This window comes from Mucilaginibacter arboris (assembly GCF_009754915.1).
In the GTDB taxonomy this organism is placed as follows: Bacteria; Bacteroidota; Bacteroidia; order Sphingobacteriales; family Sphingobacteriaceae; genus Mucilaginibacter_A; species Mucilaginibacter_A arboris.
Genome location: NZ_WPIK01000013.1, coordinates 1 through 57671 on the forward strand (window position 1 = coordinate 1; position 57671 = coordinate 57671).

Annotated in this window: 51 protein-coding genes, 1 tRNA gene and 1 riboswitch (1 of these 53 running past the window's edge); of the genes, 22 read left to right on the forward strand and 30 right to left on the reverse strand. The window is 37.1% G+C overall.

Going from position 1 to position 57671, the window contains the following annotated elements; translation table 11 throughout:
- From GO621_RS19115 to GO621_RS14160, 10 genes are all read left to right on the forward strand, one after another.
- A partial coding sequence (locus GO621_RS19115) for a hypothetical protein (protein ID WP_232335664.1) occupies positions 1-183 on the forward strand: 183 nt, incomplete at its 5' end.
- Between the two features lie 141 nt (positions 184-324).
- Complete coding sequence (locus GO621_RS14120; protein WP_157568148.1) at positions 325-1134, forward strand: hypothetical protein; 810 nt, start codon at positions 325-327, stop codon at positions 1132-1134.
- Between the two features lie 234 nt (positions 1135-1368).
- Positions 1369-1662: a hypothetical protein gene (locus tag GO621_RS14125; protein WP_157568150.1), complete on the forward strand. Its 294-nt coding sequence runs from the start codon at positions 1369-1371 to the stop codon at positions 1660-1662.
- A gap of 1138 nt (positions 1663-2800) precedes the next feature.
- Positions 2801-3031 carry a type II toxin-antitoxin system VapB15 family antitoxin gene (vap15, locus tag GO621_RS14130; RefSeq protein WP_157568152.1) on the forward strand — a complete coding sequence of 77 codons (231 nt, stop codon included), beginning with the start codon at positions 2801-2803 and terminating at the stop codon, positions 3029-3031.
- Positions 3012-3431, forward strand: coding sequence for a putative toxin-antitoxin system toxin component, PIN family (locus GO621_RS14135; protein WP_157568154.1), 420 nt, complete (start codon positions 3012-3014; stop codon positions 3429-3431). The genes vap15 and GO621_RS14135 overlap by 20 nt, the downstream gene beginning before the upstream one ends.
- Positions 3432-4119: 688 nt before the next feature.
- Complete coding sequence (locus GO621_RS14140) at positions 4120-4503, forward strand: DUF5991 domain-containing protein (RefSeq protein ID WP_157568156.1); 384 nt, start codon at positions 4120-4122, stop codon at positions 4501-4503.
- 264 nt (positions 4504-4767) lie between these two features.
- Positions 4768-5346 carry a hypothetical protein gene (locus GO621_RS14145; RefSeq protein WP_157568158.1) on the forward strand — a complete coding sequence of 193 codons (579 nt, stop codon included), beginning with the start codon at positions 4768-4770 and terminating at the stop codon, positions 5344-5346.
- 338 nt (positions 5347-5684) lie between these two features.
- On the forward strand, positions 5685-6164 hold the full coding sequence (locus tag GO621_RS14150; protein ID WP_157568160.1) for a DUF2975 domain-containing protein: 480 nt from the start codon (positions 5685-5687) through the stop codon (positions 6162-6164).
- A 3-nt stretch (positions 6165-6167) separates the two neighbouring features.
- The gene (locus GO621_RS14155; RefSeq protein ID WP_157568162.1) at positions 6168-6395 is read left to right on the forward strand and encodes a helix-turn-helix domain-containing protein; all 228 of its coding nucleotides are present in this window, start codon (positions 6168-6170) and stop codon (positions 6393-6395) included.
- Between the two features lie 572 nt (positions 6396-6967).
- The gene (locus tag GO621_RS14160; protein WP_157568164.1) at positions 6968-8116 is read left to right on the forward strand and encodes an FAD-dependent oxidoreductase; all 1149 of its coding nucleotides are present in this window, start codon (positions 6968-6970) and stop codon (positions 8114-8116) included.
- A gap of 137 nt (positions 8117-8253) precedes the next feature.
- On the opposite strand, the gene GO621_RS14165 is transcribed toward GO621_RS14160, so the two are convergent.
- Positions 8254-9213, reverse strand: a complete 960-nt coding sequence (locus GO621_RS14165) for a YihY/virulence factor BrkB family protein (protein ID WP_157568166.1) — start codon at positions 9211-9213, stop codon at positions 8254-8256.
- Between GO621_RS14165 and GO621_RS14170 the strand changes: the two genes are divergently transcribed.
- On the forward strand, positions 9213-9971 hold the full coding sequence (locus GO621_RS14170; protein ID WP_157568168.1) for a hypothetical protein: 759 nt from the start codon (positions 9213-9215) through the stop codon (positions 9969-9971). The genes GO621_RS14165 and GO621_RS14170 overlap by 1 nt on opposite strands.
- Here GO621_RS14170 and tamL read toward each other — a convergent pair.
- On the reverse strand, positions 9968-12328 hold the full coding sequence (tamL, locus tag GO621_RS14175) for a translocation and assembly module lipoprotein TamL (protein ID WP_157568170.1): 2361 nt from the start codon (positions 12326-12328) through the stop codon (positions 9968-9970). The genes GO621_RS14170 and tamL overlap by 4 nt on opposite strands.
- On the opposite strand from tamL, the gene GO621_RS14180 reads away from it, so the two are divergent.
- The 3 genes from GO621_RS14180 to GO621_RS14190 all read left to right on the forward strand — a co-directional run bounded on the left by GO621_RS14180 (position 12319) and on the right by GO621_RS14190 (position 13391).
- The gene (locus GO621_RS14180) at positions 12319-13071 is read left to right on the forward strand and encodes a TrmH family RNA methyltransferase (RefSeq protein WP_157568172.1); all 753 of its coding nucleotides are present in this window, start codon (positions 12319-12321) and stop codon (positions 13069-13071) included. The two genes, tamL and GO621_RS14180, sit on opposite strands and share 10 nt — an antisense overlap.
- 47 nt (positions 13072-13118) lie before the next feature.
- Positions 13119-13189, forward strand: a tRNA-Cys gene (locus tag GO621_RS14185).
- A 28-nt stretch (positions 13190-13217) separates the two neighbouring features.
- Positions 13218-13391 (forward strand): spore protein, encoded by a 174-nt coding sequence (locus GO621_RS14190; protein WP_157568174.1) that lies wholly within the window; start codon positions 13218-13220, stop codon positions 13389-13391.
- 409 nt (positions 13392-13800) lie between these two features.
- Here GO621_RS14190 and GO621_RS14195 read toward each other — a convergent pair whose 3' ends face one another.
- From GO621_RS14195 to holA, 4 genes are all read right to left on the reverse strand, one after another.
- Positions 13801-14019: a hypothetical protein gene (locus tag GO621_RS14195; RefSeq protein ID WP_157568176.1), complete on the reverse strand. Its 219-nt coding sequence runs from the start codon at positions 14017-14019 to the stop codon at positions 13801-13803.
- A 73-nt stretch (positions 14020-14092) separates the two neighbouring features.
- Positions 14093-15145 (reverse strand): quinone-dependent dihydroorotate dehydrogenase, encoded by a 1053-nt coding sequence (locus tag GO621_RS14200; RefSeq protein ID WP_157568178.1) that lies wholly within the window; start codon positions 15143-15145, stop codon positions 14093-14095.
- A gap of 22 nt (positions 15146-15167) precedes the next feature.
- Positions 15168-15512, reverse strand: a complete 345-nt coding sequence (locus GO621_RS14205) for a VOC family protein (protein ID WP_157568180.1) — start codon at positions 15510-15512, stop codon at positions 15168-15170.
- A 1-nt stretch (position 15513) separates the two neighbouring features.
- Positions 15514-16536, reverse strand: a complete 1023-nt coding sequence (gene holA / locus GO621_RS14210; RefSeq protein WP_157568182.1) for a DNA polymerase III subunit delta — start codon at positions 16534-16536, stop codon at positions 15514-15516.
- A 62-nt stretch (positions 16537-16598) separates the two neighbouring features.
- Between holA and GO621_RS14215 the strand changes: the two genes are divergently transcribed.
- Positions 16599-17057 carry a type I restriction enzyme HsdR N-terminal domain-containing protein gene (locus tag GO621_RS14215; protein ID WP_157568184.1) on the forward strand — a complete coding sequence of 153 codons (459 nt, stop codon included), beginning with the start codon at positions 16599-16601 and terminating at the stop codon, positions 17055-17057.
- A 60-nt stretch (positions 17058-17117) separates the two neighbouring features.
- On the forward strand, positions 17118-17594 hold the full coding sequence (locus GO621_RS14220) for a hypothetical protein (protein ID WP_157568186.1): 477 nt from the start codon (positions 17118-17120) through the stop codon (positions 17592-17594).
- A 22-nt stretch (positions 17595-17616) separates the two neighbouring features.
- Here GO621_RS14220 and GO621_RS14225 read toward each other — a convergent pair whose 3' ends face one another.
- Together GO621_RS14225 and GO621_RS14230 are read right to left on the reverse strand one after the other, a co-directional pair.
- Entirely contained in the window at positions 17617-17814 is a 198-nt protein-coding gene (locus GO621_RS14225) for a hypothetical protein (protein ID WP_157568188.1), read from the reverse strand.
- A gap of 30 nt (positions 17815-17844) precedes the next feature.
- Positions 17845-18576, reverse strand: coding sequence for an SIMPL domain-containing protein (locus GO621_RS14230; RefSeq protein WP_157568191.1), 732 nt, complete (start codon positions 18574-18576; stop codon positions 17845-17847).
- A gap of 239 nt (positions 18577-18815) precedes the next feature.
- Between GO621_RS14230 and GO621_RS19425 the strand changes: the two genes are divergently transcribed.
- Complete coding sequence (locus GO621_RS19425) at positions 18816-19031, forward strand: transposase (RefSeq protein WP_198170260.1); 216 nt, start codon at positions 18816-18818, stop codon at positions 19029-19031.
- 410 nt (positions 19032-19441) lie between these two features.
- Here GO621_RS19425 and GO621_RS14240 read toward each other — a convergent pair whose 3' ends face one another.
- The 3 genes from GO621_RS14240 to GO621_RS14250 all read right to left on the reverse strand — a co-directional run bounded on the left by GO621_RS14240 (position 19442) and on the right by GO621_RS14250 (position 22842).
- Positions 19442-20134: an SIR2 family NAD-dependent protein deacylase gene (locus tag GO621_RS14240; protein ID WP_157568193.1), complete on the reverse strand. Its 693-nt coding sequence runs from the start codon at positions 20132-20134 to the stop codon at positions 19442-19444.
- A gap of 222 nt (positions 20135-20356) precedes the next feature.
- Positions 20357-20938, reverse strand: coding sequence for a DUF6580 family putative transport protein (locus GO621_RS14245; RefSeq protein ID WP_157568195.1), 582 nt, complete (start codon positions 20936-20938; stop codon positions 20357-20359).
- Between the two features lie 35 nt (positions 20939-20973).
- Positions 20974-22842 carry a TonB-dependent receptor plug domain-containing protein gene (locus GO621_RS14250; protein WP_157568197.1) on the reverse strand — a complete coding sequence of 623 codons (1869 nt, stop codon included), beginning with the start codon at positions 22840-22842 and terminating at the stop codon, positions 20974-20976.
- Between the two features lie 112 nt (positions 22843-22954).
- A riboswitch (cobalamin riboswitch) is annotated at positions 22955-23148 on the reverse strand.
- 268 nt (positions 23149-23416) lie between these two features.
- Between GO621_RS14250 and GO621_RS14255 the strand changes: the two genes are divergently transcribed.
- Entirely contained in the window at positions 23417-23602 is a 186-nt protein-coding gene (locus GO621_RS14255; protein ID WP_157568199.1) for a hypothetical protein, read from the forward strand.
- Here GO621_RS14255 and GO621_RS14260 read toward each other — a convergent pair.
- A complete protein-coding gene (locus GO621_RS14260; protein ID WP_157568201.1) occupies positions 23573-24151 on the reverse strand; it encodes a Fic family protein in 579 nt (192 codons plus the stop codon). The two genes, GO621_RS14255 and GO621_RS14260, sit on opposite strands and share 30 nt — an antisense overlap.
- Positions 24152-24231: 80 nt before the next feature.
- On the opposite strand from GO621_RS14260, the gene GO621_RS14265 reads away from it, so the two are divergent.
- Positions 24232-25482 (forward strand): serine hydrolase, encoded by a 1251-nt coding sequence (locus GO621_RS14265; RefSeq protein WP_157568203.1) that lies wholly within the window; start codon positions 24232-24234, stop codon positions 25480-25482.
- A 31-nt stretch (positions 25483-25513) separates the two neighbouring features.
- Here GO621_RS14265 and GO621_RS14270 read toward each other — a convergent pair whose 3' ends face one another.
- The 4 genes from GO621_RS14270 to rhaT form a co-directional block, all read right to left on the reverse strand.
- Entirely contained in the window at positions 25514-26905 is a 1392-nt protein-coding gene (locus tag GO621_RS14270) for an FGGY-family carbohydrate kinase (protein ID WP_157568205.1), read from the reverse strand.
- Between the two features lie 72 nt (positions 26906-26977).
- Positions 26978-28252: a TIM barrel protein gene (locus tag GO621_RS14275; RefSeq protein WP_157568207.1), complete on the reverse strand. Its 1275-nt coding sequence runs from the start codon at positions 28250-28252 to the stop codon at positions 26978-26980.
- 123 nt (positions 28253-28375) lie between these two features.
- Positions 28376-30496, reverse strand: a complete 2121-nt coding sequence (locus tag GO621_RS14280; protein WP_157568209.1) for a bifunctional aldolase/short-chain dehydrogenase — start codon at positions 30494-30496, stop codon at positions 28376-28378.
- Positions 30497-30530: 34 nt separating this feature from the next.
- Positions 30531-31613 carry an L-rhamnose/proton symporter RhaT gene (gene rhaT, locus GO621_RS14285; RefSeq protein ID WP_157568211.1) on the reverse strand — a complete coding sequence of 361 codons (1083 nt, stop codon included), beginning with the start codon at positions 31611-31613 and terminating at the stop codon, positions 30531-30533.
- A gap of 298 nt (positions 31614-31911) precedes the next feature.
- Here rhaT and GO621_RS14290 point away from each other — a divergent pair, with 298 nt between their 5' ends.
- Positions 31912-32301 carry a hypothetical protein gene (locus GO621_RS14290; protein ID WP_157568213.1) on the forward strand — a complete coding sequence of 130 codons (390 nt, stop codon included), beginning with the start codon at positions 31912-31914 and terminating at the stop codon, positions 32299-32301.
- Complete coding sequence (locus GO621_RS14295) at positions 32298-32648, forward strand: helix-turn-helix domain-containing protein (RefSeq protein WP_157568215.1); 351 nt, start codon at positions 32298-32300, stop codon at positions 32646-32648. The genes GO621_RS14290 and GO621_RS14295 overlap by 4 nt, the downstream gene beginning before the upstream one ends.
- Here the strand turns inward: GO621_RS14295 and GO621_RS14300 are convergent.
- The 6 genes from GO621_RS14300 to GO621_RS14325 form a co-directional block, all read right to left on the reverse strand.
- A complete protein-coding gene (locus GO621_RS14300) occupies positions 32617-33921 on the reverse strand; it encodes a flavin monoamine oxidase family protein (protein WP_157568217.1) in 1305 nt (434 codons plus the stop codon). The genes GO621_RS14295 and GO621_RS14300 overlap by 32 nt on opposite strands.
- Positions 33922-33965: 44 nt before the next feature.
- Complete coding sequence (locus GO621_RS14305) at positions 33966-34646, reverse strand: hypothetical protein (RefSeq protein ID WP_157568219.1); 681 nt, start codon at positions 34644-34646, stop codon at positions 33966-33968.
- A gap of 45 nt (positions 34647-34691) precedes the next feature.
- Complete coding sequence (locus tag GO621_RS14310) at positions 34692-34895, reverse strand: DUF2683 family protein (RefSeq protein WP_157568221.1); 204 nt, start codon at positions 34893-34895, stop codon at positions 34692-34694.
- A 28-nt stretch (positions 34896-34923) separates the two neighbouring features.
- A complete protein-coding gene (locus tag GO621_RS14315; protein WP_157568223.1) occupies positions 34924-36171 on the reverse strand; it encodes a glutamate-5-semialdehyde dehydrogenase in 1248 nt (415 codons plus the stop codon).
- 385 nt (positions 36172-36556) lie between these two features.
- Positions 36557-37591 carry a glutamate 5-kinase gene (proB, locus tag GO621_RS14320; RefSeq protein WP_157568224.1) on the reverse strand — a complete coding sequence of 345 codons (1035 nt, stop codon included), beginning with the start codon at positions 37589-37591 and terminating at the stop codon, positions 36557-36559.
- Between the two features lie 191 nt (positions 37592-37782).
- Positions 37783-39450 (reverse strand): M28 family metallopeptidase, encoded by a 1668-nt coding sequence (locus GO621_RS14325; RefSeq protein WP_157568226.1) that lies wholly within the window; start codon positions 39448-39450, stop codon positions 37783-37785.
- Positions 39451-39619: 169 nt separating this feature from the next.
- Between GO621_RS14325 and GO621_RS14330 the strand changes: the two genes are divergently transcribed.
- Positions 39620-40045, forward strand: a complete 426-nt coding sequence (locus tag GO621_RS14330; RefSeq protein WP_157568229.1) for a c-type cytochrome — start codon at positions 39620-39622, stop codon at positions 40043-40045.
- Between the two features lie 245 nt (positions 40046-40290).
- Here GO621_RS14330 and GO621_RS14335 read toward each other — a convergent pair whose 3' ends face one another.
- The 8 genes from GO621_RS14335 to GO621_RS14370 all read right to left on the reverse strand — a co-directional run.
- Positions 40291-42105, reverse strand: coding sequence for a RagB/SusD family nutrient uptake outer membrane protein (locus GO621_RS14335; protein ID WP_157568231.1), 1815 nt, complete (start codon positions 42103-42105; stop codon positions 40291-40293).
- A 25-nt stretch (positions 42106-42130) separates the two neighbouring features.
- Positions 42131-45343 carry a SusC/RagA family TonB-linked outer membrane protein gene (locus tag GO621_RS14340; protein ID WP_157568233.1) on the reverse strand — a complete coding sequence of 1071 codons (3213 nt, stop codon included), beginning with the start codon at positions 45341-45343 and terminating at the stop codon, positions 42131-42133.
- Positions 45344-45361: 18 nt separating this feature from the next.
- A complete protein-coding gene (locus GO621_RS14345; protein WP_157568235.1) occupies positions 45362-46825 on the reverse strand; it encodes a fasciclin domain-containing protein in 1464 nt (487 codons plus the stop codon).
- Positions 46826-46898: 73 nt separating this feature from the next.
- Positions 46899-48584 carry a fasciclin domain-containing protein gene (locus tag GO621_RS14350; protein ID WP_198170257.1) on the reverse strand — a complete coding sequence of 562 codons (1686 nt, stop codon included), beginning with the start codon at positions 48582-48584 and terminating at the stop codon, positions 46899-46901.
- A 61-nt stretch (positions 48585-48645) separates the two neighbouring features.
- Positions 48646-50163 (reverse strand): RagB/SusD family nutrient uptake outer membrane protein, encoded by a 1518-nt coding sequence (locus GO621_RS14355; RefSeq protein ID WP_157568239.1) that lies wholly within the window; start codon positions 50161-50163, stop codon positions 48646-48648.
- A 32-nt stretch (positions 50164-50195) separates the two neighbouring features.
- Positions 50196-53480 carry a SusC/RagA family TonB-linked outer membrane protein gene (locus tag GO621_RS14360; RefSeq protein WP_157568241.1) on the reverse strand — a complete coding sequence of 1095 codons (3285 nt, stop codon included), beginning with the start codon at positions 53478-53480 and terminating at the stop codon, positions 50196-50198.
- Between the two features lie 20 nt (positions 53481-53500).
- Positions 53501-55726, reverse strand: coding sequence for a fasciclin domain-containing protein (locus GO621_RS14365; protein WP_157568243.1), 2226 nt, complete (start codon positions 55724-55726; stop codon positions 53501-53503).
- Positions 55727-56484: 758 nt separating this feature from the next.
- On the reverse strand, positions 56485-57671 hold the 3' portion of the coding sequence (locus GO621_RS14370; protein ID WP_157568245.1) for an oligogalacturonate lyase family protein. It continues 37 nt past the right edge of the window; 1187 of the gene's 1224 nt are visible here — the last part of the coding sequence; the start codon falls outside the window, past its right edge; it ends in the stop codon at positions 56485-56487.

The window sequence follows — 57671 nt, forward strand, 5'->3', positions numbered from 1 at the left end:
CAGTTCTTCGCCAAGCCTTTTCCGTTAGCGGCAATTTGTGTTTTTGCCCGAGAAAGTTTGCTAAAGATTTTTTTGTCCCAAAAAAGCAAAAACACAAAAGCGGCTAACATGGGTTCGGCAAAAAACTGGCTGACAGGTTACAATTCAGCTTTTGTTTTGCTATTTTGCTTTAGTTTCGGCTGAAGGAACAGAAATTTAGCTGGTAAAAGAAGCATCAACAATTGAATATTAATTTAACTTTGGTTTGGGCAGAAGGAATTCTATTTCCAGTTCTTCGCCAAGCCTTTTCCGTTGGGCGATATGCAAAATCTCTAAATACCTAAGATGAAACTAATAACGCTTTTTTTATTGACATTTCTATTTAGCATCACTTTGTGCTTCAGCCAAAGTTATTCACTAAATGACTTTGAAGAATGCAAAATTCCTGAAATTAATAGCAAAGAATGGTTTGATTTTAATCATTCAACAGACAAGGAATTTGTTTTTTCATTAGAATTAGGCAAAATAAAAATTTCAAAATATAAATATGTTCCGTTTACAGAATACGAGATTCCTAGTGGGAATTTAATCGGCGTAAATATGGGTGAGTTTGGAGGTGGATTATATTACAGACAAAAAGACTCAACTAAATTATTTTTTGTTAATGGAAAAAATGGAAAGGATATTCAGCCAAAGTGGCGCGGTGGTCTAATGGTTCCAGAACGTAATCCAATTACTAAAGTCATTAAAGATTGTAAACTTCTTGAAAGTGGAAATGTCCAATTTGTTTTTAGATTTAACGATTCAATTTACTTTTTGGGCGGTTTAGCGCATATGGGTCTAAACTTTGGAAATCTTTACTCACTTAAGTATAATGCTGACTCTTTTTTTATTTCTAAATCCTTAAGTCTTCAAGATGCCCCTTCTGCTATGTGCATAGATGGAAATTTGATTTACATAGCATGCAGTAAAGGATTTTATGTAATTGATAAAAGCTTGAACATAAAGACAATTTTTGACAATTTATTTTGGTATGGGCTTTATCCAACTTCAGTTATAGTGCTAGATAAACAAAATGTTTTAGTTACGATAAGGGGCGGCTACGTAAAAATTAATCCAGAAACAAAAAAAATAGACCTTTACAAAGCCAAATAACACATCGCCCAACATTGGTTTGGCAAAAAACTGGCGGACGAATTAAACATCAACTTCGGTTTTGCTATTTTGCTTCAGTTTCGGCTGAAGGAACAAAATTTAGCTGGTAAAAGAAGCATCAACATTTGATTATAAATTTAACTTTGGTTTTGGGCTGAAGGATATTGAATTCCAGTTCTTCTTCAAGCCTTTTCCGTTAGGTGCCATACTCGAACGCATTCAACAAATGACTAAATGGATAATGAAATACACTTATTTTTAGGATCTGCTTGCATCACAAAAAAGTCTAAATCAAATTATCCAATTGGTGAAAGACATGCAATTTTATTTTATCTAAGACAACCAAAAGATTCTGATTACAACACGATTGAAGCTAAAAAAATTATTCGAGAGAGTGGACTAAATAAAATTGAATTTACTAAAGCTGGAAAGTTAGACTTCACAAAAGTCAATATAAAAAATAAAGAACATTATGATAACGCTATAAGACATGGATCAACAATAATCTTGTATACTGACCCTATTTGACTTATGGATTTACCTGTAATACGGCACCTAACATTGGTTTGGCAAAAAACTGGCGGACGAATTAAACTTCAGCTTTTATTTCGCTATTTTGCTTCTGTTTCGGCGGAAGGAACAACATTTAGCTGGTAAAAGAAGCTCTGGCCTTTGAATATTAATTTAACTTTGGTTTAAGCGAAAGGAACTTTAAATTCCAGTTCTTCGCCAAGCCCTTTCCGTTGTGTGCAACCCAAACGACACGACCAAAATGCAAACATTCACTAATATATTTAAGTCAAAAACGATAGTTTCTCATTTTTTATTAGTTCTTTTCATTTCTATTTTAACATGCTTTTTACTTTATATGATTATTCCACTGATTTATTGGATTTATTTTGGTGAAGGAGGCGACTCAGAGCGTATTCAAAGTTCACCAGTTAGTATATTCATTGCTAATTGGTTTGCTCTGATTGTAGTATTAAGTTTTATTCTTGTAAAACTTTTTATAAATATCACGACCTATAAATTGGCTCATGCAAAATCTTACTTACTGACCGGATTAATAGTTGTTCCAGTATATTTATTAAAAAATCAAATATTGAACTTTTTACTTTAGCAATCATAATAAATACAGGGCAGCACACAACATTGGTTTGGTAAAAAACTGGCTGACGGAATAAATATCAACTTTTGTTTTGCTATTTTGCTTCAGTTTCGGCAGAAGGAATAAAATTTACTGGTAAAAGAAGCATCAACATTTTGTTATAAATTTAACATTAGTTTTGGCGGACGAGTTCCAAATTCCAGTTCTTCGCCAAGCCTTGAACGTTAACCGCAATTTGTGTTTTCGCCCGAGAAAGTTTGCTAAAGATTTTTTTGTCCCAAAAAAGCAAAAACACAAAAAGCGGCTAACATGGGTTTGGCAAAAAAGTGGCTGACAGTTTACAATTCAGCTTTTATCTTGCTATTTTGCTTCAGTTTCGGCGGACGGAACAGAAATTTAGCTGGTAAAAGAAGCATCAGCTTTTGAATATTAATTTAACTTTGGTTTTGGCTGACGGGTTTCAAATATCAGTTCTTCGCCAAGCCTTTTCCGTTAGGCGTAAGCTTCGAACGACCGTAATCCTAAACATTTTGTGTAAATTTGAAAAAAGAATAAAAAATGAGAACTGCATTAGAAGTTGACTTAACCTTTGATCAAGTTCTTGCTTTGGTTAAACAACTACCCAAACAAGAAAAAATTATGTTGACCAAAGAGTTGGAAAAAGAAGGTATTGAAACTAAGTTATCAGAACTTTTAAGAACCTTTCGAACTACAGACCTAAGTTTAGACATTATAAACGAAGAAGTAGAAATTGTAAGAAAACAAATTTATGACAGCCAAAAACATTAGGGTTATTTTTGACACAAATGTTTGGATTAGTTTTCTCGTTGGCAAACGTTTATCTTCAATTAAAAAGTATATTGCAAGTTCACAAATCACTATAGTAACTACAGAACAACTTTTAAATGAAATAAAAGAAGTTACAGGCAGGGAACGGTTGAAAAAATACTTTCCGCAGGAAAGCGTAGTTGAATTACTGGAACTTTTAGAAACTATCGCAGAGTTGGTAGAGATAAAACCTACACATCTAATAAATCGCGATCCAAAAGATAATTTTTTATTGGACTTGATAGACTTTTCAAAAGCAGATTATTTAGTTACTGGTGACAAAGATCTTTTGGTTCATAACCCATTCAAATCAGCTACAATTTTAACACCTGCTAATTTTGAAAAAGAATTAAGCAAATAATAAAAAGCCTACGCCCAACATTGGTTTGGCAAAAAACTGGCCGACGGAAGTAATTGAACTTTTGGATTTCCTTTTATCTTTAGTTCTGGTTTCGGCTGACGGGTTTCAAATATCAGTTCTTCGCCAAGCCTTTTCCGTTCTGTGTAACTTAAGACCTGCAAAACGCTGACTGAACTGCTCGCCGAACTTTTACAGTTTTAAATTCGACTTTCAATTTCGCTGACTTTTTTACCATGCTGTTTTTAGCAGATTTATTTTGGCGGACTATTTCAGTGACTAATTTTACCTGATAAAAACAGCATTGCTTGCTGACTTATTTAAAATCAAAAAAAGCAAAGTTTATAAAAAAAATGTTGACGATTTTTGTGCAAATAAAACGTTCGACTTGGAAATTCCAAGTTTAATATTGCCGGCAAAGTTTGGTTTTGCGGACTAATTTGCAAAAATTCAAAGTCTGATTTGACGGTAAAAAATTAAGCTACACATAACATTGGTTTGGCAAAAAACTGGCTGACGGATTAAACATCAGCTTTTGTTTTTCTATTTTGCTTCAGTTTCAGCGGAAGGAACATAAATTTAGCTGATAAAAGAAGCATCAACATTTGAACATTAATTTAACTTTGGTTTTGGGCTGATGGATTTCAAATTCCGGTTCTTCGCCAACGTTATGTGCAAGTTTAAACGACAAATGAAAAGAGTTTTATATCTTTTAATTCTCCCACTTCTATTTGCCTGTTCCGACAACTCGATTGAAAAATGGCGGGGCAAATATGCTTATGTAGCTGATGAGGTAATAGATTTTACGCTTACAGTTAATAATGATAGAAATTGCCTTTATGAAGGTAAAGGAATTCAAACATTTTACAAAGTTGAATGCAAGCCAAGGATTGATCACGATTCTCTTAAAATATACTTCGTCAAAACATTGGAAGGTGCATTCTATCCAGAAAATTGGATGAATAAAGCATTGCCTATCATTACACTTTACTATAAAGACAATACTTTATACACTGATGAAGGTCAACTCAACAAGGAAATAAAAGGGGGTCAGATTCTGTTTAAGAGAAAATAAAAACCTACGCCAACATTGGTTTGGCAAAAAACTGGCGGACAAATTAAAACATCGACTTTTATTTTGCTATTTTGCTTCAGCTCCAGCTGAAGGAACATAAATTTAGCTGGTAAAAGAAGCATCAACATTTAAACATTAATTTAGCTTTGGTTTCAGCGGAAGTTTTTCAAATGCCAGTTCTTCACCAAACCTTTTCCGTTGGGCGTCATGCGGTTCGATACTTTAAATCACCTGAACTAACAATACAGAAGAATATTTACAAAAATGAAACACCTACTTATTTCACTTTTAGCTGTTTTATTGATGATATTATTTGCTTTCGCATGTAATAACACATCAGAAATAGACAGCAAGAAAACAGAACTTATACAAAAAGAAAAGGAACTACTGAAAAGAGAGAACGAACTATTACAAAAAGAAAAGGAACTTGACAAACCTTTATTAAAGCAGACACACCAACCTGCAACGATTACAGAAAGTCAAAATAACAACAAGAAAGTTGATAATCTTGACTATTTGAAAAAGCTAAATGGAAAATATCCTTATGAAGTAAAGCTCTTTAATAATTCAGCCTTAACCCGAAGGCTCAAAAGTTTATTAGGTAGCAGATATAAGTTTTTTAAAGACACTTGGGTTGTAGAGACCCCGATTAAAATCAGTAACAACAACTTTATTGCATCAGGTTGTCAACAACATAATTGCGGTAATACAAACTTCATTATTGTCGTTGATTTTTTAAAAGACATAGTATATGCGGGTATAAGAGAAGAGGGAACCGTAAAAGTTTATTCTGAAGACGAAAGTAATAATGCGGAAATAAATAGATGGGCGAATGATAATTAATCGTACTGAAAATAGCACGAATGCACAACATTGTGTTTATAAAATTGTGGCGGGACATTAAGCATTCAACTATAAATCATTATTTTGCTTTAGTGGTTAATTGAAACTAACGTTTTTCAAATGCCACAACTTCAAAAACACTTTTCTGTTACCGGTCATTGTAGTAAACAAGCCCGTTAATCCTAATTGCCTGCCAATTCAAATACTCAATTTGTAAATCAGATTGGTAAGACAGAGGCATTTACTCTTCCAAAATTTTCTAAAAATATGATTTTTTATTGTTTGTCAATAAAAATTTATTTATATTGCTTGAGTAATTTCAAAATTCTAAAATTATTATGAAAAGAATTTCAATCATATTTCTTCAGGCAGTCATCGTGCTTATTGGCATTGTGGCACTTGCCATTTTGATCCGGCTTCCCTTAACCGAGGGAAGAGCCGCAAACTTAGACTTGTTCAGCATTTACGCTGATCCGTTCATCTTATATGGATATGCAGCATCAATTTCTTTTTTTGTTGCCCTGTACAAGGCGTTCAAATTACTTGGATATATCGGACAAAATAAAGTATTCTCATCAAACTCGGTTAGGACTTTAAAGAGTATAAAGTATTGTGCAATTGCATTAAGTATTTTAATTGTGACGGCAGGACTATACATAAGGCTGTTCCATAATAAAGAGGACGACCCTGCGGGTTTTCTTGCCATTTGTACCGTGACTACTTTTGTTTCTATCGTAGTTGCAACTGCTGCGGCAATATTTGAAAAAATATTGCAAAATGCCATAGATATGAAATCTGAAAATGACTTAACAATTTAAGCTATGCCAATTATTGTAAACTTAGACGTGATGATGGCAAAGCGAAAAATTTCGCTGAATGAACTTTCTGAAAGAGTTGATTTGACTTTATCTAACCTTTCTATCTTAAAGACGGGGAAGGCGAAAGCAATTCGTTTTAGCACTTTAAACGCAATTTGTAAAGCATTAGACTGCCAAACAGGTGACATTTTGGAATATGTAAATGACGAAAAAAGAACAACAAACCGCTAACCTTGGTTTGGCAAAAAACTGGCTGACGATTTAAACATCTACTTTTATTTCTGCTATTTTGCTTCAGTTCCAGTGGAAGGAATAAAATTTAGCCGGTAAAAGAAGCATCAACAATTAAACAATAATTTAACTTTGGTTTTGGGCGGAAGAATTTCAATTTCCAGTCCTTCGCCAAGCCGCCAACGTTAGCTATCAGGCTAACGAGACATCGTACATGACTTCAAGGATCAAAAAGCACAAAAAATTTAATTCCCATAACTCTGTTTATGGATAGTTTATGAGATTTTTTTAGTGAAATATGAATACAATGGTAATTTATACGACCGAAATTTTTCAAAGACTAATATCTTGGCTTTCATTACAGTATCCATTAATCCACACGACTAAACAACAAACCGGGAAAGAAGCACTGGACAATAACATAGTATTATGCTTCTATGAAGCATTTGTACAAAATTCAACAGATGTACTTCTATGGGGCTTTTGTGCTAAAAATCGCCATTTAGGCAATATCCTACCGTTGGGCACCATTTTACGAACGACAGTGCAAACAGCAACAAACAGACAGAATTATGAGTAACAATTTACTAAACAACAGAAAAGTAGCCATTATCGGTGCGGGGCCGGTTGGACTAACAATGGCAAGATTATTACAGCAAAACAACATAGACCTAACTGTTTACGAAAGAGACACAGACCCGCAGGCAAGAATTTGGGGCGGGACACTTGACCTTCATAAAAGTTCAGGACAAGAAGCGATGAAAAAGGCAGGGTTATTACAAACTTATTATGACTTGGCTTTACCTATGGGAATAAATTTTGCTGACGAACAAGGTAACATTTTGTCCACCAGAACGCCTACGCCTGAAAATCAGTATGACAATCCAGAGATAAACAGAAACGCTTTAAGAAAAATGTTGCTTGACAGTTTAAAAAGCGGTACAGTAGTTTGGGACAGAAAATTTATAGGGCTTGAAGAACAAAACGGAAAATGGTTTTTGCATTTTGAAAATAACCTGAGTGCTACCGCAGATCTTGTTATCGTAGCAAATGGCGGAATGTCCAAAGCAAGAAACTTTGTTACAGACAGAGAAGTGGAAGACACAGGCACTTTTATTATACAAGGCGACATTTATCAACCCGAAATAAACTGTTCTGAATTTTATCGGTTATGCAACGGTAACAGACTAATGACCGCACATCGAGGCAATTTATTAGTTGCAAACCCTTACAACAATGGAGCATTAACCTACGGCATAATTTTCAGAAAACCCGAAGAATGGATTAATGATAATGGATTAGACTTTCAAAATACCAACAGCGTTATTGAGTTCCTTTTAAACAGGCTTTCAAAATGGAATGAACAATACAAACAATTAATTCGTTCAACATCATTTTTTGTTGGCCTGCCAACAAGAAAATTGCCCTTGGACAAACCTTGGAAGAGCAATCGCCCATTGCCAATAACGCTAATTGGAGATACAGCCCATTTAATGCCGCCTTTTGCAGGACAGGGTGTAAACATCGGACTAATAGATGCTTTGATTTTGTCTGACAATCTTACGAACGGAGAATTTGAAACCCTGCAAAGTGCTATTGATGATTATGAACAAAAAATGTTTGTTTATGCAACAGACGCTCAACTTGAAACAAGTGAGAATGAGATAGAAATGCGTAACCCCAATTTTTCGTTTCAAAAACTTATCAATCCAGAGCTCTAACAGAAAAAACGGCAGGCAACAAACGGTTTAGTGGCAGTTGGCGGGCAAGAATATATTTCCGACTTTTGTGTTACTGTCAGCTTTAGTTCTTATCGTCAGCTAAATAAAACCAACCTTTAACTTAACATAAAGCAAACCTAACTTTTTTCAATTTTATTTGTAGGTGGTAAAACAGCTACATCACGTTCTATTTCTGTTTGTTGTACATGTACTGCAAAATCCGCGGGTTCAATTTTAACGCCTTTAAATTCAGCATAAACTTGTGTAAACTCGGCACCGAAATATAAAATAGCAGCAGTGTAATACACCCAAACCAATATTACGATAAGCGAACCTGCTGCACCGTAAGTAGAACCTGTTCCGGTAGTGGTAATGTAAAGGCCAATTGCAAAACGGCCAATCATAAATAAAACAGCAGTAAACAAAGCACCGGAACGTACATCTTTCCAACGAATTTTAACATCAGGCAAAACTTTAAATATTACACCGAAAAGAACGCTAATAACAATAAAACTGACAGCCACGTTAAGAATATTAACAAATATTACGGTTATATCAGGAAGAAACCTTTTTAATATATCACTTAAAGCCAATACCATTCCGTTAATTACCAGCGAAACGATCAGTAAAAAACCCAAGGCTACAATTAACGAAGAAGACAGCAAACGATCTTGAACCAGCTTTAACCAGCCACGTTTTGGTTTGGCTTTTACCTTCCAGATCATGTTAATGGAATCTTGAATTTCGCTAAAAACACTTGTTGCACCCAACAGCAATGTAATACCGCCAATAATTACTGCACTTGTTGTTTTACCAGACAGGCTCACACTTTTAATCATGTCCTGGATTTGTTTGGCTGCCTGGTTGCCAACCAAACCATTTATTTCCTCAAAAACCTTGTTATTAATGGCATCGTTACCAAAAAATGCACCAGCGAGAGAAATCATCAGCAACAGTAACGGTGCTAAAGAAAATACGGTGTAATAAGCAAGCGAAGCACTTAGTTTTAAAGCTTTATCATCCAAAAAACCATTAAATGCGCCCTTTAGCAACGTGAAGCCGTTTTTAAATGCTTCTTTTGTGAAGTATTTTTTCATTGATAAACCTGTTAACCCTATTAACTTATAATAACCAGATTAAACCTCCGGCACTAATATTTTATTCTGATAACTACAAGCTGCTGCATATTGTTTACTCAAATTCTAATAAAGTATTAACTTTAAACGCAAAGGCAATACTGTTTTTACCAGGTAAAAATGTGTATAAAAGCAGTATTGCCAGCGGAATTTTAAATGATGGTAAAGTTGATATAGATTTTATGATGATAAAAAAAGCATTTTGCCTGTTGTTGTTTTTAGTATTTTTTGGCTTTGCCGAAGCAGCAGAAATACACCTGGACCAGTTTATCCTGAAAGAAAACCCTTTTGCAAAAGATGAAATAGCGGTGGTTGCCTGTGATTCAGCAGGAAACGTTCTGGAAAACATTAACGGCCTTTTCAATTTTACCGTTAACGGTTTCCGGGAAGAACTACGGTTTGAAAACGGAACAGCATTTTATCACCATAAATTAGAAAAATCAAGCTTTTTATATTTAAAACACCAGGACGATTTTGGTTCTCATGGCCGCTTGTTTTATATTTACAAACATGATTCTAAGCTCGACCCTTACAAAATTAGCTGGAAATTATTGGTAGCTATACCTATTATCCTGATTTTATTAGGCTATATGTTTAAGCGGTTCATCATTATTGCCTTTGTTATTTTTTGCTTGTTCAGCTACTTTAATTACCACGGCGGGTTAAGTTTGGGAACTTTTTTTGAAACCATTTTTGATGGCCTGAAACATCTTTTTTAGAACGGCATCCCGATCCCGAAATTTAACTGCATAAAGCTGTACTTTTCGCCGTTGTTCTGGTAATAATCATTTTTAAACGGGCCGGAATAAAACAACTCGCCTAAATGGTTAACTAAAACCCATTGGTTGCTTCCGCTAAATTGCGGGTCTTTAAATTTTAGTCCAGCATCCAAACGAAAAACAAAGAACCCTAAATCAAGCCGGATACCTGTACCAACGCCAATAGCGGTTGTTTTTGGCAAAGTTGCCAGGGTAAACTGTCCGCCAGGGTTTTCCAATGGCTGGTCTTTTAACCGCCACACGTTTCCAATATCGCTAAAAACAGCTCCTTTTAATTTAGAGCCAAAAAAGTCGTCGGCAATTTTATAACGATATTCTGTATTGATAACAATTTTGATTTCCCCGAACTGGTCCAGGTACTTAAAACGGGCACGCTGTGTATTATCTGCATAAAAAGTAGCGCGGTTAAAGCTGCCGGGGCCAAGTGTGCGTGGTAACCAGGCACGCATATCATTAGCGCCGCCAACATAAAAATTTTTCTCAAAAACCAACTGGTTGCTGTTGCCGTAAGGAACGCCAATGCCAGGGTTGACCCTTAAAATAAACTGCTTTTCTCCGCCCAAACTTTTGTAAAAGCGCAGATCGGCCTCACCTTTCATATATTGCGAAAAAGCCTGGCCTAAAATAGTACGCTGCCCTAACGAATCTTTTTTAGCACCCGTTAATCTGCTTACCAAAGCAAGCGTATTTCCGCCTACATCTACACTTCCCCTAAAAAAAACAAAGTTTTGGTAACTGGTTAACAAACTGTAATTGCGGGAGTAGGTGTATTGGCTGCCGGCTGTAAAAATAGTACGGCCGATGAGATAAATATAGGAGTACCGGTTTTGTGCAAGCAAATCCTGCTGCGCTTGCGGATTAATTTTTCCGGAAGAAAACTCAATGTTTATCGGTGTAAAAGAATGCAGCCTGCGGTTATTTTCTGCCCAATCATACGTAATGGAATTGATGATGCTTTTACGTGCAACCAAGCCTTCCTGATAAAAATACGAGTAATTGGAAGCAAAAGTAGTATGAGGGATGCCGTAGCGGCCCAAGGTAGGTATACCGAAAGGAGAAATAATACCGGGATAAATAAGATTTGCACCGACACGGAAATCCTGGTTCTGGATGCCGTTTGATATTGCTGCCTGCTCCTGCGCGTTATCATATAAAATGCTGTAATTAAATTTAACCTGTAAAATTTCGGCACCGCCAAACACATTACGGTTAGTGTAAGTGTTAGCAAGATTGAACCCATACCGGCCGTTATTGAAAATAAACTCACCTTCTACCCGGTTAGACATTTTTTTTAGCGGGATCAATTCAATCTGCGTGTTTAATCGATTGGTGCTGTCAGGCGTTTTTTCGTAAGTTGGGCTGGGCACATTCCTGAAAACATTTAATTCTGATAAACGCGTAGTAGTTAAGGTTTGGTTATCAATATTATATATCTGTCCTTTTTTCTGAAAAATATAATTGGTAATGGTTTTAGGCTTAAACTTGCCCGAAAAATCTACAAATCGAAATTGCGAATCTAAATGCAAAGTATCAGCTTTACCTCGTTCTCGGCCGGTACTTCTGGCAACAGCAATCAGCGTATTATTTATTTTATATTGAATGTGTTCTTTTTTATTTGCAGGATTATCTACCACTAACTGCACATCTACCAAACCTTTTGCTAAAGCCGTATCAACAGAAAAACTGACGTATTGCCTGTAAAAATCAAAATAGCCATTGCGTTTCATCAACAGGTAAAACTGTTCACGGTCGTAAGCCAAACTGTCTTCATCATAACGCCTTGTTGCTTTTATATGTGTAAGCAGGTTTTTATTGGAGTGATACAAATTGGCAAGTTTCGGGTCGGCAATACTGTCGCGGTATTTTCTTACCTTAAACATAGTACCAGGCGTAACGGTAAAAATAAGTTCGGCTTTTTTATTTTTTACTTTAATTTCATCAGCAACCTTAGCATTTAAAAACCCTTTGTTCTGTATAAATTTCTGGATTTGCAACCTCGAAAACTCAACCAGGTCACTATCTAAAATAGAAGGCGGCTCGCCTATTGCTTTTTTTCCATTCCTGCTAAAAAGGTAATAAAACTGTAGGTTTACCGCGCTATTTGGCTGCTGCTGCTTATCTACATAATTTTTGGCCGGTTCGGCAAACTCTTCGCTAATGCCTTTTACCGTTATTTTGCGCACCAATGCCTGGTTATCTTTTAAACGCCTGGTTAAGCTACAGCCCGAAACCATAATCAAGCTTAAAATACTTAAAATTGTAAAAGAATATAGTTTAGCGTACACGTATGGTTTCAAAATCTCAGATCTCTTTTTTAAAATCACTACAACAAAAAAAACACAGAAAAGAACATGGTTTATTTCTGGTTGAAGGGCTGAAATCTGTTACTGATTTTTTGCAATCAGATTTTTATACGATAAAAACAGTATATCATACACCACTTTCGGAACCAAAAATGCTGAAAGTTTCGGGTAATATAAAGTTTCAGGAAGTTTCTGCTGCCGAACTGGAAAAAATCAGCAGTTTAAACACGCCGCAGGAAGTAATTGCTGTGGTTGAAGTTCCGGGACTTCCCGAATTAAAAACACAACAATTGGCCGGAAAATTTACGCTGCTGCTGGATGGTGTGCAAGACCCTGGAAATTTAGGGACGATCATCCGTACGGCAGACTGGTTTGGTATCTCTAACATTATTTGTTCTGAAGATACGGTTGATGTTTATAACCCGAAAGTGGTACAGGCAACGATGGGTTCGCTTTCGCGGATTGCTGTTCATTACACCAACATGCTTCTTTTACTGGCAAAAAATACTTTACCTGTTTTTGGTGCGATGTTAAATGGTGAAAATATTTATCAAACTGATTTTGGAACAGAAGGACTAATCGTTTTAGGCAACGAAGGAAAGGGCATCCGGCCAGAAATACAGCAACTGGTCCAAAAAAATATTACAATACCGCAATCAGGAAAGGCAGAATCTTTAAACGTTGCCATTGCTGCCGCTATTTTCTGTAACGAAATTAGCAGAAACAGGTTAAAATAAAGGTTGACCGGCAATATAATTTTACTATTTTTGCAGGCTGAAAATAAGGTCGGGTGGCCGAGTGGCTAGGCAGAGGTCTGCAAAACCTTTTACAGCGGTTCGAATCCGCTCCCGACCTCAGAAGGAAAATATTAAAAACAAAGATCATGGGTGTTACGCGTTTAAAAAGAAAAGATAGAAAAAATAAAACTACCTCCCGTTTGGAAGTACAGCATTTAAAATTAGCTACTAACCTGGAACTTGGTTCCCGTTCTGTAGAACCTAAAAAAAGCCAGTTGGTTAAAAATAACGAAGCTATCCGTGTTGCTTTAGGTAAATAAGCTTCTTTTACCGGTCAATCTGTATGAATCCTGTTTGCTTTTTTGCAAACAGGATTTTTTTAGTGCTTTCACTTAAAGTAAGTTGAACTTTTAAGCTTAAATCTTAATATAAACTAATTAGATTTTACTTTTTTATACAAAGAGCTAACAGAGATATAAATTACACAGAAACCACCATAAATAGTATACATTTTTTCACTTTCAATACTGTTGTTGTTTAATAAATTAAATGTTGTATAAATCAACTTTAATCCTCCTATAATTGAAGATGAAGAAAAGAAAACGCTACCTAATTGGAGAAGATCAATTTCTCTTGTTCGTTTATTAGCAACAAGTATTATTACGTAAATTATTGTAATAATAACACCAAAAATGACTATTGCAGATGTTTTAAATAAGAACTCCACAATTAATGTCTGTACCTTCTTGAATTAATGCTCTTTGTACCACCTCTTTTTTTGTTTCTAATACTATAAGCCGAATATCCAGTAACAGCTCCTCCGATTATTCCTCCAACTAAGCTTCCAACTATTCCAAAACTCGAACCTAATAAAGCACCGCCAGTAGTTCCTGACAAAGTGTTAGATATAACATTTAAGTTATTATCTTCTTCTTTTGTAATTGCCATACAATTAATGTTTATCAAATATACTACTTAAACCTTTATAAACTTGAGAAAGGTTTATATAATATACCAACGTTTAAAGCAAACTTTGATTAATCCTTTTAATTAACCCCGGTCCTTCATAAATAAAACCCGTGTACAATTGAACCAACGATGCACCAGCTTCCAGTTTTTCTAACGCATCTTTTGAAGAATGGATTCCGCCAACACCAATAATCGGGAAAGCTTTTCCTGATTTTTCTGATAAATAACGGATCACTTCTGTTGATCGTTTGGTTAATGGTTTACCGCTTAATCCGCCAATTTCATTTTTATTTTTTGCTGAAATTAAGCCTTCGCGGCTAATTGTTGTGTTGGTTGCAATTACGCCGGCAATACCACTTTCTTTTACAATTTCGATAATATCGTTTAATTGTTCATTCGTTAAATCTGGCGCAATTTTAAGCAGTATTGGCCGGGAACTATCATTCTTCTGGTTTCGCTGCTGCAAGGTTTGCAATAGTTCTTTTAGCGGTCCTTTTTCCTGCAAAGCACGTAAACCAGGTGTGTTGGGCGAACTTACATTCACCACAAAATAATCTACTACATCAAATAAACGGTCAAAGCATTTGATGTAATCGCTTACAGCATCTTCATTAGGCGTGTTTTTATTTTTGCCGATGTTGCCACCGATAATTAGGTGCGAGGTGAGAGGTGAGAGGTGAGAGGTGCGAAGTGCGTGCTGCCTGTATCTTCTAATTCTTTCTGCTACTACATCAACCCCTAAATTATTAAAACCCATGCGGTTAATTAGCGCTTCATCTTCTTTTAACCGGAACATTCTTGGTTTCGGATTGCCTGGTTGCGGTAAAGGCGTTACCGTTCCAACTTCTACGAAACCAAAACCAAGATTGGCCATTTCGCCCATCAGTTCTCCGTTCTTATCGAAACCTGCCGCCAGTCCAACCGGATTTTTAAATTTCAGCCCAAAAACTTCTCTTGCTAATATTGGGTTTTCTATGGTAAAAACAGCACGGCTTATTTTTGAACCAATCTGAAAACGGTTAAACCGTTTTAAACTTTTAGTTACGAAATGATGTATTTTTTCGGGATCGAATTGAAAGAAAAGCGGACGGACAAGTTTGTACATATTTTGAAATTGGAATCAAATTTTAATCCTGGATCAAGCCAATTACGTTACCAAACGGATCGGCTATGCTTCCTAACAACATACCGCCGCCAACATCTGTAATTTCCTGGTTAATTTTTACGCCTTTAGATTTTAAGGCGGTAAAAGAAGCATGGATATCATCTACTTTCCAGTAAGAAATATTGTTGAAGCCACCCGGATAAGCAGAACCATCAGGATCAAGGCCCAGTTCAGAACCGTTTATGTCGAAACCAACATAAAAAGGTTCATCAAAATAAGGTTGCATATTAAAAATATCAGCATACCAATTTTTGGCAGCATTCAAATCATCAACATGATAAACAATGCTTCTTAGTTTTGTTAACATATCAGTGCAAAATTTTAAAAATGAGTTCTTTCATCAATTCACCATTTTCGGAAGAAGAATCTACGCCCTTACTTTTTAAATCGTATTCCCGCAAATAACTGATGATTTGCATAGTTTTATTGAAATTAAAAGTCCGGCCAGCCTGTTCAAAATCTTTTACAAAAAACGGACTTACGCCTAATTCTTTAGCTAAATTTTGAGGAGATTTATCAGCTATATATTGATAACGCAACACTTTGGTAAAATAATTATTTAAAGTACCTAAAATTACCACAAACGGGTTCGATTTGGGATTGGCTTCAAAATAATTAATTATCCTGTTTGCTTTCACCACATCTCTCCTGCTTAAGGCCGTTTGCAGTTCAAACACATTATATTCTTTACTGATGCCGATGTTATCCTGAATATGTTGTGTTGTAATCTCTTGTCCGGCAGCTACATTCAGCATTAATTTTTCCAGTTCGTTTGCAATTTTAGATAGGTCATTGCCTAAATATTCAGACAATAAAGCGGCAGCCTGTGGCTGGATTTTATAGTTTTTTGCGCCAACAAATTGCTCTACAAAACCTGGAATTTTATTATCATAAAGCGGAGAGGATTCGAAAACCAAACCATTCTTTTCAATTGCTTTATAGGTTTTTTTGCGTTTATCAAACTTGCCGTATTTGTAACAAAAAACCAAAACGGTACTTTTAAGCGGGTTTTCCAGGTAAGCTAAAAAGGGGTTAATATGTTTCTTGTTTTCATCATCACTTCCCCACTTCATATCCTGTGCTTCTTTTACCAGCACAATTTGATAATCGGCCATCATTGGATAACGTTTTGCCGCGTTTAAAACAGTCATCGGTTCGGTATCTTTTCCGTAGAAAACCGTTTGGTTAAACCCTCTTTCTGCTTCGCTTAATAATTGATGTTCAACATAATTACTAATCTCGTCAATAAAAAACGGCTCTTCGCCATGCAGCAAATACAATGGTTTCAGCTTTCGGCTTTTTAAGTCTTTCAGTATTTCTTGCACAGTCATTTCAAACGCCAAATTACAAAATCCCTTTAGGTTTGATGCAGGATAATGCTGATTTTCGCCTGATGGAACTCCTCTGCCCGCTTAACCTGCCGCCCTACCCTTTTCGGATCACCGAGCGCAACGGACAGTTTTTTCTGTTTGATGAAATCCGCAAAAAAACTTTATTAATTACGCCGGAAGAATGGGTGCGCCAGCATTTCGTGCAATATTTAGTGGCACAAAAGAAGTATCCGAAAAGCTTGGTCCAATTAGAAGGCGGACTGAATTTACACGGATTGGCTAAACGATCTGATATTCTGGTTTATAATTCTTCAGCAGAAAAAATTTTACTGGTAGAATGCAAGGCGCCAACGGTAAAAATAACACAAGCTGTTTTTGACCAGGTTGCACGCTATAACATAGTTTACCGTGTTCCGCTATTGGCTGTAACCAACGGTTTGCAGCATTTTTATTGCAAGATTAATTTTGAGGAGAAGAAATATTTTTTCCTAAAAGAACTTCCTGATTATGAATCTTTTTAAAAGAAAAATCTGTAACCTGACTTATATTTCTGCGTAAAAGAGGAAAAATAGTTAAGTTGTATGACCAATCAACTAAACCTCACTCATCAAGCTAATTCTTTACACTGGGAAAAGTTCTGGCTGTTTAGCAAAATTTTTTTAGCTTTTTTAATCGGCATTACCCTGCTGTCGTCGTTTACAACGGTGCCTTCCGGGTTTTATGTTTCTAATATGGCACTTTGCCTGTTGTTTGTAGTTGCCGTTTTAGTAGTGAAATTTAAACGAAAGCAAGTGCCTTTTATTAAAATTGAGGCCGATAAGCTTCAATACTTTTGCCAGGTAAAAAAAGAATTGGTTGTAATCCCGGTAAATGAGATTACCAATATTACCACTCGTTTTTGCGAACTGCAAATCCATACCCAAGTCTGTACACATTGCTTAAATATGGATCAAATTAAGCAGGAAACACAGCGCTGGGAAATTAAAGAAATGATTAGGAAGCTGGCTGTTGAGAAGGGAAAGCGTTTAATAATGGCAGATCATAACAAGGCCTCCTGATATTAATTAAAAATACCTCAGCTTAATCTGCATTTTCTTCTGCTTTCATTAACTTGTAATTTCTAAAAGCAGCAAATAATAAATAACCGCCAGCCATTAAATTCCAGCTTATAGAAAAACTGTTTCTGGCAGAAGTTGAATAAACAGCCGTATATAAAGCTTCGCCAAGAATACAAATTCCGGCTATTAAAGAAATATAGAACATGGTTTTAGGCTTCATTTGTTGTATGTTTTTTATTTATCCTATAAACTATTCTGCCTGAAATTCCATTTTAATCGTAATCGAACCGGTTTTGTTCCTGCTGGAAGTATTAAAAGCGCCGCCATAACTGTAATCTTCATTGCTGTTTTTGCCCGTAATCTGGAAAACGCCCATTGTTGCTTTTTTCAGTTTACCTAAACCACTTCCGGCATTTCGGGCAATGGTTTCTGCCCTTGCTTTGGCATCTGCACTGGCTTTGCCTAACAATTCCATTTTAACCTGGTTTAGTTTTGTGTTATAAAACAAAGGCGCTTGAGAATTAAATTCGATCCCGGTTTCAATTAGTTCTGTTGCTTCGCGAGAAATTTTATCAACCTGATCCACATGTGACGATTCAATTTTTACCATCTGAACCAAGTTATAACCAGAAAATTGCTGTCCGATATTCCTTCCGTTGGCATCCAGTTTCGGACTAAACTCTTTATTTATGGTTATCGCAGAAAAAACCATTTCATTGTTGCCAATGCCTTTTTTACTCAGGTAATTTCTGATTGTATTTTCATCTGTTTTTAAAGCAGCATAAGCACTTTTAAGATCGGCGGATTTGCGTGAATAAGTTCCGCTCCAAACAATTAAATCGCTGTTAAAATCTTTTTCGGCCAAACCAGTAACTACAATTGTTTCCATCGTAGTTGAACGATACTTGTAAGCGCGGCCGATAATAGCAAAAGCAATAATGGCAGCAACACCGATAATAGCTGCTGTAATAATGGATTTCATGGTTGAGGTTTTACTGCTAAAGATAGTGAAAGAGGCAATAGTAATAGATTATTTAGAAAGGAAAAATACTGATAAAAGAAGCATGTACGATTTCTTAGCTGGACTTTAGCCAAATCAGGCTGCCCGGGCTAAAGTTTCAGTAAGGGATTTTAATATAGGTTTAGTTAAACCAATAGAAAGCGTCCTTTTTGTGGTGACAAAACGACAATCAGATCTACCCTGCCGATTTAACAGAAACCCTGTGGCAATTTATAAAAAAGACTTTACAATTTGATGAAAGAAAGCGGAAGTATAGTTTGCGTCCGACCTGGGACGCGATCAGTTATTTGGTAAAATTCGGGTGCCTGTGGCGGATGTTGCCTGCAAATTTTGCAAAAGGCAACTGGTTTATTATTATCATAAGAAATGGCCTTCTCTATAGTGTTATGACCTGCTTTTATCCAAGTTGCAGGTAAAAAAACGTTTTGGATATATTTTACAGATCGTGGTGCGTTCCGATGATAAAAAAACAGGGTTTAAACCTATCCATAAAAGATGCGTAATCGAACGGACCTTTTCCTGGTTCGATAACGACAGGCGGCTGTACAGAAATTATGAGCTACTATTGGAAACATCAGAAGAAATCGTCAAACTTTCTGCCATAAAATTATTATTGAACAAAATTTAAACAGGCCTTTATTTCTGTCATTTCCGCAGGGAGAAACCTTCTTCAAAGCGCATTCCCAGTATTTTTATATTTGATGAAGATTTAAAGCTACGGAAATGGCAGTACAACTCATCGCCATAACATTTTTCTGCCATTTCGACCAACGGGAGAGATCTTCTTCCAAGCGATATAACTTTTATTTTTCGATGAAGATCTCTCCTACGGTTGAGATGACAAAAGTATCTCCGCTACTTTTAATACACCAACCGTAGCTTTTTCCTCTATTTTAATGCAGTTTTTAACAGAAGAAATGGCAGGAATTTTCGGATCAACAATATACTTAGGCACTTCATCCGAAACATAATTTAGCAAACCTGCAGCCGGATAAACAGCCAGCGAAGTACCAACCAGCATAAATAGATCAGCTTCAGCACAAATTTCAACCGCTTTTTCAATCATCGGTACTGTTTCGCCAAACCAAACTACATGTGCGCGCAGTTGTGAACCCAATTCGCAAACCTCTCCCATTTTTATTTCCCAGCCTTCAATCGGATAGGTTAAGTTCGGGTTTTTACTGGATTGCGAACGTGTAATAATCCCATGCAAATGCACAACGTTAGTAGAACCGGCACCCTCATGCAGATCGTCAATATTTTGGGTGATGATAATTACGTCGAAATCTTTTTCCAGCGCAGCTAAAGCAAAATGGGCAGCATTGGGTTGCGCTTCCAATACTGTTTTCCGGCGTTCGTTGTAAAACTGCTGCACCAATTCCGGGTTTTTGCGCCAGGCCTGCGGTGTAGCCACATCTTCAATATTGTAACCTTCCCAAAGTCCGTCGCTATCTCTAAAAGTTTTCAAACCACTTTCTGCGCTAATTCCGGCTCCTGTTAAAACCACTAATTTTTTCATCTTTATATAATTCCGTGTTTCTAAATTATGTTTTAAAACTGTAGCAATACCAATTTTTAGTCGATAAAAGAAGCATTAACAAAAAAGCGACGAAGCTTTATACTTCGTCGCTTTTAAATTAAGTTTTGGGCGTGCCCCTGCGGGTCGGGCTTTCCGTTCCAAGTCCTCGCTGCGCTGCGGGCTTTCCACTACAATCCCTCACGCGGCAAAGCGCCTACCTTTCTATTTTACAACCAGCTGATTTTGCAATTTTAAACTTGGAAACTTACGCTTTGCCAACTCAAATCCGCCAAATAAAATAAACCCATAAACAAAGTTGCCCATCAGCAAACTTCTTTCAAAAGGAATGGCAGCATACAAAGCTTTAAAGTAGCCTGTGATGCCCGGAGAATATAACTCTTCATAGTGCCAGAAGTTTAGATCAGTTATCAGCCAATGTACTAAAACTGAGGCTAAAGATGCTACAAGCACGTTGACAACATTGATTTTCGGAAGCAAAGTTCCGATATAAACCATCAAAGCAAAACTGATATAAATCCATACTGCGCTGCCATAAAACCAAACAAATTTGTGGAAATACAAATAATTGATCAGCAGGTCGCTCAAAAACAAAGTTACCAAAGGAACTAAATAAGCCTTTTTTTTATCGGTAAAATAAGCGCCGCCAAACAAAGAAACGGCGCCAACCGGCGTAAAGTTTGCCCAAACATTTTGGTTATCCAAATGGATAAAACGGCCGGCAGCAGCAAATAAAATCATCCCGATTAAAACACTGTTGCGGATATTAATTTTTTCTAAAGACATGAATGCTTCTTTTATCATGCAAAAATACCTAAATCCTATTGAAAGTTGAAACTTACGCCAGCATTGAAATTGGTGCCCATGGTATTGTAACCGTAAATTTCCTGGTAACGCTTATCCAGAATGTTATTTACATTCACAAAAACTTTAATCCTTCCGTTAATTCCGTATTGCGCGTATCCATCCAACAACTGGTAAGCAGGTAAAGTAACATTAGTTGGATAATTATAATCGCTACGCTGTCCATAACTCCTGAAATTTGCACTAACATAGAGCGTTTGCGTTGCTTGTACGCCAGCCTGTAATCCGAAAGATTGCTTTGGACGGCGAAGCAAACCATAAGTATTTACGCCATTGCGAACGGCAGTTCCATCAACAAAACTGTAAAAACCGGTTAAGGTTAAAATTTTGTATTTGTAGGATGGCTCTACTTCCAGCCCCTGATCGTTCTCTTTGTCGAAATTCTGGTAACCGTTTGTTAAATAAACAATGGCATTCGTTAATTTTCTGCGGAAAGCAGCAACACGTAAATTAAACTGATTATCTAATAAAGCAGTGCTAAAACCAGCTTCGTAATTGGTTGATTTTTGAGGTTTTAAATCAGGATTTGCGCCATAAGGACCAAATAATTCTGTTAACAAAGGCGCTTTAAAAGCACTGGAAACCGTTCCGAATAAAATTAGTTTATTTTCTAATAAGTTAATAGAAGGCGTAAAATCATAAGTAAAATTATATCCGTAACGGTTATGATCATTAAATCTTCCGCCGCCTTCCAAGTTTAAAAACCCGGCAATTTTATTAACAACAAGTGAACTGTAAATACTGTACAGATTAGCATTGGGCGTTACATTAGCAGAACCGATTTGTTTGATTTGTGTATATCTGTCGTCTGTTCCTAATAAAAATTTGATGTTTTCTGTAAAATCATGATTGTAATACAAATCCATTAAATGCAAGCGGCCAATGTTAGACGACGGATAGCTGGACTCGTAATAAGCAGTATTATCTGTATAACCATAGTTCAGGTTAAAACGGTTGGAATTGCCCAGATTATATTGCGAAGTTAAACCAGCATTGTAATAACGGTTTAAGCTTTGGTTAGGCGCATCAGCAAATGGCCCGTTATCGTATTTATAAGAACCGGAAGTGAACCGGAAAAACGGACTAATGCGTAACCCTCGCGCTGCTTCAACAGAAAAATTAGCGTTTAAAGATGATTGATTGTAGCCGTCTTTATCAAAAGTTCCGGTATTGTTTTTGTCGGCAGCTTCGCTGATACCGTCTGTTTGATCGTGTGTGTAACTTACATTGTAAGAAAACTTACTTAACGAACCATTAAAACCAACATTCTGCTTTTGCGAGCCGTAACTGCCGCCGGTTAACGTTCCGTAAACACCAATGCCTTCCGGTCCGCCTTTTTTGGTGATGATGTTGATTACACCGCCAACTGCATCCGATCCGTACAGAGTTGATTGTCCGCCTTTAATAATTTCAATCCGTTCAATCTGATCAATCGGAAACAAGCGGATATCAAAAGCGCCGCCGGTTGGAGATGAAGGATCGCTCACCATTACGCCATCAATCAGTGTAACTGCAAAACCACTGGCCGCGCCACGGATAAAAACACTTTTGTTTGCCGTTGGATTGCTGTTAGCGCCGCTAACAATTACGTCAGCCTGCTCATTTAATAACTGCGCTAAAGATTTGCCCTGACTGCGTTCGATCTGGTCCTGTGTAATCACCGTAATTACTTTGCCGGTTTGTAACTGTTTCTGATCGGTTTTGGTAGCCGAAACAACTACATCTTTAAGAATCCTGACAGAATCCTGTGCAAAAATTGGGGCGCTGCCAAGCAGCAATTGTGCAAGCGCGAAGCCTGCGGCGGTTTTGTAAAATTTTTTTTTCATTTTTTGTTGTGAAGATGAACGTATCCCACAGCAAACAGAAAAATTGGCGCATAAAATGAAAATACACCCGTAAAAAGAGCATTCGCATTCCAGCTTCAATCCCCGAAAGCTATGAATTTATTTGCGAAAGGCAGGTCTTCTGGCTTGCTCCCCTTTGCCTGCCTTCCCGTTCTGGTTACCCAAAATAGTGGCATAAAAACAGCATCAGTTGATAGAGCTTACAGCTGCGGGACAGCTCCGGTTTTACACCGGATTCCCTTTTAATTCCGGTTGTTGAGGCCGGAAACCAATTGCGGGGGCAAAGGTAGAATAAGATTTGAGATTTTAAAATGGAGGATTTTAAGGAATTGAAATCGAAATGAAAATAACGATTTGTTTAAACCTTTTTCTGTCTCTCTTTTTTTGGGTTGATGCTTCTTTTATCACCTAAAAATGTTAGTAATAGGTTTTTATTACATGCATGCAAAACACCAATTTTTACCCGGTAAAAGAAGCATGGTCTTTTTTTTACAATTTAAATGGAACCTAAAAGTTTAAATAAATCTTTATTAAATTCTTTATCTTTGGTACAGCAATGAAATTTAACGAGAAATTCCCTCAACTAAAAGAAAAAAGTTTCTTAGCAGAAACGCTAACGAATACTGTATTTTCTACAATGGTTTTAGAGGACCAACAAGTTTCCAAGTCAAAAATTGAGCAAATTGTTTTATCCTTATTAAAAGAGCAAGAGCTAAAAGGAAATCAGTTCTTTTCTAATTAAATTTGTTAAAGGTTCAAAATCTCCTTTATCTGCTGATTTCATTGCTTCAATGTAAACCTTCCGGCTGTTACCTTCCCTGTGATAAAGTTCCAGTGGTTTATAACCAAACTTTAGGGCAACAATATTCATTAAAATTCTTCCTGTTCTGCCGTTACCGTTGTTAAAAGGATGGATACGAACAAACTCATAATGGGCAAAAGACAAACAATCGAGATGATCAGTTAGGGTGATGGCTTGCTTTATTTTAAAGTTTAAATTATCAAGGAACTGATACATCAACTGTAAAATCTGGTTTGGATTAGGCGGAATAAGCTGTCCAACAGAAACTATAGTAGTACGCCATAAACCCGCCCATTCATAAAGTTCAGCAAAAGCAAAACAATGTATTTGTAAAAGCAGTTGTGTAGAAATTTCTATTTCAGTATCTAACTGAAAAACAAAAAGTTCCGTTAAAGCAATACCTTTCGCCTCGTATTCATTAATTATATTCTTATCCGTCAGGCCAAGTTTATTTTCATCCGGGATAGGTGTCCAGTTGGTATTATCCATTAACTAAAGATAGTTATTAAGTTTGATGGATTTATAAGAACAGTTGCGTTAGAAAACAAAATCCTGTTATATTTAACACTATGCTTCGTTTATCAACCTTTTTTATACTTCTCACCTTGCAAACTTCCGCCCAAAAAACCGATACTGTTTTTCTCGAAAAACTACTGCAATCAAAGCCTGAGTTGTTTGGAAAAATCCTGCAACATCCAACCAAAAACGAAGTCCAGATTTTATATACGCAGATCGACCGTGATGAACACAATGTGCCGCATTTTCATTCATACAGCTTCAACTTAAACCCAAATCGTTACTTCTATCCGGCAAGTACGGTAAAATTACCAACCGCAATTTTTGCTTTGGAAAAAGCTAACCAGCTTAAAATTATGGGCATAAAAGAAGCATCAATGATAACCGACAGTGCTTTTGCCGGACAAACCAAAGTTAGCATTGATACTTCTGCCGAAAACGGTTTACCAAGTATCAGCCATTACATCAAAAAGATTTTATTAGTGAGTGATAACGATGCTTATAACCGATTGTACGAGTTTGTTGGAAAAGCAGAAATCAACCAAAAACTTAAAAAATATGGTTTAAACCAAACGCGGATTATTGGAAGACTGGCTGTTGGTGATGCCGGAGAAAGTACAAAACATACCAATCCGATCGAGTTTTTTGCCGGTAAAAGAAGCATTTATAAACAAGCTGCACAATATGACGTGAACGATTACCCGATGGAATTGGAAAATATGCTGCAGGGAAAAGGTTATCTCGACAGCCACGATCAATTGGTAAATAAGCCTTTTGATTTTCGCGAGAAGAACGTTTACACCATTCCAAATCAGCAGGAAGTTTTAAAGCGGTTGTTGTTTCCGGAAGTTTATCCGAAAGAACAACAGTTTCAGCTAAAAAAAGAGGATTATCAGTTTTTGTACAAATACATGAGCATGTATCCAACAGAAAGTGATCACCCTAAATATACTTCTCCAGATTACTGGCCAACGTTCTGCAAGTTTTTGTTCTATGGATCAAAAAAAGATACAACAATAAATCCAAACATCAGAATTTTTAACAAGATTGGTGATTCCTACGGTTATGATATTGACAATGCTTACATCGTAGATTTTAAAAATAAGGTAGAATTTATGCTGACTGCGGTTGTACAATCTAACGAAGATGGCATTTACAACGACAATAAATATGAATATGAAACTGTGTGCCTACCTTTTTTGAAGAACTTGGGACAGGTAATTTATCAGCAAGAATTAACCCGGCAAAAGAAGCATTTGCCTAATTTAAACAAGTTTAAGTTTGATTATGGAAAGAAGGATTAAGAAAATCTAATCCCAAAAAAGGCTATTAATTTTACACTTTCACCTGATGTGTAACTGAATAAAATTTCAGTTCGATAATATCACTTGGCAAGGCTTTGGTATTCCAGGCGCTGTGGATGGCTAAAGCTGTACCAATCGCTGTAGCTTGTGCCATAGAAGCGGCAAAAACTTCAATATCCGGGAAAGCTTCTGCCAGCAAACGCATAAAAATAACGTTCTTGCTAAAGCCGCCGTCCACAAAAATCCTTTTTACATCAGTTCCTTCTAAAACCAGTTGTGTTGATTCTTTTTGCAGATCAATCAGATCAAGGATCAGGCGGTGATAAGCTTCTGCATCTGTTGCATAATTTGAAAGGTCGCGTTGTGCAAAAACAGATTCTTTTAGTTCGATGCTGTTTTTACCGGCATTTTTTACGGATGGCTCTTGTTGCAATTTCTGAATGACAGCAGCATCATAAGGCAGGGAACGGTAGTAATGTGGATGCTGGTTAAAATGCGCTGCAATTCTTTTCACTTGTGTTTCCAGTTCATAACCAGAAAATATTCGCGAAGCTTTTACCGGTTTCCCCTGATATTGCAAATAACTTAAACAATCTTTTTTAAGTTCTTCTGCTGTTAAAGGTGTTTGATTAAACGGATTTAAGCTGATGCACCACGTTCCGGTAGAAAGCAAAATAAACGGCTCATGGAAATTAACGAGATAAGGAATAAGTGCGGCAGAACTATCGTGTAAACCAATGCCAACAGAATAACTGTTGCCGGGAAAAGCAGCTGGTAAAACCCGCTCGGCAGGCATTATTGGCGCTAATTTTCCGATAATTCCTTCGCGTGTTACCCATTCGTGATAAGTATCACGGGTAAAATCCCATAAATTGGTGTGGCAACCAATACTGGTAATATCAGATAAAGCACGGCCGGAAATTAAATAACTTAAATACTGCGGTAAATGAAGCGCATATTTAATCTGCTTAAACAACTCCGGCTGCTGGTGTTTGATACGATAAATTTGCATACCGGAATTTAAGTTACCTAAAACCGGTGAAGCCGTGCGGACAGAAAATTCTTCTTCTCCGCCGTAAGTATCGTAAAATTTAGTTTTAAGTTCTTCCGGATAAGGTTTCAGATAATTATAGAGCGGCGCTAAAGGCTTGCCATCTCCATCAATATAAACAAAACTGGCCCCGTATGTAGAAAAATTAATAGCCTTAATTTCGTACTCTTTTAACCTGAAAACCTCTCGTAACGAATCAAATACTGAGAGACGTAAGCTTTCCAGGTTTTCGCATTGATCACCGTCTTCATCAACGGTTTCTTTAAATTGTGCCGATTTCTCAAACACAATTTTATAATTCTCGTCAAAAAGGAATAATTTCTTGTTCGTTTTTCCTACGTCAAAAATGGCTATTACAGGAATTTTACTCATTTCAGGCCTTCAGGTATCAGCTTTCAGGTATCAGCCAAAACCGCTTTATACTTAAAACTTATAACTTATAACTTACAGTCCGGTTGCTACTGTTTTATAACCTCTTTCGCCGATCAGGTTTTCCCGCACTTTTAAGGAACGGTAAAGTGCTAAGGGATCTGCAGCACCTCCTGCACGCATACGTGCTTCGGCAACCAAAGCACGAACATCGGTACGGAAAACGTTTTGCAAAATTTCCTGACACCGTACCACATCACTTACCGCTTGTGCTTCGTTTAATGCCTTTCGGTCAACCAGAAGTGCCTGTGCATAAGCAATCATGATCGCTTCTACTGATTGCAATAAATCTTCCAACGGATCTTTTACGTTGTGGGAAGCATCGATCATCCAGCCTAAACCTGTTGCATGGTCCATTCCCATGGCATCCATTCCTTCAACTAATTCATTAAAGATCAGGAATAATTGGTACGGACGAATGCTTCCGGTTGTTAAATCATCATCAGCATACTTGGAATCATTGAAATGAAAACCGCCTAATTTACCTTCCATCAGCAATAAAGAAACGATCTGTTCGATGTTGGCATTTGGAAGATGATGCCCTAAATCAACCAAAGTATAAGCTTTCGGACCTAATTTAGTAGCATATAAAAGCGATTGTCCCCAATCTGCAACGGTGGTAGAATAAAAATTTGGTTCAAAGGCCTTGTACTCTACAAAAACTTTCCAATTTTCAGGAAGTGCAGCATAAATTTCCTGCAAACTTTCCAATGTATTTTGAAATGCTTTACGGAAGTTTAACTGGCCTGGAAAATTAGAACCATCTGCCAGCCAAACGGTTAAAGCTTCTGAGCCTAATTCAATACCATGTTTAATCACTTCAATATTATGATCAATTGCTTGTTTTCGAACCGCTTTATCTACATTTTGTAACGAACCAAACTTATAGCTTTGCTTTTGATCTGGCTGGTCCTGAAAAGTATTAGAATTGACCGCATCAAAACGTAAACCATGTTGCGCTGCCAATGCTTTTATGGCCTGGTAATTTTGTGGGATATCCCAGGGAATATGCAGGGAAATAGCGCCACTGGATTTATTTAAAGCATGCAGCAAACCTACATCTTCAATTTTTTCTTCTAAACTGCGTGGTTCGCCGCTGCCGGAAAAACGTCCGAAACGTGTTCCTCCAGTTCCCAATGCCCAACTTGGAATTGCAATTTGAAAATTAATTAATTTTTGAATAATTGCTTCTGAGTTAGAAAACTGCTCTTTTACAAAATCAAATTTCCGTTGTTGACTTGCAGCCAATTGCTGATTTTGTTCTTCTATTTTATAAGATTCAATCTGCATTACTTTAGGTTTTAATCCAGTATTCTGGATAGATTATAATTGGTTAACTTCTCAATCTAAATATTAAAAAATCAGTAAGGTTATTAAAAACATACTGCTGATTTTTAAATTACAATGCTTCTTTTATCGTACAAAAGCCATTGCCACGCCGCCGTCAACGTTCAATACATTTCCGGTTGATTTTTTAAGCAGGCCGCCAACAAAAGCGAAACAAGCGTTGGCAATATCTTCCGGCAAAATAATCTCGTTTAATAAAGTACGTTTGGCGTAATAAGCAGGCAATTCTGCAACGGTAATTCCGTAAGCTTTTGCACGGCCTTCGGCCCATCCGCCAGCCCAGATATTACTATCGCTGATTACGGCATCAGGGTTTACTACGTTTACACGGATACGATCTGCACCTAATTCTGCTGCGTTTAACCGGCTTAAATGTAATTGTGCTGCTTTTGCAGAACCATAACCTGCATTGTTTGGTCCTGAAACCAAGGCATTTTTACTTACGATATTGATCACATCGCCGCCAATATCTTGTTTGCGCATTACTTCGGTAGCAGCTTGTGTAACGAAAAACTGGCCTTTCACCAAAACATCATATAATAAATCCCAATCTTTTTCGGTGTGTCCTTCAATTGTTTTGGAGATGGATAAACCTGCGTTATTAATTACAATATCCACACCGCCGAATGTTAAAGCGGCAGTATCCATTGCTTCTTTTATATCGGTAGATTTGGTAACATCCAAAATTGCTGTTCCGTACGAATCTTTACCGTAAGTTTTCTTGAATTCTTCTCCTGCACTTTCCAAACGTTCGGCGTTCATATCGTTTAAAATTACAACTGCCCCTTCTTCTACAAACTTTTTAGCGATGGCTTTTCCAATTCCACCTGCACTACCGGTAATTAATGCAATGCGGCCAGAAAGTACTTTTGGTTTTGGCATACGTTGCAGTTTTGCTTCTTCTAACAACCAATATTCAATATCAAAAGCTTCCTGACGGGGAAGTGAAGTGTATTCGGAAATTGCTTCCGAACCTTTCATTACGTTAATGGCGTTGATATAAAATTCGGCGGCAACACGTGCTGTTTGTTTGTCTTTAGAGAAAGTAAACATACCAACACCCGGATACAGAATTACAACCGGATTGGTATCACGAATAGCCGGACTATTTGGATGTTTGCAGGTGATGTAATAATCCGTGTACATCTGGCGGTAAGCCTCAAAAGCAGGCGTTAATTTTTCCTTTAATGCTTTTACATCAGAAAGATCAGCAGCAGGTTCTAAATCTAAAACCAGCGGACTAATTTTGGTACGTAAAAAGTGGTCCGGGCAACTGGTTCCCATCGGTGCCAATCTTTCCAAATCATTGGAATTAATGTATTCTAATACACGTTCATCATCCGTAAAATGACCAATCATGCTTTGTTTACTGGAACAAAATCCGCGTAAAATTGGAGCTAATGCAGCAGCTTGTTTTAAACGTTCTTCTTTTGGTAAGCTTTCGATTTTTTGTCCGCCGAAAATCGGGCCTTTTTTACCGTAGTTTTGTTCTAAATATTCAGCGCATTTTTCGATTACTTCTAACGTGTTAATATAGCTTTCGTAAGCTGTATCGCCCCAGGTAAATAAACCGTGAGAACCTAACATGATACCACGAATGCCTGGATTAGCATCTAAACAAGCTTTTAATTGCAAGCCCAACTCAAAACCAGGTTTTTTCCATTCTACCCAGCCAATCGTTCCGCCAAATAAATCTTGCGTGATTTGTCGGCCATCTTTTGCGGCAGCAATTGCAATAGCTGCGTCAGGGTGCAAGTGATCGATATGTTTAAACGGTAAAAAGCCATGCAAAGGCGTATCAATAGAAGGCGCTTTAGAATTCAGGTCGAAAATAGAATGATTAAACAGCTCAACCATTTCATCTTCATGTTCTACACCACGATAAACATTTTTTAAACTGCGCAACCGATCAACATATAAAGCTGCCAATCCGCTTTTTTTCAAAGTACCGATGTCCCCGCCAGAACCTTTAATCCACATTACCTCGGTTTCTGCACCCGTCAGCGGGTCTTTGGCCATTGCTTTACAGGAAGTGTTTCCACCACCGTAATTGGTCAAACGCAAATCGGCCCCCAGCAAATTCGACCGGTAAATTAGTAAAGCTACTTCATCGCCGGCCAATTCTGCCGCTTTGGCGTCGTCCCATAAGTAACTTACATGTTTAAATTGTTGTGTTGAAACTGACATATTTAAAAAAAATTGAAATCTATACTAAAATTAATTAATGATTGATTGAATTGCCATAACCAACCAAAAGAACGGATAAGATAATGACCGCTATACCAGCCAGAACGGTTGCATAAGTTTGCTTTTTTACGCCTTTCCATTCGTTCAAAACCAGGCCCCAAATGTTTGCAATGAGGATAATAAAAGCCATGTGTAAAATCCACGAACTGGCACCATTGCCCAATTTGCTTTCTCCCATGCCGTAGAAAAAGAACTGTAAAAACCAGGTCGTTCCGGCCAAGGCAGAGAAAATATAATTGCGTAAAAGCGGCTTTGTTTTATCAGTATAATTTGAAAACGTTTTATTGTGTGCATTTAAGATCATACACCAAATAAAATTAGTTGTTAACCCTCCCCAAAGGATAACAACATAAGTAACGTTATTTTGATACAGAAAATTGATATTACCAGGATGCGTGCTTTTCCAAATGCTGTTAGCTACATCAGCCATTGGTTTACCGGCTTCTAACCCGAAATTAAAACAGGCGCTTAAAATACCAGAGACAATAGCCACAAAAATACCTAAGCCAAAACGATATTCTTTGTTGTCCTCCACATCCATCGTGTGCTTAATCAATTCTTTTTCTTTCATGGTACCAGCCTTTCCACAAATCACAATACCAACAACACATAAAAAAATACCTGCTAAAACAAGCTGTCCCCAGGTATTATGCAGCAACATCGTAATGGTATCTTTTCCTTCTTTCGGAAAAAAATCATAATAAACAGATGGGATCAGGGAACCAAAAACAGCACATAAACCTAAAATAATAGTGCTGCCAAGTGATACGCCCAGATAACGAACACCCAAGCCATAAGTTAAACCGCCAATACCCCAAAGCAAGCCGAAGAAATAAGTTAATGTTAAAATACTGCTATCGGTCTGTTTTATTATCTCTACAAAGTGCGGAATAGTTAAATAAGCTGCCAGCGGCGGAACAATTAACCAGGAAAATATGCCTCCTACTATCCAGTAGCTTTCCCAGGCCCAACCCTTCACTTTTTTATACGGAATGTAAAAACTGCCCGAGGCAAAGCCGCCTATAAAATGGAAAATTACTCCAAGTATTACTTGCATGGATAAGTTAGGTTATATTTAAAACTTACTAATTGGTTACGCACTAAAAGTAGTTAAGCGGGCTTAATCTCCTGTCATGTACTGTCATGGAAATTAAAAAAGGATTTCCGGGAGCGCTTTGGAACTTTGTTTCAAAAAGCTGTTACCCTATTTGTTCCTTAACTAATTTTTATCCCTTTTAAATAGTAATTTTATTTCTTAATAATTAATTATATAATTTTACTTAATAAAAATTACTATACTTATGTTGAAAAGCACTTAAAAAAGCTTAACAAAAGTTTAGTTATAACTAAACAAAATGTATATATTTACACTTGAACACTTAGAAGAAGTTGTTGGGAAAATTAAGTTTTATAAGTTGCATGTGAATGGGGTTTGTCTTTACGAGGACTTTTGTGAACAAATTATCAGAGACTCTAACCTAAAAAAGCAGTTGATAACAATTATTTCGAGGATGGATGATATAGCTAACCTAAGAAGATTAGACCATACTAAGTTTAAGGATATAACTTTAGCGAAAGGCAGCGTAAAAGAATTTGAGATTAAAACAAACGACTTACGAGTATATCTTATTAAAGAAGAATTTACTGGTAACATTATTTTTTCAGGTGGCAGAAAAAATAGTCAGCAGAAGGATATAAATAAATTTAGGACCTTAAAAGAAGCGTACTTAAGAAGCAAACAATGATAACAAGAGAAGAAATATTAGCCAGTCCCGAGTATTGGTTTGAAAGTTTGCAAAATGAACTGTACAGGCAATTGGTTGCTTACCTGGAAAAAGAGGGCATTAACCAAACAGAATTAGCTGCAAGATTAAACGTATCTAAAGGATATATCACTCAAATTTTAAGCGGCAACTTTAATCATACCTTAAAAAAGCTGATTGAATTAAGCTTATCTGTTGGATTGGTTCCGCAAATAACTTATACACCAATTGATGAAGTAATTAGAAAAGACTGCCAGCAAAAAGAACTTTTGAAAGAGCTGGATGAAACAGAAAATTTTAATAAATCTTATACTCCTGAGCATCAATAATTTCTTTCGCTACCGCTGCACCCGTAACCAGCGCCGCTTCTACCGTTCCTAATTGTTCGCCTTCAAACAAAGCCTCTCCGGCAAAATAAATGGTTTGGGCAACAGGGGTCTTTAAAGTTTTTCTGGCTGATGGAGTTTGTATAGTTGCATAACTGTAAGAACCCCGCGTAAAAGGATCAGCAGTCCAGTTATAAACTTTGGCAGATACTATTTTTTGTTCGATAAAAGAAGCATCGGCTTTAAAAATATGAGCAAGCGAATGAATGGCTTCCTTTAGAATTTTCCCATCATTTAACTTTTGGATTTCATCTTGTGGATTTCCGCCTAACCAACCGGTTAATACATTATTTTTTTGCGGATTTTGTGTCCACCAGGTTGGTATTTTTTCTTCGGAGAACAGAAATTGCAGATTGTTCAATCCTCTTTGTTCCCAAAAAGGTTCTATAAACTCGATCAGGATTTTTATGATCCCACCGAAACCCATTTCTGCCGCCGCTTTTATTTGTTGAGGAATATTTGGATTGAAAGTGATAGCACCTGCTTCGTTTTCGGTTAAAGTTAAAACACCTAACGGAACAGTAAGCACTAATTTTTTGCCGGTAAAAGAAGCATTATCCGCAGTAATTACCTCTAATGAACCTACTTGCCAGTTAACTTGCTTAACTATTGAACTTAGAAAGATTTCTCCTCCTGATTTTTTAATTTGATCTGCCAGGAAATCCATTAATTGAATATATCCTCCCGAAATGCGATATTGCGTTTCTTCCTCATGATCGCTCAACCATTCATCCCGCAAAGAAAATAAACTAACCCGTTTTGGATCGGCAGTATCATAACCGGCTGCAAATTGAATAATGGATTTTCGTAATCCGGCAAACTTTTCTTCCTGAAAATTTTGTTGTAAAAACTGTTCAAGCGTTTGGTCTTCTTGTACTTCGTTCAAAGCTTTTTCAAACTCATCCCAATGCTCCATGAAAAACTCCGAGGGTTTAATCTTTCCATTTTTGGATTGGAAATTATCACCGCAAACTGCTTCGTATTTAATGTTTGCTTCTTTTAATAGCTTTAAAGTGAGCGGCAGTTCGCCATGTACAAATTCGGCGCCTAACTCAATTGGAATGGTAAAATCATCTCCGGAAAAAGTATGGCAACGGCCTCCAGTCCGGTTTCTGGCTTCTAAAATTGTTACTTTTTTACCTGCTTTTGTGAGTTCGTACGCTGTTATTAAACCTGCGGCTCCGGCACCAATGATGATTGTGTTAACTTGATTCATTTATAATAAACCAAATCATATACTTTAAGTTGGAAATCTTTTATTTAGATAAATTCAATATCTTCAATTTTGATTAGTTCTTTGTCGTTAGGTATAAAACATTCTTTGTCAAAATCTTCCCAATTTAAATTTTCGGCTATGTAAGTGTGAAGTTTTGTATACGATGTATCTATTTTTTCTTCTACATACTGCTTCACGTGAGCAGCAAGAGATTCAATCAGTTCTATTCTTTTATCTATTTTAAAATTCGACATAAAGATTCCACTATCAAAAACTGTAAATCCAAAACCATCATCGGTTTTAATTTTTGTCATTAACACAAGATTTTTTTCCATTAACGATTTCCCTGCATGAGCGATATAGTTATTTCTAATATTTAAAAGTTCTTTGTGAAGACCTTTTTCTGAATCTGTGCAAAATTTTAATGAACTTGTTTCTAATTTTACATCCCGCTCATCAGCTTCTGCAAAGCATTTACCGTAAGTAATAATTATAAAAAAAGTCAGACTCTGATTGATTATGCTTTTAGTATCATTAGCACTTTTCAGTTCACTTAATGCTTCAAATATTAAGTTAATATCTTTTGATATTAATCTATATCCAGAAAAATTTTTAGCAAATTTTTTCTCAATTAACTTATGAGGCACAACTATTTTATTTTGAGTATAAACTCTGACATAACCAGTACCAGGAAGATTATAATACAGATATTCACCTTCAGCCATAAAAGAATTTGAATTAAAAAATATTTATTTTTTTAATAACCTCTATTAGCTCAAGTTCCACATATCCGTAGGTTCAATTTTGGTTGTTCTGCCTGCTTTTATATCATCTTCTGCCTGTTGCATTTTGTTAATAAATGCTTGACTGTAAGGTTTGTCTTCTTTTTGAAATTTGATTTTCATCGCCTTCATAAAAGCTTTTAGCGCAACCAATTGCTCTTTGTTTTCGGGTTGTACAATCAATGTTTCCATATTCAAATTTACTAAATTCCTACTATTTTTACCGCACCTGTCCATCTCCCCTAACCATCCACTTCTCCGTAACTAATTTCTCCAAAGCAAACGGGCCGCGCGCATGCAATTTTTGTGTCGAAATACCAATTTCAGCACCTAAACCGAACTCACCACCATCGGTAAAACGGGTGGAAGCATTTACATAAACCGCAGCAGCATCTACTTCATTTAAAAAGTTTTCGCACAAGTTGGGGTCTTGGGAAATAATGGCTTCTGAATGTTTGGAGGAATATTTGGAAATATGTTCCAGCGCTTCTTCATAACCAGATACTGTTTTTACCGAACATTTATAGTCAAGAAATTCGCGGCCGAAATCTTCCGGTTTAGCTTCCTGCAAGTAAGGATAATTGCTTTTTTTAAGGATTAAATATGCAGGTGCATCAGCAAAAATTTCTACCTGGTAATCTTTTAATTGCGATGCTGTTTTTAGCAGTAGTTTTTCGGCAACGGCTTCATCCACTAAAATGGTATCGAGCGCATTGCAAACAGAAGGACGCGAAACTTTTGCATTCACCACAATTGCTGCAGCTTTTTCCAGATCAGCAGTTTTTTCTACGTAAGTATGGCAAACGCCTGCGCCGGTTTCTATCACCGGAACTTTCGCATGGTCGCGTACATATTCGATCAGTTGCTGCGAGCCGCGCGGAATAATCACATCGATATATTTTACGGCTGTCAGCATTTCTAAAATAAACTTGCGGTCGGTTGGTAAAAGCTGGACGATGTTTTTATCCAAACCGAAATCTTCCAAAACATCCCGGATCAGTTCTGCTAAAAAAACATTGGTAAAAGAAGCATCGGTGCCACCGCGCAACACACAAACATTGCCGGAACGAATGCAAAGCGCAGCAACATCAATGGTAACATTTGGGCGCGATTCGTAAATAATACCCACAACGCCAAGCGGAACGGTTTTCTTTTGAATGAACAAACCGTTAGGCAAGGTTTTTTCGGATAAAATCTGGCCAACGGGATCGGTTAACAAAGAAACATCCAGCACACTTTCTGCCAGGTTATTGATGCGTGCTTCGTTTAACAGCAACCGGTCTTTCTTCGGGTCGGCATCATGCATCCGATCTAAATCTTTTTGATTTTCATCGATAATTTCTGTTGTATGTATTTTTATTTGATGCGCTAATTTTTCTAGCAAAAGCTTTTTCTCCTGATCAGAAAGCTTGCTGATAGCATATTTTGCTTTGGAGGCGTTTTCTAATAATGACTGAATAGTTTCCATTTTTAATATTTTATGTCTTTCTTCTGGGTTGATAAAAGAAGCTTAATTAGATTCATAATAAGCAAACCTTCGGTTGCTTGGTTTTACGTTCTTTTCCCTTGATGGAAAAGAACCAAAAGATCAAGAATGCCGGATCGCGTCCGGGCGGCATTCAACCCACCGCACCTGAGTGGCTACCTTTATAACGATGATCCTGCAGCGCTTATTAACTGCTTTCAATTTAAAACTTTTCAGTTAATTTAGGCAGAACCGTTTGCAAGGTATGCACCTTGGCGCGCAGGCCCGACAAAACGCCCGGAGGGATCGGGTTTGTCTTGATTTCGTTGGTTCTTTTTGATCAAGCAAAAAGAACGTTAAAAACAACTTTCTTTTAAAAAACATAACTTTATAACAACACAATTTCATCTGCATGCGCTACGGTAACTTTTTCTGCTTTTTGATTTAAATTGATGTCTTCCGAAGCTACACGTGCGCGGGCAACGGCAATGGCTTGGTTCTGCTCGTCTAAAATCTCAAACACTTCACCATTTTCAAATTTTTCTATAATATTTTTGATACCGACAGCCAGTAAACTTTTTCCGTTTTGTAAAGCTTGCTGCGCGCCGGCATCAACCTGTAACCTTCCGGTAACTAAACTTCCGCTTGCCAACCACTTTTTACGGGCAGGAATGGTACAATTTTGAGGCAAACAAAGTGTTCCGGTTTTTTCCTGAATCGCATTTAAGATTCCGTCTTCTGTCCGGATTCCAAAGATTACTACCTTAATTCCCATTTGTGTTGCTAAACGCGCAAAAGTTAACTTGGAAACCATTCCGCCTAAACCTAAAGCAGATTTTTCTTTATTGGCTAAAGAAAGTGCGTTTTTATCAATCACTTCAATCTTCGGGATAACGTTTCCATCCGCATTTAAAACACCGGGAACAGAAGTGCTGAACAGCAATAAAGAAGCACCAAAACCAACGGCAATTAAGGTGGCAAGTTCGTCGTTGTCCGAAAACTTCAGTTCCAAATCGCTCACCACATCGTTCTCGTTGGCAACCGGGATGATGTTGTTTGCCCACAGTTCTTCGTACGTTTTCTTCAACTGCAAAAACTGCTTGCGGTTAGAGAAATGCGTACGTTCACATAAACTCTGTGCAATACTGATTTTATAGGGATAAAAGAAGTATGCGTACCTGCCTAATAACAAAGGATTGCCGATGGCCGCGGCAGCTTTACGCTCGCTGATGGTCCCGCTGTAATTTTTAATAAAATGCTTGCCCGCGCCAACCGCACCCGAAGATACCAGCACGATGTTGTACTGCTGATGAAGCTGCGCCACCTGGCGTGCAATTTCTGCAATAACAGCTTCGTCCAGCTCTCCGTTTTTCTGGGTGATGGAAGCTGTTCCAAATTTTAATACAAGAATTGGTTTTGTCAAAACTTTTATGAAATGAATGATTGCTTTTTATTTACTATAAAGCGTATTTATCATCCCCCTAACCCCCTTCAAAGGGGGAAGTATGGCGGCTACCTTTCTAAAGCCTTTAAGCAGAATTTGGAAAGGTGGCGGTTGCAACCCCCCTTTAAAGAGGGTTAGGCGGATGACGGTGATTAACCTACTATTATTGATTACTTTTCGCTTCTATATTTTTCCCTTATGGCTTTAAATTCCGATCCTGCTTTCCATTTCGGAAAAACAGCTTCGTTTGCTAGGGTTGTTCCCACATCAAATAACAGCCGCACATCTTCTACCATCCCGGAGAAAACCCAGGTTTTAGGGTCGTATTCATCAAAAGGCGAATGATAACGGTTTTTAGTGTAATCGGCAGTTTTGGCTTTTCCCCAGGCTGCGCCATGGCCAATAGCATCAACGCCAGCTTCAGGATACAAAGAAGGAACGCCAACTTTTGCAAAATTAAAATGATCGGAACGGTAGTACCAGCCGCCGGAAGGATCAGGTTCTGGTGTAATGACACGGCCTTGTTTTGCAGCAGCACGTTTGGCGTAATCGTCCATTTCTGATTGCCCGTAACCCACTACCACGAGGTCTTTTGTACGGCTATAGGTGTTCAAAACATCCATATTAATATCGGCAACCGTTTGTTTTAAGGGAACGATCGGATGCGTGGTGTAATATTCTGAACCTAACAAGCCCTGCTCTTCCGACGTTACCGCAAGGAACATCAGGGAGCGTTCGGGCCTGGTTTTCAGTTTAGAAAAAGCTTCGGCCAAAGTTAGCAAACCGGCTGTTCCGGTGGCATTGTCAACCGCACCATTATAAATAGAATCTCCTTTTATCGCCTCGCCGATGCCAAAATGATCCCAATGGGCAGAAAAAATCAAGTATTCACCGGCACGTTTTGTTCCGGGTAAAACAGCCACCACATTATGCGAAGTTGATTTTTTGGTAGTAACGTTAAGCGTTAAAGAAGCATCCAAACCTAAACTCACTGCTTTAAAACCACGTTTTTTGGCAGATTCGATCACTTCTTCCGAGATCCCTGCCAGTTTAAAAAGTTTGTGTGTTGATTCCTGGGTGATCCATCCTTCCAGCAAGGCGCGTGATTTTCCGTTATCCGCAGTTTGCAAATAAAGCTTAGATTTTGATCCGCTGTTGCGCACCACTGTCCACGGATAACTTGCAGGAGCGGTATCATGAATAATCAATAAAGCTGCTGCGCCCTGCCTTGCCGCTTCTTCATATTTATACGTCCAGCGGCCGTAGTAAGTCATGTTTTTACCTTTAAAAAGCTTGCTGTCGTAAAAGCCCGGATCGTTTACCATTACCACAACGGTTTTGCCTTTTACATCTAATCCCGCATAATCATTCCAGTTATATTCCGGCGCAACGATACCGAAACCGGCAAAAACCATTTCAGAATTATTAACCTGCACCTGGTTTTGAACATGGCGTGTAGTTGCGGTAAAATCTTCTAAAGGATTTAAGCTGAGCGTGCCGTTTTTACCTTTGATAATTAACGGACCGGCAGCTTTAGAAGCGATATCAACCATGGGCACATCCTGAAAATAGCTGTTGCCGTTCCCGGGTTTCAGGCCCATTTGCTGAAACTGGTCTTTTAAATAATTGATCGTTTTAGTTTCTCCTGCGGTAAAGGGTTTTCTTCCCATAAAATCATCAGAAGCTAAAACCTGGATCCGTTTAGCTAAACTACCTGCATTAATTACTTTTATAGCAGAAGAATCTGTAGGAACAGGCTTGTTTAATTTCTGGCTGTACACATTTTTACCCGGTAAAAACAGTATGCCAAAGGCTAATAAAGAAACAAAAACTTTCATGCAAGCAATTATAGGACATAAAACCTGCTTTTTGTATAAATATATTCTTATTTACTATTTTTATGTTCACAAATTTTGCTTCAAGTGATATTTTAAAGCTTGATTTTTCTGTTACCTATAGTTAAAGTTCTGATAATTGTATAAATTGCTTCACCAAACTTTATTTAAAATGATTAAGCCGAAAACACTCATATTTACCTTATTAATTTCTGCTGTTGCTGCAATGGGTGCCACTGCAGATTTGCAGGAAGCGCCAGCACAACCCAAACATAATTTAAAAGTATTACCTAAAGATATCAGCAGGGAAAATATCCATCAGGTGATGGAGCAATGGAGTGCAGCATTAGGCGTAAAATGTAACTTTTGCCACGCTCCTTCAGCTACTGACCCAAAAAGGATGGATTGGACAAGCGATGCCAAACCTGAAAAACAAATGGCGAGACAGATGTACACCATGACCGGGAAGATCAACAAAAAATATTTTCACACTAAAAAAGGTGAAAATGGCATGATGGCAATGGCAGCAGTTAATTGTAATACCTGCCACCATGGCGAAGCGCATCCGGAGATTAAAGAATTTAAAGAAACAAAGTAGAGAAATTTTCAATAAAAAAACCTTAGTTTTAGTAAACTGAGGTTTTTTGTTTTAGAGATTTTTTTCTTTACGGGAGGAGAAATGCTAATCTACAATCCATTATTCCTTTGAAGAAGATTCCTCCTTACAACTGATATGACAGCAGTTAGAGCTGATCTTAATTTTTTATCGATAAAAGAAGCATCAAAAAAAGAAGCAAGACAATGTTAAAAGCCTTGCTTCGTTTACAACTAATTTATTAGGCCTTACTGCATTTTAAATGGTAAATACCAGTTTGCCGGATTCATTAGTTTTGCTCTTACCGTTGCTGCATCTGCATTACCATCTCTCAATAACTTTTGATAAACTTTTTCCGCCAGAAAAGAAGGATCATTACGGCGCCGTGCAATGCGCATTAAATCTGGCCAACGGTTGCCTTCGTATGCTAACTCTAAACCAGCTTCGTCAATAATGGCGTTTTCCATGTTCAACTGATTTGTCATGTATATATTGGGATCTAACGGCTTTAAGTAAGCACGTGTACGTGTACCAACTTGTTGTAACCAGGGAGAGCGATAGCGTGGTGCATCACCGGTACGGGCATCAAAATCATACGGTGCAGGATAAAATGTTTGCTCGATATTAGTAACATCTGTAGGCAAATTACTGGGAGTTGTACTGGTAGCTGCAGTTACAGGAGTAGGATACAAGCCGTTAAAAACCGTATTAATACCCACATTTGTAAAAGCATAAGCTAATTTAGTATAACCATCACGGTTAGCAGCTTCGGCAAAACGAAGGTTTAAGGTAGCTGCACGATATAAAAACCAACGGCCGTTTTTCTGTAAAACATTAGTAGGTATAAAAGTAGTTGGGTCCAGATAATTATACAGATATTTCATAATTACCGGTTGGCCATTAATAGTTTGCACGGTAAATCTTCCGCGCTGATCATAAGGAAAGTTATTGTTTTGTGTCTGGGCATTCCAGTTGTCCATCGCTAATTGAGATGGTTTTACCAAGTAACTTCCGCCTTGGTTTGAGAAAAGATCAATAAAAGGATTCGTCGGACTAAAATTCTGATCGAAATACATAATCCATATCCATTCAGAATTAAATAAGTTATCTTGTGCACGGGCAAAAATGGACCGCCATCCCTGGTTATTGTTATTGATTAAGGTATTGATGTCCTGTTCCCGGTACCTTAAATAACCAACAGAAAGGTCGTTGTTATCGGTAACTGAAGCAAAAGGAATTTTATACTGGATAAAATATAAGGCGTTTGTTGAACCAAGCCTTGTTCCGGTTTCTAAAACATAACGATAAGCCGTTGCTGCTGCTGTGTAATTGCCTTTCCATAAATAGAGATCGCCTAAAAGACAATATTTATTAATGAAAAAGTTTTGTGTATTATAAGAATCTACGGTTGTTATAAGAGAAGCATTGTTTCCGGTCCCATTAATAGTTGCGCTGTAAACATCCAGATAAGGTAATGCTGTCATGGTGTTAATCAGCTTATCAATCAACTGATCAAAAGTTAATCTCGGAAATTTAGTCTGATCCTGCAGATCGGTAACGTTTGCCAAAGCATCTGTAACGTAAGGAATTGTACCGAAATGAATGCCTAACTGCAGGTACAACCAGGTACGGACAGCAGTCACGTCAGAATAACGTTGGGCATAATCGGCAGAAGTCATCCTTTTATCCTGAACCATCAGGTTAAAATTCTTCAATACATCGTTACAGTTTAAAATGATTTCATAAAACGGCCGCGGATCAGCATAGGGATTACCTGTTGTAACATTGTGTGTGTTAATTTCACGCAGGTATTGATCTGCATTTGTAGTTACATCCATCAAATCGGCACGCAACTCATTTAATACTACGTATTGTTTTGCAATGCCAAGTAATTTTCCATATATGCCTGTTACCGCAGCATTTGCATCGTAAACATTTCGGTAGTTTTGACTAACATCAACCTGATCTTGGGGGGTAATATCGAACGTTTTTTTACAGGAGAACGTTATGGTAACAAAGATTACCAACAATATTTTCAATAACCAGTGTAAATTCTTCTTCATATTTATTCTATAAAAATATTCTAATTTATAATCCTACTCTTACACCTACCTGTACTGATCGATAAATAGGTTCCAGATTGGTATCGATACCCTGAGTAAGTAAACTTTCAGTGGCACTAAACTCTGGATCATAGCCTAAGTATTTAGTCATAGTAAATATATTATTGCCTGTTAAATAAACCCTTACAGATTTTAAAAATTTAGTTTTAACGGGAACATTATAAGAAACGGAAACTGTTCTTAAACGCAGGTACGACCCATCTTCTATCCATCGGTCAGAAAAGCGGGAATTTCCCATCGGATCACCATAAGTTGCTTTAGGAATATCCGTTACCTGCCCGTCAGCACGCCATCTGTTTACTACAGCAAGTGTTTGGTTCTGGTAGCCTGATTCAGATTCAAGAACACGGCGCGTATAATTATAAACATCATTACCCTTGCTGAAAGTAAATAAAGCATCCAACGTAAACCTTTTATAAGCGAAACGCGTGTTGAAACCACCGGTAAAATCAGGATTAGGGTTACCGATAACCTGCATGTCCCTGCTATCTATAATATTATCTCCATTAGTATCTACAAATCTTACATCGCCGCCTTTTAACTTTACTAATGCTCCGGTAGAAGATACTATACTTATACCCTGATGATTCGTGCCCGCTGCTGCAGCTTCTGCATCTGATGTATAAACACCATTAGTTTTATAGCCGTAAAACAAGTTAGCAGGTAATCCCTGAGCTGTTAATATGGTGCCACCGGCATAAGTAGTTAGCATTTGAGTACCAGGAAGTTCAGTAATTTTATTACGATAAGCAGCAATATTCATCCCCACATCCCATTTAAAATTTGAATGGTTAATAATGCGGGCATTTACAGCCATTTCCAACCCTTTAGTCCGCATGCCTCCATTATTGGTGATGGCATAAGTTAAACCTGATGTGGTAGGCTGCGGTTCATAAACAATCATTTTATCAGTAGTATTCTGATAAGCATCAATGCTTACAGATAAGCGCTCATTTAAAAAGGAGGCATCAATACCGATATTTGCCTTTTTATTTCGTTCCCATTGCAGTTGCGGATTTCCTATATTCCCGCGTACCAAACCTTCTGTTCCTAATAAATTTTGGGATACATAATACTGCCGGGCTGTGTAATTGCCAATATCATCATTACCTGTAAGGCCATAACTTGCTCTTAACTTTAGTAATTCAATAAAGTTAACGTTTGACATGAATTTCTCAGAAGAAATCAGCCAACCAGCAGCTATAGAAGGTAACACAGCAAATTTACTTCCGCTTATAGACAACACTCCTGGTATTTGTGTACCAAAACGGGAAGAACCATCTACAGCCATATTATAGGAAAATAAATACTTGCCTAATAGTTGATAATCAAGTCCTAAATAATTATTCAGCCAGTTCCACTTGCCTAAATCCCCGCCAGTCCTGCGTAAAGCAGATACACTATTAGTAACACTAATTAATTGATCGGTAGCAGAATTATACCCTAAGGAGTAATTATCCTGAGTATTATCGCTGTTATATCTGAAGCCTAAATTAGCTGAAACATGATGAATGCGATTAAAAGTTCTGTCGAAAGATAAGTGCGTATCGTTATAAATGCTATATAAACGCTGGACCTGCGTACCTAATCTGCTATCTGCAATGGCGTTGCTTAAAGTATCATTTACTACACCTGCCCTTGGTATAAAAGTGTTTTCACGAATTTTATCAGATGTTATACCAATCCCGGTTTGCAGATTTAAATATCTGTTGAACTGATATTTAAAATTTACTATTCCGAAAAAACGATAGCTCTGATTGGTTTCCTGGGCGCTTCCAATTAAAGCAGCAGGATTGCTAATATTAAAAATATCAGCATCTGTTAAGTTAGGGGATTCTACTCCCTGGGCATTTACCGAATGTACCCCTACCAAAGGCGATTTTATCTGACTTGCATAAATAGGGTTTATTTTATAATTAGTACCCTGGTCGCGCAAGTTTTGCTGTGCATAAGTAAAGGAAAGGCTGGCGCTGGCAGTAAACTTTTTTGTCAGGTTTAAATCTGCATTAAACCGGGTATTATAACGGGCTAAATTAGTTTCCTGAGTAATACCATCATTACCAAGATAACCTAAAGAAAGGGCATATTTTGCTATTTCATCACCACCGGAAACTTTTAGGTAATAGTTGGTATTATAGCTATTTTTAAATACCTGTTTCTGCCAATCTGTATTATTATGATATTGGGCATAAGTAGAACTGCCTACAGCATCATTCATGTAAGGCTGAGCCTGAATTTGAGCATCGGTTAAACCGCTTGTTCTTAATACATCTGATAAATAAGTCCGGTAATCTGCTGCTTTTAAAACCGGTAGATTGGAAGGTGTAAAATTAAACCCGCCATCAACTCCAAAATCTATGCGTGTTGCCAATTCTGGAGCATGAGCTGTACTAATCAGGATCACGCCGTTTGCCCCTCTGGTACCATAGATAGATGAACCATCTTTAATAACAGTAATATTATCAATGTCCTTAAAATCAATTTGTTCTAAGGGATTATAAACATGCCCACCTATCAATGAATTACCGTAATGATTATCATCATATATCATTCCATCAACAACAATAAGCGGTTTATTGGTGCCATATAAGGAGGAATATCCGCGAAGGAAAAGGTTAGCGCCAATTCCGGGAGTACCTGAACGCCTGATTGCGTTTAAACCAGCAACTTTTCCTTGTAAATAAGAATCGGTTGTTTCGTTATTGGTTTCCCATCCGCCTTGTGTGCTGATACTGGCTAATGAATTGACAGACTGGTTTTGCGGGGTTTGCCCAAACGGTGTTTTTGCAATATCATATATAGAATTATAGGAATCTTCAAATAAACTGACAGATATAGATTTACGGCCTTTTAAAGGAACATCTTTACTTTGAAAGCCCTGGCCAGAGACAGTTAAAACAGCATTAATGTTAGGAACTTTAATCGTGAATTCACCTTTATCGCCAGTTATAGCTGCCGAATATTCAAACACACTGATATTTATACCTGCTAACGGCTTATTTGTAGCAGCATCTTTTATTGTTCCTCTTATTGTTATGCCTTTATCTATAGCATTTACTGTAGCAGGTGCTGCAACCGTTCTTTTTGTACTATCGAGTTGCTGGGCAAATAAATTGTTTGCGCCAAACACGAGCGAGGTAAATAATAGGCTTTTAAATAATAAAGTAAATATTCGCATAGTTTAGGTTTATTAAACTTATTGTATTATAGGATCGAGTTTTACGTAATCAAACGTGAAGCTGTTCTGGCCAGTAGTTGTACTGTTTGCACCAACCATAAACATATTTAAATTACCATATTTGTTAACTGTATAGCTGCCAAGGCGTTTTTCATCATAGGTATTAAGGTCTGCAGTACTAGTAAAAGAAGGTGTTGCATTATAGGTTCCAAAAGCTAACGTCTGAGAAAATATAGTACCTGTATCATTTAAGGCCCGCCAGGAAACTGTGTATGTAGCAGCATATACGTTTGGAACATTATACCTTGCATAATAGGAAGCAGGCAAAGAACCTGCGCTGCTACCTGCAACCAATATATCATTAAAGATATTCCCGTTGGGATCTTTACGGATACGATAAAGTATATTAGCCCTTTTATCAGTAGTAGCAAAGCCTGCAGGGTTTTCTCCCTGAATGTATATAGGTGTTATTTTATCCTTTACACGAAAATTAACACTGCTCATTACATACACAATACCGTTACTGGCCGTATAAGTAGAAAGTATTGCACTTTTATTAAAAGGCACTTTTACATTATTAACAGAAAGCAAGGTATCTGTCAGCAGCGCAGGCGTAATCAGTGTATTAAATGCCAAGTCTTTTACAACGTTTCTTGCGCTTAAATAAGTAGTACTATCCAAACTCGTATTATAGCTGCCGGTGGTTGTAAAATATTTAGTTACTTTACTTCGTTCGCTATCGTAAGCTGCATCAGCCAACACAATAAAAGTATATTGTTTACTTTCATCACTTACATCCAATACTGTTTTTAGATAGGTATTTGCACTAATAACTCCGGTTCCGGGTTTTAATACAGGTTTGCCTGTTGTTGGGTCAACACCAGTTTGAGTTGCTTTGGAAGTATCAGTATAAGTATAATTTAGTGCCTGTAAATATGCCTTTTGCTTTAAACCTGTTGTAGTTAAACTGTTAACATATTCCCAGATATTTAATTTAGGTATAATTGCTTTATCGATAATGTGCAAAATGCCGTTTCCTACATATTGGTTAGCTTGTGTAATATTAGCCTCTTCAAATGTTGTACTGGTAAACGTTGCAAATTTTCCGTTTAAAGTTTGCACCCTAACAGAAGGTTGCGGTACATTAGTTAAATAAGATTGATTTGATAGGTGGTTACCTACAAACTGTTTTAGTTTGGCCGTGTCATTTAATATTGTTGCATCAACACTTTGCATTGCAGTATTAGTAGGCGCCCAAACTGTAAAAGTTTTTGAGGATGAAATAACTTTATCATAACCTGTTTTAACCAAGTACCCGCTAAAAGTGCTCAGGTTGGGGTTTTGATTGATCTGGTCCATCAGGTTTTTACCCAACTGTGCATCAGTAATACTATCATGCTTATCCCATTGCTTTTGGCATGACGTAGTAACACAGCCTACAATAAATAATAATAAAAGGAAGTATGTATGTTTATAAGTCATCCTTGTTAAGTTTTAAATTTATCAAATTCCTCATCCTGAAACTTTTCAGGATGATGAATACTTATTGAAATTTCTATGGCCTCTGCATCAATGTTCCGTCCCGATAAAATTTAGGATATACCTGATCCTGATTTATTGGTATAAATTGGATCATATCTAAAGTAACACCAGTAGAGTTACTTCCCTGATCTTTTATGGCTGTTAACCTGATCTTATGCCTGTCTGTCGAGGTAATATTAACTGTGCCTGCTAATTGCCCAACCTGTGTATTAAGTGTTAAAGGGGCTGAAGCAGAATATCTTTTAAAACCCTGTGCTGCTAATACATCATCAGTTGCAGTAACATCTGGCAAATAACCGTTTGAATTAGCAACATTGCTCAGATTTACTATTCTGGAAAGTGGATTTCCGTCAACGGAAACTTGTGTGTATTGACCGTGAACACCTACCCGATAACAAATCCAAACCTTGTACTGTCCTTTAACCAATAATGGTGTAGTAAATTCAATCCAATTAATTACAGATGCGTTGCCAAAACGTAAACCAAAGTCTAAATGGTCATAATAAATGTGGTAGTTAGAAGAAGTTGTTGGATCACAAGTATAAGTAATTGTACTTGCAGTCCGGTCCCAGGTGACACCAGCTAATTGACCGTAATTAATGATAGTACTGGTTCCGTTCTTCCTAAATACAGTAGTTATTTTTCTTAATTCAGGTTGATCTGCCACATCGAAGTACAATGCTGTTGGTGCCCTGACTTTTATAGTAAAATTAGTATTAACCGCATGAAGAACACCATTGGTGGTTGAATTATCACTGTAAGCACGATTGACAGGAACACCTGGTTCTAATTTACCATTAAACGTGGTTTCATTTAATAAAACGGTAGTGCCACTTAAGGAAGAAGTGATAACTTCCTGAGGCGCAAGCGTAGCAAGAGATGGTGAAGTAATTACATCTGCCAGGTATTTGATATCCGGAACAGTATGATAGGCTACAAACAGGTATAAACTATCTGTTGGATCTTTGGGATTTCCCTTTGTAGAATACCGCTTTTGCAACGCAGCAAAATTACTAAAGCCTGCCGCATTAAATGTAGAATCAGTTTCTGCAAATAGCGTAAAAAATTTACGGTTTGCATTTGTGCTGCTATTTGCCGGAACATTTAGGGTGTCATAAAAACCAGTTGCCTTTAATGCCTGGGTAAATATGGTATATTTTGAGCTTTGTTCAACCATTTGCGCAATGGTAAGCTTAGCAGGAGTTAGCACATTATCAATCACATGCACAATACCATTTCCTAACCTTACATTACCTGTTACTAAGTTAGCCTGCCTGTTAATGGTTGTTTTACTTGTGCCGTTAACATTAGCAACACCCGTTATTAAATATTGCCCGTACATGGTAATACTTTGTAATTTACCATCTGTAAATTGCGTAGTGCTTATAGTATCTTGTATCAAATGAAGTTTTACAATATCCTTACAGGCATTTGCATCGATGTCAGCAACACTTGATTTTCCTATTGCTTTTAAATAGGTTTTTACGCCATCATCTGTCGGGGCAAACAACGTATAGGCGCCATACGCACCCAGGAAACCAGAATACCCGCTTTTCTCCAAAATCTGGTCAAATAAGGTAAATTGAGTAGGATTTGCCTCCAGATACTGGGTTATATTTAAAGTACTGGAAGTAAGTATTGGGTATTCCTGCTTTTTACAACTGCCTAAAAAGGCAATTATAGTTATACAAATTGCCATATACCATGTCAATTTATATTTGTTAAAAATTCCTTTCATAATCATTTTTTGCACTAAATTATTATTGATAAAATGGATTTTGTACCAGGTTTGGGTCAACTCTTATTTCATTATAGTAAATAGGGAAATAATGGCTATTTACATCTTTTAATTTATTGAGAATAGCTTGTTGAGAGGTCGGAGGTGCACTGCTAATCGCAGCCGATAGCAAAATATCGATCCTGGCATAATTATTCCTTTTGGCATTGCGCAACAGGTCGTACCACCGTTTTCCCTCAAAAGCAAATTCACGGCCTCGTTCTGCAAGTAAGTAATCTGTCATGCCATTTACATCAGTTACATTTGGGTTTTGTGCAGTAAGATAAATTGCATGTGCCCTGGTCCTAATCTGGTTTATTAAAGTAAGTGCGTCCTGACCACGATTTACATTAATGCAAGCTTCAGCTTTCATTAATAATACATCGGCATAACGATATACAAACCAATGTGCATAGGATACATCCGTGGTACGGTAAGTAGTAGATGTTGCTGCTACATATTTGAATATGTTATTGTCATTAGTATTTACAGAAGCGCCCGACCCCCTGATATCATAATCAGTTGCATCATTAAAATCAATACCAAAAAAATCATCCATCACAGTAGCGCCTGATACATACCTTGCTTTGTTAGTTAAAAACATAGCATAAAAAGGATTTAATTTTTGACTGTCAAATTGAAATTCAAAAATCCCTTCACTGGAATTACCATTATAATATAAAGTATTAAACCAACCACCTGTACCAGCTACAAGCCCATACTGGCCAGAATTGATTACTTTATCACAAGCTGTAATACAATCATTATAGTCATCCATCCACAAGTAAACATCAGCTTCCATAGTATAAATAGTATATTTAGTAATACGGCCTTTGTTAGAAGCATTATCACCATAAGAAAATACTGCATTGCTTTCTGCCTGCTTTAAATCTGTAAGTATTTGTGCTAAAACATCTTTCTGGCTTGTTTTAGTCAATTGCTGCAAATCAGTATCACTTGCAGTAGATTTTAATTTTAACGGGACATCACCAAAACTCCTAACTAAATAAAAGTACATTAAAGCCCTTAAAGCTAAAGCTTCTGATAAATAAGCATTTAACTGGGTTTGCGTTAAGGTTTTATCATATTGCATTACTCCAGGACCATTATCAAGAACAGTATTACAGTAATTGATAATTTTATATACAGGCGCCCAGTTTGTAAAAGAGTTACTTGATAAAATATTATCGGAAAGGATACCAACTTCGTCAACAGTAACTCCCGGCCCTCCTCCTACCATATCTGCACGGGCTTCTCCCCAAACAAACAATACATCAGCTAATGGCCTGTCATTACCGGTACCGTTACCGGTTGCAGAACCAAGTAATGATGCATAACACCCAATTACTGCTGCCTGCAACTGTTCCTTAGTTTTCCAGAATTCATCTTTTATAATGCCATCCTGTGGTTTAAGATCAAGGTATTTATTGCATGAGCAGGAAAATAACATGATCAGAATAAGAACCGCCAATTTGCCTTTAATCCTTATAAGTTTTCTCATTAATTTGTACATTAAAATATTTTTATCTCTATTTAAAAAGTAGCTGTTAAACCTAAAGTATATATTCTGCTTGCAGGTGTTGTTGAATTATCGATAGCCTGTCTGTAGATATCAGATGCCCTGGGCGATACTTCGGGATCCTGGCCTAAATATTTTGTAAATGTCATTAAGTTTTGTCCTGTTACGTAAATACTTGCATTTTTTACACTTAATTTCTTAACAAAAGACTGACTTAGATTATATCTTAAAGTAGCTGAAGTAAATTTGATAAAAGAGCCATCCTGCACATAACGTGATGATCCAAGCCAGTTATATCCGGAGCCGTATAATGCCCTTGGTATATCTGTAACATCACCAGGTTTCTCCCATCTTCTTAATACCGCTGTGCTTTGGTTATTGTATTGGTACATGTTAGTAGTAGTCATCATGGTATTGTTAATTAAATCAAATCCCTCACGATAGCTGAAAAACAAGTTTAATTTCCAATTACGCTTATAGGTAATTGTCGGCCCAAAGCCTCCTGTAATTTTAGGATTGCCGTTTCCCAGGTAAATAACATCACGGTAATCAATTACACCATCATGGTTTACATCCTGATATTTTGCATCACCAGGCTGAAATAAATAATCTGTTGCAGGATAATTAAAGCGCATTTGCACCGGTTGCCCGTTAGGGCCGATAATTTGTTTACCATTTTTATCGGTAGCAATTGTTTCTGAAGCATCTTTATATACCCCTAAATATTTATAGCCATAAATAGAGCCAAGCGGATTGTTTAATTGTATAGTTGATAAAAATTGTCCGTTTAAAGTAGTATTACCTGTTGATAAGGAAACATAAGGGGAAATACTTCTCATTACGTTTTCATTATGGGCAATATTAAAAGCAAAATCTATGATCCAGTTTTTTGTTTTAAGCGGAGTTGTGTTTAAGCCAATTTCAAAACCCTGATTATCTAAAGTACCAGCATTCATACTAATTCCACTATAACCAGTATAAGTTGGGATAGCTAATGGATTATTGGTATTAAAAAGCAAATCTGTAGTTCGGTTTCTATATACTTCGACATCTAAATTAATCCGGTTCTTAAACATAATGAGGTTAAGCCCGACATTAGTACCTGAAGTTTTTTCCCATCTTAAATTATCCAACTGTATATTTTGCGAATAAACACCTGATTGGCCTAAATAAGTCCATGGAAATGTAGCGTATGTATTATAAAAAGAGTAATCAGCTGTTGGCGTGTTGCCGCTTTGTCCATAACTTGCCCGAAAACTAAAATCATCTAAAAAAGTAAACTTTTTCATAAATGACTCACCAGATACACGCCATCTTCCTGAAATTGAAGGAAATAAACCATAGCGATGGTTGGGGCCAAATCTGGAGTTGCCGTCTCCCCTTAAACCAATATTTATAAGGTAACGGTCAAATAATCCATATTGTGCACTTAATAAAGCGGCTACAGCCCGCGTTTCGGTTAAACCAGAAGCTATACCCAATTCTGAGTTTTGTGTACGTGAAGCAGCAGATGGATCCTGAAGAATAGTTGAAGCTGTATTTGATGTTAATTGTGACTCGCTAACTATTTTATTATCATAAGTCTGCAAGGACAACAAACCTTGAAAGGTTTGATTTTCACCCAACTTTGGCGTTGCTATAAAATTTATTTTTGACTGAACATTAAATACATCTATGTCATAACCATAGCCCCTGTTTACTACTGTTTCTGTTACTGGCCTTCCTGTAGCTGTTTGAGGTAAAAATGTAGATTGTTTACTGTTATTAATATCAAATTGCACATCAGCAGTTGAAGTTAATAAGCCTGGAATTATATAATATTGTAAGTTAAAATGTGGCGTAACACGATCATCAAGTGTATTATTTACCCCCGTGTTTGCCATGGCGACAGGATTATAGGTTGCAGGATACTGGCCCTGAATATTTGAAGCAGGCGAAAAATAATTGGGCGTTAGGTTACCATACTCATCATATTCATAAATGCTCATATTGGGCATTTTAGTCATTGCCACGTTTCTTACGTTTAAATTTTTATTTGTAGGGTCATAATAATTGCCTTGTGTAAGACTGTGAGTATAGGCTACGTCTGCTCGAAAACGAAGATTAGTTGATACAATATAATCTAAATTGAAACGGGTATTAATCCGGTCAAGCCCTGTACCCACAGTAGTCCCCTTTTCTCCATCATAACCTAATGAAGCAAAATATCTGGCTTTTTCACCTCCGCCAGTTATAGATATGTTATGGTTATTGGTATAGCCGGTTTGTGTAATAGCCTTTACCCAGTCGGTATTATTACTATAGTTGTGATAGTAATAAGGATTGTTAGGGTCATATTGAAACTCGACTGCAGTAAGTGTATTTAATGGTGTACCTCTTACATTTTGTATTTCTTCGGGTATTAATTCAGAATATTGGTTACCGGTAAGCAAAGGGATCGCGCTGGGTTGTTTAGAGAAAGACCCTTTAAAAGTATAAGTAATGGAAGGTGCTCCTACAGCTCCCCGTTTTGTATTAATAATCAATACGCCGTTTGCCGCACGAGAACCCCAAACTGCGGTTGCGGCAGCATCTTTTAACACACTAATATCTTGTATGTCAGACGGGGCTATACTTAATAAGCTTGCATATCCCTGTTCATCTGCTGTTGCAAAATTGAAATCTGCAGGTATGGTAGTTTCATAAGGCATGCCATCAACCACGATTAAAGGATTTGTTACACCATTGATCGTAGAAGTTCCGCGTATCCTGATAGACATTCCTGCCCCGGGATCACCGGAATTAGCTGTTAAATCAACGCCCGGTAAACGTCCCTGCAATGCCTGGTCTATAGAAGTTGCCTGCAATTCTTCCAGGTCTTTCGCACTGATAGTTGAAATGGCTGTTGTTTGGTTACGCACATCTATATTAAGGCCTGTACCATTGCTTACCGACTTGCTGCCAACAATAGATACTTCGTTTAGCGTGCTTGAATTAGGGTCCAGGGCAACGTTAAAAGTCCTCCGGTCATTAATTTCAAATACTTTTGATTTGTATCCGATATAAGAAATAGAAAGTTTATTTTTTGTGCTTGAAACCCTTATAGCAAAATTACCATCAATATCAGTAGCTACGCCGGTAACTGTACGTTTCTCGTTATCCTGTTCAACAACAGAAGCTCCGATAATTGCTGCTTTGTCCTTACTGTCTGTAACCTTGCCCTTAATAAGAATCCTATCTGTAGTTTGGGCTTTAGCTGTATAATTGACAGTTGTAAAAATTACTGAAAAACAAAGAATATAAGTGTAGAATTTTTTCATACCAGTTCTATTGAGCAGATTTAGTATTTGTATTTCAAAAAGGTATCTATCTGATGGATAACCGTGTAGTTCGACAAAACGTTACTGGTGCTTGGGACTAAATTGGCAACCCCTCCTGTGGCATCTGTTATTTGCATACTTCCTAAACTATTAGCTACAGTAAATGTGGCAGGATCACCTGTTGAAGTAGTTAATAGTGTTGGAAAAATACCTGATTTCTTTCCGTCAGGAGCAACGGTTGTTTTGTTTAAGATATGATATTGAATAAACCTTGAAACCAAATCTTTATCAGCCTGACTTGTTGGATTGTACTGCGGATTTTTATTACCTGCCGTAGTAGTACCGTTATTTGGCAGCCAACCTTTATTTATCGCATCCTGTATTGCTGTGTTTGTTGGTATAAATATGGTATAATTTACACCGGTTTGAATCCCGTTGATGGATTGTGTACTTGCAGTATATAACGGGCAGTTTATAAGGTACTGGTAGAAACTGTAAAAAGGATCAGTAGATTTTGCAGCATATTTAGCAATGTGAAAACCTACATTATTATTAGTATAAATTAAAGCGTCTCCGTTTAAATAATATACCGGTCCGTTGCTGGTCGTTCTTGAACTTGTAACTTTAATGGATTGTTTATTTGGATCAGTATTATCCGTATTTCCTGAAGCTTGTACGCTGTTGTTACTATACTTGATATATTCACCTCCATAAGTTTCTACTATACCTGAACCAGAAAGATTATTTAATTCTCCGTTAGGTGTAAGGACAACATGTGTGTTTAAAATCCTTAGAAGCATATTTTGTGCTGTACTTCCTATAACAGTGGTTGTTGTACCAGGTGCTGTATAAGTGAAAGCGCTTGATGCTGTACTATAATCAAATCCATAAGATCTTAAAGTAGCGTCGGACAGCATAAATAAGGTAACTTTAATACTTGGGTTGATAATGATATACTTTAAACTCAAGTCTAAAGCCCTTGTCATCAAGCTATAATTCGGGTCGAGATAGGGCCTTGCATAAACAGAATTAAATACATTCGCTAATTGTACTTTATTAGAACCATAGAAAATACCATTACTGCAAACTTTTTTATCAATAATATCTGTGCTCGCATTAAATCGTGCCGGCTCGCCCTGAACATTATTTGTAGTACTGAATTTACTTGGCCACACCGTTGTTTGCCACATGTGTGCATTCAGTAAATCTGTTATAATACTGATGGGCAGCTTATCAATGGATTTATAATTTTCCAGAATTACCTCAGTCATATAAGTATTAAAAGCTGTATTATTTGGAACAATCAAACTATAACCGTCAGACTGACCGTCATTATCCTGAAGCTTTACATAGTTTTCATTGTTAGGAGAAAAGCCTAATGTTGGTGAATAGGTCTTTATATCTACCTGATTAGTAGTACCGGTACGGACCTGATAAACATGAGTAGCATCTGTACTTGGAACATAACTTACCATGTACTTTTCATATAGCTGCTGAAACGCACTATAATTTGTATTGGAAGACAAATATTGTTCAAGGCTTGGCAGGGGCGTTACCACTCGGTTAACTTCATGGATTACCCCGTTTTCAGCTACAATATTTTTGTTGACAACCGCTCCGGCATCAACATTAAAACCTGTGTAAGCCGAATTTGGATAAAAATAATTATAATCTGTAGCGGTTAAACCTCTTGCAGCCATGAAACTGCTGTAGAAATAAGGAATATATTTATTGTTATTATCTCCCGCTACATAGCTGCCATTTCGGTTAGAGGATAAAGCATAACCTGTAGGCGAACTTGCACTGGCATAAACGCCATCATAATAAGCTGTCCTTCTTTTAAAAGCACTATTTGCTACCCAGCCTGCTGAAGATTGAAAATCAGCAATATGATCCGTTTGGAAAGCATTATAAACTAAAGAATAGGTAACAATTTTTCTCATTGTAACACTATCTATCTGACCAACATTTTGAATATTATGATCTGTAAAATACTGCTTAAAGGCATCATCGTTTGGTGCAAAAAACGTCCAATAACCTGCGCTGCTTAAATTATTTTTATAACCGGATTTATCTATACAAGCTAACAAATTTGTAAAGTTGCCCCTCGCCTGCAATTGCTGATAGATGGCAGGTGCAAGATTATCCGGCCGCCCGTAAAAATCATCAAATGCTTTTTTGCGACAAGCGGACATGATTAACAACAAGGACAAGAAAACCAATAAACGATGTATATATCTATTCATAGCTTTTAGTAAAATAGGATAACAGAATTTAGAAACAATTATGTATTAACAATCAGCATTAGACACGGTATTAGCGTCCTTAAAAAAGACCTTGCAACTTTTATTGGAAAAGCTACATGCTTATTATAAGTTAGTTATTACGACTTAAATAGTGCCCAAGTCTGGTATTTTGTCTATGTTTTTATAGTTTGGCTTTTACTTGGTCAGTTAAAAGCTTTGATTTTTAAAAAAACGTGTTAATTAATTATAACAGACAAACAATAGGTTTATTTGGTAAAAAATGTAAAATTATAATTCATATATGAATAAATTTATTTGATGAATATGAGCTTGTAATAAAAGTAAAGTATGTAAATAATTGGTTTATGTTACGAACATACCAGAACACAAATAATCCTGCAACCTGTAGTGTCCTGCCTATAATTGCAATAGGTTGTATAAAATATACAGGCTTCTTTTTTTGTTAAAAAATACAAGTATTTATTATGATATTATCATCAATACTTTTAAATGGTTAAATTTTCAGCAAAATTTTAAACAAAAAATATGTAAAAACAATAATTTCTTTTTTACATATTTTTCCTGGCTTTTTAAGGCCACTTTTAATTTCTGCAACTATTTTTCCATGCTTCTTTTATCGGGTAAAAATTTTAATCCTTGGTTTTACAAAACTAATAGTAATGCAAATTTTATGTTGCTAAAAGAAGTATTGGCTTTTTATACAGGAGTTTAAACAGGTTTTGTTACAAAGCACGGAGTTATTCAGCTTTTTTGATTTCTACCGCATAAACACCTTCATTTCCTTCAAAGTTTGCCCGGAAAATAATCCACTTTTCATCCGGAGAAAAATGCACGTTTGGCTCCAGATGATAGTTGTGATTTTTCATGTTCACCAGTTTTTCTGATTTAAAGTGATCGCCTTCCGGTTTAAATAAATAAATCCATTCACCATTTTTAGCTTTTGCAACCTGGCCCGGATCGCCCCCATCTCCAGCAAAAGTCTTTTCATCCCGTGTAACATTAAAATGGATCGACCATTCGTCGCGTGTCATCTGGTAAACTTTGTCTTCTTTGCCAGTTTTCATGTTGATGCCAGCTACAAAAAAAGTTTGGCCTTTGGGTTTTTGTAAATCAAACCATTCATGTTCTCCGCTTTCGCCAAAAAATTCGTGCCCTGCAATTTCGTTCACCATGCTTCTTTTATGCATCAATTTTGTTTGGCCGGTTTTAATGTTGATGTTCCAAATCCGGTCAACTTTTTCCCACGGTCCTTCATGGCAATAAGAAAGAATATCAGGGTCTGTTGGCGAAAAAAGCAAATGGTTTGTCCACTCGTTTTCCTGGTGGATTTGCTTTAACTGCTTGGTTTTTATGTTGATAACATAAAGTGTATGTTGAATGTGCGCTTCATAAATCTTCTGGAAATAATCCCTTTTCTCCGGAAAATTTTTCAAAATCTCACGCTCCTGCTCACCAGTAGCTTTAACGCAAGCTAAATAAGTTCCATCAGCGTTTACCGTTCCCACACGTCCTTTAAAACTTGGATCGAAAGCATAGATGAAACGTGTTTGTTTGGTGTCTATATTTACTGCGAAAACACTATCTCCACTTTGGTAAAAAGCTTCCCTTGTTTTTGGGCAAACCATTTCTCCGCCTACTTTAGTACGATTAGTTAATTGTTCTGTAGCAAAAGTTTTAAGATTTACTGAAAACAATTGATTTCCATTAGCTGTGCTTCCCGAAAAAACCATTTTATCGCCTTCACTTCCACGCTGTTTTACAAAGGGATAGTTGTTAAAGTAAAAGCTGCCATTGTTGCCTTCGCGGCGCACTAACTTTACAATTTTGTGCCCGGTATCTTTGTCAATCCATTCATTTGGCATTGGTTTTTGTCCTCCGGTTTCGAGCTTTTCTTGTGCTTTGCCTTCTTTGCTTATTAAGATCG

Bases quoted from the DNA above. Each gene is read 5' to 3' on its own strand.
- GO621_RS14145 (WP_157568158.1), top strand. From the start codon at position 4,768: ATGAAACACCTACTTATTTCACTTTTAGCTGTTTTATTGATGATATTA.
- vap15 (WP_157568152.1), top strand. From the start codon at position 2,801: ATGAGAACTGCATTAGAAGTTGACTTAACCTTTGATCAAGTTCTTGCT.
- GO621_RS14180 (WP_157568172.1), top strand. From the start codon at position 12,319: ATGGTTTCAAAATCTCAGATCTCTTTTTTAAAATCACTACAACAAAAA.
- GO621_RS14340 (WP_157568233.1), bottom strand. From the start codon at position 45,343: ATGCGAATATTTACTTTATTATTTAAAAGCCTATTATTTACCTCGCTC.
- GO621_RS14255 (WP_157568199.1), top strand. From the start codon at position 23,417: ATGAAATTTAACGAGAAATTCCCTCAACTAAAAGAAAAAAGTTTCTTA.
- GO621_RS14165 (WP_157568166.1), bottom strand. From the start codon at position 9,213: ATGAAAAAATACTTCACAAAAGAAGCATTTAAAAACGGCTTCACGTTG.
- GO621_RS14140 (WP_157568156.1), top strand. From the start codon at position 4,120: ATGAAAAGAGTTTTATATCTTTTAATTCTCCCACTTCTATTTGCCTGT.
- GO621_RS14315 (WP_157568223.1), bottom strand. From the start codon at position 36,171: ATGGAAACTATTCAGTCATTATTAGAAAACGCCTCCAAAGCAAAATAT.
- GO621_RS14230 (WP_157568191.1), bottom strand. From the start codon at position 18,576: ATGAAATCCATTATTACAGCAGCTATTATCGGTGTTGCTGCCATTATT.
- GO621_RS14355 (WP_157568239.1), bottom strand. From the start codon at position 50,163: ATGAGAAAACTTATAAGGATTAAAGGCAAATTGGCGGTTCTTATTCTG.
- GO621_RS14225 (WP_157568188.1), bottom strand. From the start codon at position 17,814: ATGAAGCCTAAAACCATGTTCTATATTTCTTTAATAGCCGGAATTTGT.
- GO621_RS14220 (WP_157568186.1), top strand. From the start codon at position 17,118: ATGACCAATCAACTAAACCTCACTCATCAAGCTAATTCTTTACACTGG.
- GO621_RS14200 (WP_157568178.1), bottom strand. From the start codon at position 15,145: ATGTACAAACTTGTCCGTCCGCTTTTCTTTCAATTCGATCCCGAAAAA.
- GO621_RS14275 (WP_157568207.1), bottom strand. From the start codon at position 28,252: ATGCAGATTGAATCTTATAAAATAGAAGAACAAAATCAGCAATTGGCT.
- GO621_RS14205 (WP_157568180.1), bottom strand. From the start codon at position 15,512: ATGTTAACAAAACTAAGAAGCATTGTTTATCATGTTGATGATTTGAAT.
- GO621_RS14365 (WP_157568243.1), bottom strand. From the start codon at position 55,726: ATGAATAGATATATACATCGTTTATTGGTTTTCTTGTCCTTGTTGTTA.
- GO621_RS14250 (WP_157568197.1), bottom strand. From the start codon at position 22,842: ATGAAAAAAAAATTTTACAAAACCGCCGCAGGCTTCGCGCTTGCACAA.
- holA (WP_157568182.1), bottom strand. From the start codon at position 16,536: ATGACTGTGCAAGAAATACTGAAAGACTTAAAAAGCCGAAAGCTGAAA.
- GO621_RS14295 (WP_157568215.1), top strand. From the start codon at position 32,298: ATGATAACAAGAGAAGAAATATTAGCCAGTCCCGAGTATTGGTTTGAA.
- GO621_RS14305 (WP_157568219.1), bottom strand. From the start codon at position 34,646: ATGGCTGAAGGTGAATATCTGTATTATAATCTTCCTGGTACTGGTTAT.
- GO621_RS14360 (WP_157568241.1), bottom strand. From the start codon at position 53,480: ATGAAAAAATTCTACACTTATATTCTTTGTTTTTCAGTAATTTTTACA.
- GO621_RS14345 (WP_157568235.1), bottom strand. From the start codon at position 46,825: ATGACTTATAAACATACATACTTCCTTTTATTATTATTTATTGTAGGC.
- GO621_RS14260 (WP_157568201.1), bottom strand. From the start codon at position 24,151: ATGGATAATACCAACTGGACACCTATCCCGGATGAAAATAAACTTGGC.
- GO621_RS14195 (WP_157568176.1), bottom strand. From the start codon at position 14,019: ATGGCAATTACAAAAGAAGAAGATAATAACTTAAATGTTATATCTAAC.
- GO621_RS14270 (WP_157568205.1), bottom strand. From the start codon at position 26,905: ATGAGTAAAATTCCTGTAATAGCCATTTTTGACGTAGGAAAAACGAAC.
- GO621_RS14155 (WP_157568162.1), top strand. From the start codon at position 6,168: ATGCCAATTATTGTAAACTTAGACGTGATGATGGCAAAGCGAAAAATT.
- GO621_RS14325 (WP_157568226.1), bottom strand. From the start codon at position 39,450: ATGAAAGTTTTTGTTTCTTTATTAGCCTTTGGCATACTGTTTTTACCG.
- GO621_RS14350 (WP_198170257.1), bottom strand. From the start codon at position 48,584: ATGGCAATTTGTATAACTATAATTGCCTTTTTAGGCAGTTGTAAAAAG.
- GO621_RS14135 (WP_157568154.1), top strand. From the start codon at position 3,012: ATGACAGCCAAAAACATTAGGGTTATTTTTGACACAAATGTTTGGATT.
- GO621_RS14215 (WP_157568184.1), top strand. From the start codon at position 16,599: ATGGAACTCCTCTGCCCGCTTAACCTGCCGCCCTACCCTTTTCGGATC.
- GO621_RS14300 (WP_157568217.1), bottom strand. From the start codon at position 33,921: ATGAATCAAGTTAACACAATCATCATTGGTGCCGGAGCCGCAGGTTTA.
- GO621_RS14160 (WP_157568164.1), top strand. From the start codon at position 6,968: ATGAGTAACAATTTACTAAACAACAGAAAAGTAGCCATTATCGGTGCG.
- GO621_RS14150 (WP_157568160.1), top strand. From the start codon at position 5,685: ATGAAAAGAATTTCAATCATATTTCTTCAGGCAGTCATCGTGCTTATT.
- GO621_RS14280 (WP_157568209.1), bottom strand. From the start codon at position 30,496: ATGTCAGTTTCAACACAACAATTTAAACATGTAAGTTACTTATGGGAC.
- GO621_RS14330 (WP_157568229.1), top strand. From the start codon at position 39,620: ATGATTAAGCCGAAAACACTCATATTTACCTTATTAATTTCTGCTGTT.
- GO621_RS14310 (WP_157568221.1), bottom strand. From the start codon at position 34,895: ATGGAAACATTGATTGTACAACCCGAAAACAAAGAGCAATTGGTTGCG.
- GO621_RS14265 (WP_157568203.1), top strand. From the start codon at position 24,232: ATGCTTCGTTTATCAACCTTTTTTATACTTCTCACCTTGCAAACTTCC.
- GO621_RS14290 (WP_157568213.1), top strand. From the start codon at position 31,912: ATGTATATATTTACACTTGAACACTTAGAAGAAGTTGTTGGGAAAATT.
- GO621_RS14190 (WP_157568174.1), top strand. From the start codon at position 13,218: ATGGGTGTTACGCGTTTAAAAAGAAAAGATAGAAAAAATAAAACTACC.
- GO621_RS14125 (WP_157568150.1), top strand. From the start codon at position 1,369: ATGGATAATGAAATACACTTATTTTTAGGATCTGCTTGCATCACAAAA.
- GO621_RS14245 (WP_157568195.1), bottom strand. From the start codon at position 20,938: ATGTCTTTAGAAAAAATTAATATCCGCAACAGTGTTTTAATCGGGATG.
- GO621_RS14120 (WP_157568148.1), top strand. From the start codon at position 325: ATGAAACTAATAACGCTTTTTTTATTGACATTTCTATTTAGCATCACT.
- rhaT (WP_157568211.1), bottom strand. From the start codon at position 31,613: ATGCAAGTAATACTTGGAGTAATTTTCCATTTTATAGGCGGCTTTGCC.
- GO621_RS14240 (WP_157568193.1), bottom strand. From the start codon at position 20,134: ATGAAAAAATTAGTGGTTTTAACAGGAGCCGGAATTAGCGCAGAAAGT.
- GO621_RS14335 (WP_157568231.1), bottom strand. From the start codon at position 42,105: ATGAAGAAGAATTTACACTGGTTATTGAAAATATTGTTGGTAATCTTT.